General features: G+C 67.1%; 57 protein-coding genes and 2 tRNA genes. 22 read left to right on the top strand and 37 right to left on the bottom strand.

All coding sequences use genetic code 11. The annotated features are described in order from the left end of the window. Positions 1–232 precede the first annotated feature (232 nt). Positions 233–961 carry a hypothetical protein gene (locus GRI89_RS00350; RefSeq protein WP_159791291.1) on the bottom strand — a complete coding sequence of 243 codons (729 nt, stop codon included), beginning with the start codon at positions 959–961 and terminating at the stop codon, positions 233–235. Between the two features lie 248 nt (positions 962–1209). On the opposite strand from GRI89_RS00350, the gene GRI89_RS00355 reads away from it, so the two are divergent. After that, entirely contained in the window at positions 1210–1500 is a 291-nt protein-coding gene (locus GRI89_RS00355) for a thermonuclease family protein (protein WP_328598016.1), read from the top strand. Between the two features lie 139 nt (positions 1501–1639). Here the strand turns inward: GRI89_RS00355 and GRI89_RS00360 are convergent. Beyond that, positions 1640–1715, bottom strand: a tRNA-Thr gene (locus GRI89_RS00360). A gap of 97 nt (positions 1716–1812) precedes the next feature. Here GRI89_RS00360 and GRI89_RS00365 point away from each other — a divergent pair. Continuing rightward, entirely contained in the window at positions 1813–2802 is a 990-nt protein-coding gene (locus GRI89_RS00365; protein ID WP_159791292.1) for an MBL fold metallo-hydrolase, read from the top strand. A 177-nt stretch (positions 2803–2979) separates the two neighbouring features. On the opposite strand, the gene GRI89_RS17880 is transcribed toward GRI89_RS00365, so the two are convergent. Beyond that, the gene (locus GRI89_RS17880; protein WP_235912601.1) at positions 2980–3165 is read right to left on the bottom strand and encodes a hypothetical protein; all 186 of its coding nucleotides are present in this window, start codon (positions 3163–3165) and stop codon (positions 2980–2982) included. A 109-nt stretch (positions 3166–3274) separates the two neighbouring features. Between GRI89_RS17880 and GRI89_RS00370 the strand changes: the two genes are divergently transcribed. Beyond that, entirely contained in the window at positions 3275–3451 is a 177-nt protein-coding gene (locus GRI89_RS00370; protein ID WP_159791293.1) for a hypothetical protein, read from the top strand. A 43-nt stretch (positions 3452–3494) separates the two neighbouring features. Here GRI89_RS00370 and queF read toward each other — a convergent pair whose 3' ends face one another. Further along, positions 3495–3962 (bottom strand): preQ(1) synthase, encoded by a 468-nt coding sequence (gene queF / locus GRI89_RS00375; RefSeq protein ID WP_159791294.1) that lies wholly within the window; start codon positions 3960–3962, stop codon positions 3495–3497. 111 nt (positions 3963–4073) lie between these two features. On the opposite strand from queF, the gene GRI89_RS00380 reads away from it, so the two are divergent. From GRI89_RS00380 to GRI89_RS00430, 11 genes are all read left to right on the top strand, one after another. Then, complete coding sequence (locus GRI89_RS00380; RefSeq protein WP_159791295.1) at positions 4074–5261, top strand: hypothetical protein; 1188 nt, start codon at positions 4074–4076, stop codon at positions 5259–5261. A gap of 36 nt (positions 5262–5297) precedes the next feature. Beyond that, positions 5298–6140 (top strand): sulfurtransferase, encoded by an 843-nt coding sequence (locus GRI89_RS00385; protein WP_159791296.1) that lies wholly within the window; start codon positions 5298–5300, stop codon positions 6138–6140. Then, on the top strand, positions 6092–7345 hold the full coding sequence (metC, locus tag GRI89_RS00390) for a cystathionine beta-lyase (protein ID WP_159791297.1): 1254 nt from the start codon (positions 6092–6094) through the stop codon (positions 7343–7345). The genes GRI89_RS00385 and metC overlap by 49 nt, the downstream gene beginning before the upstream one ends. After that, positions 7342–8349, top strand: coding sequence for a mechanosensitive ion channel family protein (locus GRI89_RS00395; RefSeq protein WP_328598003.1), 1008 nt, complete (start codon positions 7342–7344; stop codon positions 8347–8349). Before metC ends, GRI89_RS00395 begins: the two co-directional genes overlap by 4 nt. Positions 8350–8448: 99 nt before the next feature. Beyond that, positions 8449–9207: a uroporphyrinogen-III C-methyltransferase gene (gene cobA / locus GRI89_RS00400; protein ID WP_159791298.1), complete on the top strand. Its 759-nt coding sequence runs from the start codon at positions 8449–8451 to the stop codon at positions 9205–9207. Then, entirely contained in the window at positions 9204–9500 is a 297-nt protein-coding gene (locus GRI89_RS00405) for a DUF2849 domain-containing protein (RefSeq protein WP_159791299.1), read from the top strand. Before cobA ends, GRI89_RS00405 begins: the two co-directional genes overlap by 4 nt. Beyond that, positions 9500–11134, top strand: a complete 1635-nt coding sequence (locus GRI89_RS00410) for a nitrite/sulfite reductase (RefSeq protein ID WP_159791436.1) — start codon at positions 9500–9502, stop codon at positions 11132–11134. The genes GRI89_RS00405 and GRI89_RS00410 overlap by 1 nt, the downstream gene beginning before the upstream one ends. Next, positions 11127–11579, top strand: coding sequence for a DUF934 domain-containing protein (locus tag GRI89_RS00415; protein ID WP_159791300.1), 453 nt, complete (start codon positions 11127–11129; stop codon positions 11577–11579). The genes GRI89_RS00410 and GRI89_RS00415 overlap by 8 nt, the downstream gene beginning before the upstream one ends. Continuing rightward, positions 11572–12360 carry a phosphoadenylyl-sulfate reductase gene (locus tag GRI89_RS00420; protein WP_159791301.1) on the top strand — a complete coding sequence of 263 codons (789 nt, stop codon included), beginning with the start codon at positions 11572–11574 and terminating at the stop codon, positions 12358–12360. The genes GRI89_RS00415 and GRI89_RS00420 overlap by 8 nt, the downstream gene beginning before the upstream one ends. Positions 12361–12455: 95 nt before the next feature. Next, complete coding sequence (locus tag GRI89_RS00425) at positions 12456–13280, top strand: hypothetical protein (protein WP_159791302.1); 825 nt, start codon at positions 12456–12458, stop codon at positions 13278–13280. Between the two features lie 13 nt (positions 13281–13293). Next, entirely contained in the window at positions 13294–13674 is a 381-nt protein-coding gene (locus tag GRI89_RS00430; protein WP_159791303.1) for a DUF6152 family protein, read from the top strand. Between the two features lie 42 nt (positions 13675–13716). On the opposite strand, the gene GRI89_RS00435 is transcribed toward GRI89_RS00430, so the two are convergent. From GRI89_RS00435 to GRI89_RS00580, 30 genes are all read right to left on the bottom strand, one after another. Further along, positions 13717–14127 carry a hypothetical protein gene (locus GRI89_RS00435; RefSeq protein WP_159791304.1) on the bottom strand — a complete coding sequence of 137 codons (411 nt, stop codon included), beginning with the start codon at positions 14125–14127 and terminating at the stop codon, positions 13717–13719. A 98-nt stretch (positions 14128–14225) separates the two neighbouring features. Next, the gene (locus GRI89_RS00440; RefSeq protein ID WP_328598004.1) at positions 14226–15134 is read right to left on the bottom strand and encodes an NAD-dependent epimerase/dehydratase family protein; all 909 of its coding nucleotides are present in this window, start codon (positions 15132–15134) and stop codon (positions 14226–14228) included. Then, positions 15131–16267 carry a glutamate 5-kinase gene (proB, locus tag GRI89_RS17885; protein WP_159791305.1) on the bottom strand — a complete coding sequence of 379 codons (1137 nt, stop codon included), beginning with the start codon at positions 16265–16267 and terminating at the stop codon, positions 15131–15133. Before proB ends, GRI89_RS00440 begins: the two co-directional genes overlap by 4 nt. Before the next feature lie 39 nt (positions 16268–16306). Next, positions 16307–17365, bottom strand: coding sequence for a GTPase ObgE (gene obgE / locus GRI89_RS00450; RefSeq protein WP_159791306.1), 1059 nt, complete (start codon positions 17363–17365; stop codon positions 16307–16309). 280 nt (positions 17366–17645) lie between these two features. Then, positions 17646–17721, bottom strand: a tRNA-Ala gene (locus GRI89_RS00455). A gap of 88 nt (positions 17722–17809) precedes the next feature. Beyond that, positions 17810–18505, bottom strand: a complete 696-nt coding sequence (locus tag GRI89_RS00460) for a hypothetical protein (protein WP_159791307.1) — start codon at positions 18503–18505, stop codon at positions 17810–17812. A 320-nt stretch (positions 18506–18825) separates the two neighbouring features. Next, a complete protein-coding gene (locus tag GRI89_RS00465) occupies positions 18826–19602 on the bottom strand; it encodes a Bax inhibitor-1/YccA family protein (RefSeq protein WP_159791308.1) in 777 nt (258 codons plus the stop codon). 96 nt (positions 19603–19698) lie between these two features. Further along, positions 19699–20499, bottom strand: a complete 801-nt coding sequence (locus GRI89_RS00470) for a pyrroline-5-carboxylate reductase family protein (RefSeq protein ID WP_159791309.1) — start codon at positions 20497–20499, stop codon at positions 19699–19701. Between the two features lie 33 nt (positions 20500–20532). Beyond that, positions 20533–21039, bottom strand: coding sequence for a type III secretion system chaperone family protein (locus GRI89_RS00475; protein WP_159791310.1), 507 nt, complete (start codon positions 21037–21039; stop codon positions 20533–20535). A gap of 146 nt (positions 21040–21185) precedes the next feature. Beyond that, complete coding sequence (locus tag GRI89_RS00480) at positions 21186–22865, bottom strand: SPOR domain-containing protein (protein WP_159791311.1); 1680 nt, start codon at positions 22863–22865, stop codon at positions 21186–21188. Positions 22866–22898: 33 nt separating this feature from the next. Continuing rightward, positions 22899–24716 carry a cell division protein FtsZ gene (gene ftsZ / locus GRI89_RS00485; RefSeq protein WP_159791312.1) on the bottom strand — a complete coding sequence of 606 codons (1818 nt, stop codon included), beginning with the start codon at positions 24714–24716 and terminating at the stop codon, positions 22899–22901. 129 nt (positions 24717–24845) lie between these two features. Further along, positions 24846–26141, bottom strand: a complete 1296-nt coding sequence (gene ftsA, locus GRI89_RS00490; RefSeq protein ID WP_159791313.1) for a cell division protein FtsA — start codon at positions 26139–26141, stop codon at positions 24846–24848. Beyond that, the gene (locus tag GRI89_RS00495) at positions 26141–27055 is read right to left on the bottom strand and encodes a cell division protein FtsQ/DivIB (RefSeq protein ID WP_159791314.1); all 915 of its coding nucleotides are present in this window, start codon (positions 27053–27055) and stop codon (positions 26141–26143) included. The genes ftsA and GRI89_RS00495 overlap by 1 nt, the downstream gene beginning before the upstream one ends. After that, positions 27055–28038, bottom strand: a complete 984-nt coding sequence (locus GRI89_RS00500) for a D-alanine--D-alanine ligase (protein WP_159791315.1) — start codon at positions 28036–28038, stop codon at positions 27055–27057. The genes GRI89_RS00495 and GRI89_RS00500 overlap by 1 nt, the downstream gene beginning before the upstream one ends. Continuing rightward, positions 28008–28970 (bottom strand): UDP-N-acetylmuramate dehydrogenase, encoded by a 963-nt coding sequence (gene murB / locus GRI89_RS00505; RefSeq protein ID WP_159791316.1) that lies wholly within the window; start codon positions 28968–28970, stop codon positions 28008–28010. Before murB ends, GRI89_RS00500 begins: the two co-directional genes overlap by 31 nt. Then, positions 28967–30394 (bottom strand): UDP-N-acetylmuramate--L-alanine ligase, encoded by a 1428-nt coding sequence (murC, locus tag GRI89_RS00510; protein WP_328598005.1) that lies wholly within the window; start codon positions 30392–30394, stop codon positions 28967–28969. The genes murB and murC overlap by 4 nt, the downstream gene beginning before the upstream one ends. Further along, positions 30391–31566 (bottom strand): undecaprenyldiphospho-muramoylpentapeptide beta-N-acetylglucosaminyltransferase, encoded by a 1176-nt coding sequence (gene murG, locus GRI89_RS00515; RefSeq protein WP_235912605.1) that lies wholly within the window; start codon positions 31564–31566, stop codon positions 30391–30393. Before murG ends, murC begins: the two co-directional genes overlap by 4 nt. After that, positions 31563–32792: an FtsW/RodA/SpoVE family cell cycle protein gene (locus GRI89_RS00520; protein ID WP_159791317.1), complete on the bottom strand. Its 1230-nt coding sequence runs from the start codon at positions 32790–32792 to the stop codon at positions 31563–31565. The genes murG and GRI89_RS00520 overlap by 4 nt, the downstream gene beginning before the upstream one ends. Beyond that, a complete protein-coding gene (murD, locus tag GRI89_RS00525) occupies positions 32789–34144 on the bottom strand; it encodes a UDP-N-acetylmuramoyl-L-alanine--D-glutamate ligase (RefSeq protein ID WP_159791318.1) in 1356 nt (451 codons plus the stop codon). The genes GRI89_RS00520 and murD overlap by 4 nt, the downstream gene beginning before the upstream one ends. Then, positions 34141–35211, bottom strand: a complete 1071-nt coding sequence (gene mraY, locus GRI89_RS00530; RefSeq protein ID WP_159791319.1) for a phospho-N-acetylmuramoyl-pentapeptide-transferase — start codon at positions 35209–35211, stop codon at positions 34141–34143. Before mraY ends, murD begins: the two co-directional genes overlap by 4 nt. A 9-nt stretch (positions 35212–35220) precedes the next feature. Next, positions 35221–36678 (bottom strand): UDP-N-acetylmuramoyl-tripeptide--D-alanyl-D-alanine ligase, encoded by a 1458-nt coding sequence (locus tag GRI89_RS00535; RefSeq protein WP_159791320.1) that lies wholly within the window; start codon positions 36676–36678, stop codon positions 35221–35223. A gap of 1 nt (position 36679) precedes the next feature. Next, positions 36680–38143 (bottom strand): UDP-N-acetylmuramoyl-L-alanyl-D-glutamate--2,6-diaminopimelate ligase, encoded by a 1464-nt coding sequence (locus GRI89_RS00540; RefSeq protein ID WP_159791321.1) that lies wholly within the window; start codon positions 38141–38143, stop codon positions 36680–36682. Continuing rightward, complete coding sequence (locus GRI89_RS00545; protein ID WP_159791439.1) at positions 38140–39807, bottom strand: peptidoglycan D,D-transpeptidase FtsI family protein; 1668 nt, start codon at positions 39805–39807, stop codon at positions 38140–38142. Before GRI89_RS00545 ends, GRI89_RS00540 begins: the two co-directional genes overlap by 4 nt. Positions 39808–39887: 80 nt before the next feature. After that, positions 39888–40394, bottom strand: coding sequence for a hypothetical protein (locus tag GRI89_RS00550; protein ID WP_159791322.1), 507 nt, complete (start codon positions 40392–40394; stop codon positions 39888–39890). Continuing rightward, positions 40391–41344, bottom strand: coding sequence for a 16S rRNA (cytosine(1402)-N(4))-methyltransferase RsmH (rsmH, locus tag GRI89_RS00555; RefSeq protein WP_328598006.1), 954 nt, complete (start codon positions 41342–41344; stop codon positions 40391–40393). The genes GRI89_RS00550 and rsmH overlap by 4 nt, the downstream gene beginning before the upstream one ends. Beyond that, positions 41341–41838 (bottom strand): division/cell wall cluster transcriptional repressor MraZ, encoded by a 498-nt coding sequence (locus GRI89_RS00560; RefSeq protein WP_201290838.1) that lies wholly within the window; start codon positions 41836–41838, stop codon positions 41341–41343. The genes rsmH and GRI89_RS00560 overlap by 4 nt, the downstream gene beginning before the upstream one ends. Before the next feature lie 250 nt (positions 41839–42088). Next, entirely contained in the window at positions 42089–42769 is a 681-nt protein-coding gene (locus GRI89_RS00565; protein ID WP_159791323.1) for a Gldg family protein, read from the bottom strand. Positions 42770–42812: 43 nt separating this feature from the next. Then, entirely contained in the window at positions 42813–43145 is a 333-nt protein-coding gene (locus tag GRI89_RS00570) for a hypothetical protein (RefSeq protein WP_159791324.1), read from the bottom strand. Positions 43146–43164: 19 nt separating this feature from the next. After that, positions 43165–44166, bottom strand: a complete 1002-nt coding sequence (locus GRI89_RS00575) for a cysteine synthase A (RefSeq protein ID WP_159791325.1) — start codon at positions 44164–44166, stop codon at positions 43165–43167. 63 nt (positions 44167–44229) lie between these two features. Continuing rightward, positions 44230–44547, bottom strand: a complete 318-nt coding sequence (locus GRI89_RS00580) for a 2Fe-2S iron-sulfur cluster-binding protein (RefSeq protein WP_159791326.1) — start codon at positions 44545–44547, stop codon at positions 44230–44232. Positions 44548–44621: 74 nt separating this feature from the next. On the opposite strand from GRI89_RS00580, the gene GRI89_RS00585 reads away from it, so the two are divergent. The 3 genes from GRI89_RS00585 (at position 44622) to GRI89_RS00595 (ending at position 48742) form a co-directional block, all read left to right on the top strand. Further along, positions 44622–45239 carry a DNA-3-methyladenine glycosylase family protein gene (locus GRI89_RS00585; protein WP_159791327.1) on the top strand — a complete coding sequence of 206 codons (618 nt, stop codon included), beginning with the start codon at positions 44622–44624 and terminating at the stop codon, positions 45237–45239. Positions 45240–45851: 612 nt separating this feature from the next. Continuing rightward, positions 45852–47813, top strand: coding sequence for a S9 family peptidase (locus GRI89_RS00590; protein WP_159791328.1), 1962 nt, complete (start codon positions 45852–45854; stop codon positions 47811–47813). 110 nt (positions 47814–47923) lie between these two features. Then, positions 47924–48742, top strand: coding sequence for an SDR family oxidoreductase (locus GRI89_RS00595; RefSeq protein ID WP_328598007.1), 819 nt, complete (start codon positions 47924–47926; stop codon positions 48740–48742). 138 nt (positions 48743–48880) lie between these two features. On the opposite strand, the gene GRI89_RS00600 is transcribed toward GRI89_RS00595, so the two are convergent. Further along, complete coding sequence (locus tag GRI89_RS00600) at positions 48881–49171, bottom strand: 4a-hydroxytetrahydrobiopterin dehydratase (RefSeq protein WP_159791330.1); 291 nt, start codon at positions 49169–49171, stop codon at positions 48881–48883. Positions 49172–49224: 53 nt separating this feature from the next. Between GRI89_RS00600 and ccmA the strand changes: the two genes are divergently transcribed. Together ccmA and ccmB are read left to right on the top strand one after the other, a co-directional pair. Then, positions 49225–49800, top strand: coding sequence for a heme ABC exporter ATP-binding protein CcmA (gene ccmA / locus GRI89_RS00605; protein ID WP_159791331.1), 576 nt, complete (start codon positions 49225–49227; stop codon positions 49798–49800). Next, positions 49797–50456 carry a heme exporter protein CcmB gene (gene ccmB, locus GRI89_RS00610; RefSeq protein WP_328598008.1) on the top strand — a complete coding sequence of 220 codons (660 nt, stop codon included), beginning with the start codon at positions 49797–49799 and terminating at the stop codon, positions 50454–50456. Before ccmA ends, ccmB begins: the two co-directional genes overlap by 4 nt. 442 nt (positions 50457–50898) lie before the next feature. On the opposite strand, the gene map is transcribed toward ccmB, so the two are convergent. Next, positions 50899–51726, bottom strand: coding sequence for a type I methionyl aminopeptidase (gene map, locus GRI89_RS00615; RefSeq protein ID WP_159791333.1), 828 nt, complete (start codon positions 51724–51726; stop codon positions 50899–50901). A gap of 180 nt (positions 51727–51906) precedes the next feature. Beyond that, complete coding sequence (locus GRI89_RS00620; RefSeq protein WP_159791334.1) at positions 51907–52740, bottom strand: DUF3298 and DUF4163 domain-containing protein; 834 nt, start codon at positions 52738–52740, stop codon at positions 51907–51909. Between the two features lie 35 nt (positions 52741–52775). Between GRI89_RS00620 and GRI89_RS00625 the strand changes: the two genes are divergently transcribed. The 3 genes from GRI89_RS00625 (at position 52776) to argC (ending at position 55511) form a co-directional block, all read left to right on the top strand. Continuing rightward, positions 52776–54155 carry a leucyl aminopeptidase family protein gene (locus GRI89_RS00625; protein WP_159791335.1) on the top strand — a complete coding sequence of 460 codons (1380 nt, stop codon included), beginning with the start codon at positions 52776–52778 and terminating at the stop codon, positions 54153–54155. 91 nt (positions 54156–54246) lie between these two features. Then, on the top strand, positions 54247–54588 hold the full coding sequence (locus tag GRI89_RS00630) for an SH3 domain-containing protein (protein WP_159791336.1): 342 nt from the start codon (positions 54247–54249) through the stop codon (positions 54586–54588). Then, on the top strand, positions 54585–55511 hold the full coding sequence (argC, locus tag GRI89_RS00635) for an N-acetyl-gamma-glutamyl-phosphate reductase (protein WP_328598009.1): 927 nt from the start codon (positions 54585–54587) through the stop codon (positions 55509–55511). Before GRI89_RS00630 ends, argC begins: the two co-directional genes overlap by 4 nt. The last annotated feature ends 27 nt before the right edge of the window (positions 55512–55538 follow it).

Consider the following 55538-nt stretch of genomic DNA (forward strand, 5'->3'; position numbering starts at 1 on the left):
AGCTTCAGGAAATCGCGCTTATTCATTGTGAGTCTCCTTTCCCTGATCCTTCCAATACACAAAGCCACGTGACGGCCGGCACCTTCCAATTTGCTTCGAACGTATAGAAGCTAGCATGACGTTCCATCGCGGCCGAACTATGTAGGTTGAGCTGTTTCGAAAGCGTCCGCTTTGGGTCGTTTCCCACTTGGCAGCTAAGGGGGGAAAGTGATTTCTTCTTCGAGCCCGATATTTAGCTTACAAACCAGTTGAAGAATGACCGCCAAGGCCTCGTCTGCGCCAAGGTGAACATCGATACCTGCATGGCAAACATAAGTCCTGCGGCGATGAGGAATGGGTTGTGCCTTCCCAGCTTGCGGCGTTCCCATAACCCAAGTGTCAGCAAGACAATGTCCAACAATAGCCATGAACCGACGAGGACCGGGAAAGTCGCCTCCGTGGGAGCCGTGCGGTTGATGATGCGATCTGTCGCTGCAGTGATGATGGGGAACACCGTGCATAGTATATAGCGTGCGTGGAGTGCAGTCCGTTTCCGGTGGATGAGTGCCAGTGTGAAGAAAGCTCCAAAGAGCGCGGCACTGGCCAGGGAAATGAACAGGAAGGGGGGAATCATCGCGACCTGTTCTTCCGGGACGGCTTGATCCGGCCCGACCATGAATATCAACTGCTGCCGGATCAGAAGGACCATGACGGTGAGGATGAAAGCCACAAAGAGCGGCGTTATCCTGCCGATCTGCCGGTGCAGGGATCTATAGCCCTTTCGTATCAACAGCGGTTGAACGACAAGCAGACAGAACCAGAGCGTCATCGAAATCGCATGGACATAGTAGAGCGGAAACTGCTGCCTGGCCTGGGTCATATGAAATGGGCCGGAAAAATATGTCGGCCAGAAACCCCAGATCGCAACTAGGAAAAAGCCAAGAAAGATTAATGCCCCGAAGCGCGAAAGCAGCCCAGTCATAATCTTGCCCCCAAAGACGCTGCTGCGAACCTTAGCATGGGCGGCTAGGTGCTCCAAATCTCCAATGTTTTCAGCTCGAGGCAAATGTCCGCAATGGGGTCGCTAGCGGAAAGTCGGCTTTTAGATCGGCAATCGCGAAAGCGGACCTATTGGCCCTAGTGTCCCTATTGTCCTCGGGGTAGCATCGCCCGGTGCTGCTCGCCGCTCTTAACCTTACGCTCTGCAAGCCCGGTCCCCGTGACAACTGCGTGGTTGATGGGGACGCGTTTTGGATCGCGGGCGAAAAGGTCCGCGTTGCCGACATAGACGCGCCGGAGATTGAGGGCCGGTGCCCTTACGAGCGCCAGCTTGCGGCTCGGGCGCGGGACATGCTGCTTGTCTTACTCAACGCTGGCCCGTTCGCCCTGCGCCGCTCTGGCGCAGATCGCTACGGGCGAACCCAGGCGGTGGTGACTCGGAATGGGCGGTCAATCGGCCCGCGACTCGTCAACGAACACCTTGCTCGCAAGTGGGGCGGGCGTCGCCAGTCGTGGCGTTAATTCGTGCAGAGCCAAAGCGCAAAGGATGCATTAAACACGAACCGGAATTTGCGCTTGGTGATAGCTATGTGATTGCTAGCGCATTTCGGACGCAGGAGAACGCGCCGCGAAAATCGGCCGTAAGTCATTGATAATAGAATGGTGCCGCTTACTGGACTCGAACCAGTGACCCCCTCATTACGAATGAGGTGCTCTACCAACTGAGCTAAAGCGGCGTTCGGCGGCCCCTTATCTGCGTTTGCGCTTGCCCGCAACGGTTCGTGTCGCTTTGTTCGCGTCGAGAACTCGGTTCGCACTTGAGAGGAACCGCGAATGACCAAGCAATGGAAGGTAAACCGCCGTGGGCTGCTCCGCGGAGGCGGCGCTCTTGCCGCCGGGGCAGTGGTGCCATGGGCCGCTGGCGCTGCGGCAGGGGGAACAACGAAGCTCCATATCCTCGGCTCGCGCGCCGGGCCCAGCGTCGGCGGTGGGCAATACCAGACGAGCTACGCGGTGACCGTCGGCGACGCGCTCTACATGGTCGACTGCGGTTATGGCGCGACCGAGCAGCTGGTCCGCGCCGGGCTGCGTCCGCAGGACCTGCGCGACCTGTTCATTACCCACCACCATCCCGACCACAACATCGAGCTCGGCACGCTGATCTACTTCGCCTGGTATGCGGGGCTGGTGAAGCCGCTCGGCATCTACGGACCACCGCCGGTCAAGGCGATGACCCAGTCGTACCTCGCAGCGCTCAAGCCGGACATCGACATCTGGCTCGACGATATCGGCCACCCGCCGCTCGGCCCGATCGACGTGACCGAACTGAGCAGGCCGCAGGACGTCATGGACGATGGCACGGTCAAGGTGACCTGCACCGTGGTCAATCACCCGCCCGTAGTGCCCGCCCTTGGCTATCGCTTCGACACGCCCGACCGCTCGATCGCCTTCTCCGGCGATACCACCCCTGTCCCGGCCATGGTCGAACTGGCGCGCGGCGCCGACGTGCTGGTGCACGAGGCGATCTACACCGACGACAATGTCACCGCGAACCGCAGCGGCAACGGCGATGCGCGGGTCGATTCGGGCGAATCGGGATCGGCGATCGCCGGCGACGCACAGAAGCTGCTCGACCACGTGCTCGGTTCGCACACCAAGGCCGAGGATGCGGGACGTATCGCCGCCGAGGCCGGGGTCAAGACGTTGGTGCTGGCGCACACCGTCTCGCTCGTGCCCGGTGTCACCGACGGAATGTGGATCGCCGCGGCGCGCAAGCACTTCGACGGCGAAGTGATCTACGCCCACGACCTGATGGTGATCTGAAACCGGATGAAAATGGAGGCCCGAGCCGCCGTCAGACCTTATTGAAAAGGCGAAGGAAAAGCGCGGATTTCGCGGTCGCCATTCGTTACTCCATCTCTCTCTCGGGTTCGCGAGCCGAGTGTTAGCATCGTTATTTCGACAAGAGGCAATGAGAAGTGCGCCGCGTCAACCAATCAACTAGGTGTCGCGGAAATCTCGCAATGCCTTCAACTTGGCAAATAGCCTGCCACACTTGCGCTCAAAGCCGAAATGCCCGGATTTGAGTGCTCGATTGACGAGTCGGCGGCAATGCTGAACGCTCATTCTTAACTCATATGCAATCTGGCAAGGAGTGAGCCACTCTTCCTGCTGAAATTCGTACATCGGCAAGGTACGAACTCAGGAGCATACTTTCACAATCTATTCCTATCACTATCGGCTCGGACCTATTTGCCCCGAATGTGCGGTTCACGGCGGCCACCGGATCATCTTCATGGAAGATGGCCGCTACGTGGGACAATACAGGTCGGATTTCTCCACGGTTACAATTGAGAATGGAAAGCTGGTGTTCAAGTTGTCCCATGAGGACCCGGTGACGGCAGCATTCACGCCTGACGGTTTGCCGGACGAACTCTTGGTCGATGGCGGGTTGTTGAACTTCTTCAAATAAAACGTCCGCCAAAAGAGGGGTGGCAGCTATCAGGGCGTGTCCCTCAGCCCCGCCCGCGATACCCCGCGACCCCTTGGTGCGGCACCCACAGCCCCTCCGGCAAAGGACCGCTCTGCCAAAACACGTCAATCGGGATGCCGCCGCGGGGGTACCAGTAGCCGCCGATGCGGAGCCATTTCGGCTTCATCTCGTCGGCGAGGCGCTGGCCGATGCCGACTGTGACGTCCTCGTGGAACCCGGCGTGGTTGCGAAAGGAGCCGAGAAACAGCTTGAGGCTCTTGCTTTCGACGATGGTCTCGCCGGGCGCGTAGTCGATGACGAGGTGGGCGAAGTCGGGTTGGCCGGTGACCGGGCACAGGCTGGTGAACTCGGGCGCGGCGAAGCGGACGCAGTAGAGCGAGCCCTTGCGCGGATTGGGAACGTAGTCGAGTTGCGCCTCGTCCGGCGATGCGGGCAGAGCGCTCTGGCGGCCGAGGTGGAGCGGGGCTCCGGTGACGTCTGTGTCGGTCATGCCACACCTGATGACGCTTCGCGGCGACGAGTTCAAGCGGGCGCGCGTTGACGCGCGAAATTCAGGGGCTATTCACGGCGCCCCGCCTCTTCGCGGGCAATCGCACAGCCCATGACCAGACACGCCTTACTCCTTGCCGGCATCGCCGCGCTGACCGCCGTTCCGGCGAACGCCTCGGTGAGCGATTTCCGCCTCCCCACCGGCCCCACGCCGACACCCACGTCGCGGGCCGAAGGGCCGCTCGATCCCGACCTCCCGCTACCGGTCCAGAGGCCATCGCCCACACCGACCCCGGCGCCGCGCCCGACGCCCACGATCCGCCCGGCCCCGACCACCGGAGCGACCTCGGCCCCCGTGATCCAGCAGTTGCCGGCACAGCCTTCGCCCACACCGACGCCGCAGGCAACGCCGAGCCGGGCCGCACAGCTCGGTCGCGCTCCGACCCCCGTAACACCTTCTGCGACACCCTCCCCGACCCCATCGCCGACGACCGAGAGTGGCGTCGAGGCTCGGCCGGTTCCGGCGTTCACGCCTACGACGAGCGCCACTCCGGCTCCCGCCCCTGTCGAAGCCGACGAGACCGGCGACGGCCTGCCGTGGGGATGGATCGGGGCGCTGGCCGCCCTGCTCGTGCTCGGCGGCGGCATCGCGCTGTGGCTCCGGCGTCCCCGCGGGCCGCGCGGGACGGTGCTGATCGTCCCCGAAATCGAAAAGCCGCGTGTTCCTGCAAAGCCGGCTGAACCGGCGACCGGCGACCTGCCGGAACCGACGTTCGCGGCGCCCGTCCAGCCCCAGCCGATCGCCGAGCCTGAGCCCGCAGGAAACGCCGCCGAACATCCGCTGCACATCCTGATCCAGCCGGTCAAGCTGACCCAGACCGTGATGAACATGACGCTGGCCTACCGTCTCGAGCTGACCAACCGCGGCACCGCACCCTTTACGAACCTTGCCGTCTCGGGCGACCTGGTCGGTGCCCACGCCTCGCTGCCGCGCGAGGAGCTGCTGGCCGGTCCCGACACCGTCCTGCCCGAAAAGCACCGCGTCGCCGCGCTCGCGCCGGGCGAGACGATCGAACTCAAGGGCGACCTGCGGGTAGCGCTGGCGAGCGTCGTCCCGATCCGGCAGGGCGCGGCGGTCATCTTCGTCCCGCTGGCGCGCTTCCGCGCCTCCTCCGACGGCGAAGCGCCGCGCTGCTTCACCGTCGCGGTGGGCGAGCCGGCGGCGAGCGGGGCGATCCAGCCGTTCCGGCTCGACCTCGGCCTGCGCTCGGTCGAAGGACTGGGCGGGCGAGCCTTCTAGCTGGACGCCAGCACGCGCATTTCCTACCCACGGGGCATGGATAGCCTCGTCTCTACCGCATGGCTGGCCGAGCACCTCGGCGAACCCGGCCTCGTCGTGCTCGACGCCTCGGCACACCTGCCCGATGCCGGGCGCGACCCGCGTGCCGAGTTCGAAGCCGCGCATATTCCCGGCGCCCGTTTTCTCGACCTGCCGACGCTGGTCGATCCGGAGAGCGCGGTCCCCTCTGCCGTTCCGACTGCGACGCAGTTCGCCGCGCGCATGGCGGCGCTGGGCGTGAACACCGGCGACCGGCTCGTGGTTTACGACGACAGCGCAGTGAAGACCTCGGCGCGCGCCTGGTTCATCGCCCGCCTCCACGGCGCGGAGGTGGCGATCCTCGACGGCGGCCTCGGCAAGTGGCGCTCCGAAGGGCGCGCGGTGGAAAGCGGGATGCCCGATCTCTCTCCCGGCACCTTCGAACCCGCACCGGGTCCGGGCACGGTCCGCATGAAGGCGGAAATGCTCGCCAACCTCGGGCGCAAGGCCGAACAGGTCGTCGATGCGCGCGGCCGCGGGCGCTTCACCGGCGAGGTCGAGGACTTCCGCCCGGGCGTGGCCAGCGGGCACATTCCCGGCTCGCGCAACCTGCCGTTCGACCTCCTGCTCTATCCCGACGGGACCATGGCCGACGACAAGGACCTGCGACGCGCCTTCGCCCACGCGGGCGTCGACCTCGCCAAGCCGATCGTCACCACCTGCGGCGGCGGCGTGACCGCCTGCGTGCTGCTCTTCGCCCTCGACCGGCTCGGCAAGGGCGACGTCGCGCTCTACGACGGCAGCTGGAGCGAATGGGCCGCCGACCCGGGCACGCCCAAGGAACTGGGGCCGGCGGCTTGAGCGCTCCCGACGATCCAAAGCACCGTCCCGCAACCCGCCTCGTCGAGGCAGGGCGGCGCAAGGAATGGACCGGATCGGTGGTCAATCCGCCGGTCTGGCGGGCGAGCACGCATCTCTACGAAGACAGCGCCGATCTTGCCAAAGGCCGGCCCAACGAGGACGGGCACTTCTACTACGGGCGGCGCGGGTCGCCGACGCAGTGGTCGCTGGCGGAGGCGCTGACCGAGCTCGAACCGGGCGCGGAAGGCACCGTGCTCTATCCCAGCGGCGTCGCCGCCATCGCCGGGGCACTGCTCGCGGTGCTCAAGAGCGGCGACGTCCTGCTGATGACCGACAACGCCTACGAACCGAGCCGGGTCATGGCCAAGAGCCTGCTTGCCGACCTCGGCGTCGAGGTGCGCTTCTTCGACCCGCTCGACCGCGAAGGCTTCCCGGCTGCATTCTGCGAGCGCACCGCGGCGGTGTTGCTCGAAAGCCCCGGCAGCCTGACGATGGAGGTCTGCGACATTCCGGCGCTGGCAGCCATCGCCCGCGAGAAGGGCGCGGTCAGCCTGCTCGACAACACCTGGGCCTCGCCGCTCGGGTTCGCGGCGCTCGGGCACGGCTGCGACATATCGATCATGAGCCTGACCAAGCATGTCGGCGGCCATTCGGACCTGATGATGGGCTCGGCCGCGGCGGCGGGCTCGCATTACCGCAAGCTGCGCATCAAGGCGCAGGCGCTCGGAACCGTGGTCTCGCCCGACGATGCAGCGCTGGCGCTGCGGGGCCTGCGCACGATGGGCGTGCGGCTCGATCGCTCCACCGCCACGGCGCTGCGGCTCGCCGAGTGGCTCGCCGGGCGCGACGAGGTGGCGCACGTGCTGTGCCCGATGCTGCCCGGCGCCCCCGGCCACGAGCTGTGGCGTCGCGACTTCACCGGAGGCTGCGGGCTGTTCAGTTTCGTCCTCAAGGGTCGCGATGCGGCCGCGCGGGCGCGCTTCGTCGATGCGCTCGACCTGTTCGGCATCGGTTATTCGTGGGGCGGGTTCGAAAGCCTCGTCGTGCCCTTCGATGCCGGGCGTGTGCGCACCGCCAGCGCCTGGCCGCCCGCCGGATGGGGGGTTGAGGACCGCCTCGGCATTCGCCTATCGATAGGACTGGAGGCTGCGGAGGATCTGATGGGCGATCTCGACAAGGCGTTTGCCGCGATGGATGCCGCGTGATCGGAGCAGCGCCCACGCCGGCACCGACCGGAACCGACGTGCTGCAGGGCGCGGAAACCCTCAAGGACACCGTTTCACAGCACAACGGCACGGTGGGCGACATCGTCCAGCAGCTCGACGCGATCGGCTTCACCGTGGCCGAAACGCGATTTTCGGTATGGAGCGTGCTGGTCGTCATGATGGTCGTGGTCGGCGTGCTCATCGCGGCGCGCATCGGCACGTGGATGGCGAAGAAGTCCTTTGCCCGCTTCCATCGCCTCGACCCGTCGCAGCGGCTGCTCGGTGAGAAGCTGGTCAGCATCGCCGTCTGGGCCATGGCGATCCTCATCGGCATCGACGTCCTCGGCATCGACCTGACCGCGCTGACCGTGTTCTCCGGCGCCTTCGGCCTCGCCATCGGCTTCGGCCTGCAGAAGACCTTCGGTAACCTGATCGCCGGGATCATCCTGCTGATGGACCGTTCGATCAAGCCAGGCGACGTCATCGCCATCGCCGACCAGGCCGGCAACGAGACCTTCGGGCAGATCCGCAAGATCGGCATTCGAGCGGTCTCGGTCACCACCCGCGACGAGCGCGAATACCTGATCCCGAACGAGAACCTGATGATCAACCAGGTCGAGAACTGGTCCTATTCGAGCCGCCAGGTGCGCATGCAGGTGCCCGTCGGAGTGGGGTACCACTGCGACCTGCGCAAGGCCGAGGCGCTGATGCTGGAGGCCGCCGCCGCATCCAAGCGGGTCCTCAAGAAGCCGGAACCAAGCGTCTGGCTGAAGGAATACGGCGAGAGTTCGGTCAACTTCATCATCCACTGCTGGATCGTCGATCCGGAGGAAGGCGTGGGCAATGTCCGCTCCGAAGTGCTTATGAAACTGTGGGACCTGTTCCAGGAAAACGACATCGAGATCCCCTTCCCGCAGCGCGACATCAACCTGCGCGACAACGCGCAATTCCAGCAGCTTGTCGCCGCGATCGCCCAGCGGATGGACCAGCCGAAGGACGGCTGAACCGCCCCGTACATCTGCAAGAGCTGCTGAAAGAACGCCTAGTCGGCTGGCAACGCATTCTCGCTGGCGACTTGGCCCGTCCGACCGCATTTTGGCGCCATGGAAAATGTCGGTACCGTATTTCTCGTGGGCGCAGGCCCCGGCGATCCTGACCTGCTCACGGTCCGCGCTGCGCGGCTCGTCGCGAGCACGCGGCTGATCGTGCATGACGGGCTGGTCGATCCGGCCATCCTCGCCCTCGCCGCACCGGATGCCGAGCTGGTTTCGGTCGCCAAGCAGCGCGCCCGCCACACCCTGCCGCAGGACGCGATCAACGACCTGCTCGTGCGCGAGGCGCTTGCCGGGCGCGACGTGGTGCGGCTCAAGGGCGGCGATCCCTATGTCTTCGGGCGTGGCGGGGAAGAGGCCGAAGCCTGCCGCGCCGCCGGGGTTCCTGTCGAAGTGGTCCCTGGCATCAGCGCCGCCAACGGCGCCGCCGCCGCGGCGCAGATCCCGCTGACCCGCCGCGACGCCGCCAGCGTCGTCAGTTTCGTCGCCGGGCAGTGCAAGGGCCTGTCGGAGCAGGACTGGGCCGGGCTCGCCGGCAAGGGCCGCACGCTGGTCATCTACATGGGCGTGAAGACCGCGCCGCAGATTTCCGAGAAGCTCATGGCTGACGGCCTCGCCCCCGACATGCCGCTGGCGGTGATCGAGAACGCCTGCCGCCCGCAGATGCGCGTGCTGCGCGCGCCGCTCGCCGGCCTTGCCGACCTCGTCGAGCGCGCGAAGGTGCGGAGCCCGGCATTGATCGTGATCGGCGAAGTGGCAGCTCGCGAAGATGCCGCGCTGGCCTGTCTCGCCGCGGAGGCACAGCAATGAAGATCGTCACCGGCAACGACCTCAAGACCGGCGCGGTCACCTGGTGGACCGGCGTCGACTGGTCGCTTTACGTTGACGACGCCGTCGATGTGGCCGAGCAGGGCGAAGCCATTGCCGCACGCGAGGAAGCGGCGCGGCGCGTCAACGCTCCCTATGTCATCGAGGCGGACAAGACCGCCGACGGCGTGCGTCCAGCGCACATCAAGGACCGCATCCGCGCGCTCGGACCGACCGTGCGGATGGACCTGACGCTCAAGCCCGCCGACCCTGAATCCCGCGATTGGGTGATCTGATGTACCAGTACGACAAATACGACCAGGCGATGGTCGATGCGCGCGTCGCAGAATACCGCGACCAGGTGCGCCGCCGCCTCGAAGGCAAGCTGACCGAGGACCAGTTCAAGCCGTTGCGGCTGCAGAACGGGCTCTACCTGCAGCTCCACGCCTACATGCTGCGCGTCGCGGTGCCCTACGGCACGCTCAACGCGCGGCAGATGCACAAGCTGGCCGACATCGCCGACAAGTACGACCGCGGTTACGGGCATTTCACCACCCGGCAGAACATCCAGTACAACTGGATCAAGCTGGAAGAGACGCCCGACCTGCTCGCCGAGCTCGCCAGCGTCGAGATGCATGCCATCCAGACCAGCGGAAACTGCATCCGCAACATCAGCTCCGACCATTACGCCGGCGCCGCGGCCGACGAGCTTGTCGACCCGCGCCCCTATGCCGAGCTGTTGCGTCAGTGGTCGAGCTTCCACCCCGAATTCCTGCACCTGCCGCGCAAGTTCAAGATTGCGGTGATCGCCAGCGAGACCGACCGTGCGGCGATGCGCCTGCACGACATCGGCATCCGTATCGTGCGCAATGACGCGGGCGAAGTGGGCGCGGCGTTCTACGTCGGCGGCGGCATGGGCCGCACGCCGATGATCGCGCCGTGCATCCGCGAGTTCGTGCCGCTTGACCAGCTGGTGACCTATTCCGAGGCCTGCCTCAGGGTCTACAACCGCCACGGCCGGCGCGACAACAAGTACAAGGCGCGGATCAAGATCCTCGTCCACGAACTCGGCGCCGAGGAATACGCGCGCCAGGTCGAGGAGGAATTCGCCCACCTGCTGACGCAGGGCATCGAACCGCCTCTGGCCGAGCTCGAGCGCATCGGTGCGTACTTCGCCGATCCGCCGTTCGAGACGGGCGCGAGCGACACGCTCGACCTGTCCGACCCCGATTTCGCACTGTGGGTCGAACGCAACTGCCATGCCCACAAGCAGCCCGGCTACATCAGCGCCACGATCAGCCTCAAGCCGGTCGGCGGCATTCCCGGCGACGCCTCGGCCGAGCAGATGCACCTGATGGCCCAGATCGCCGAACTCTACAGCTTCGACGAAATGCGCGTGACCCATGCGCAGAACATCGTCCTGCCGCACATCCGCAAGGCCGACCTCTACGCGGTCTGGCAGCAGCTCGACGAAGCGGGGCTCGGCACCGCCAACCTCGACGGCATCGGCGATATCATCGCCTGCCCGGGGCTCGACTATTGCAGTCTCGCCAACGCCCGCTCGATCCCGGTGGCGCAGAAGATCTCCGAGCGCTTCGCCGCCAATGGCAAGGGCGACACGCTGGGGGAACTCAAACTGAAGATCAGCGGCTGCATCAACGCCTGCGGGCACCACCACGCCGGCCACATCGGCATCCTCGGCGTCGACCGCAAGGGCACCGAGAACTACCAGCTGCTGCTCGGCGGCAGCGAGGCGGCGGATACCTCGCTCGGCAAGATCACCGGCCCCGGCTTCGACGAGGACGGCATCGTCAACGCGGTTGAAACCGCCGCCGATGTCTACCTGCGCGAACGCCAGGAGGGCGAGCGCTTCCTCGACACATACCGCCGGATCGGCATGGAACCGTTCAAGGAGGCGCTCTATGGCTGATCTCGCAACTCCGGGCCCCGACGCGGTCCAGTTCCGCTTCCGCGACGACGAACCGGTCGACCACGCTGCGGTGACGGTCGATGCCTTCCTCGACCAGTCGAACGCCAGCGCGGTGCGCATCGAGCCGGGCGACGACGCCCGCGCGATCCTGCCACACATCGAGCAGTTGCGGCTTGTCGAGGTCAACTTCCCTGGCTTCATGGACGGCCGCGGCTATTCCTCGGCACGCATCCTGCGCGAGGCCGGCTACACCGGCGAACTGCGCGCGGTGGGCGATGTCCTCATCGACCAGCTCGCCATCATGCGCCGCTGCGGCTTCGACAGCTTCCAGCCGGACCGTGCGCTCGACGAGGGCGACGCGCAGCGCGCCTTCACCACCTGGCCGGAAGTCTACCAGGCCGCGGCCGACGACCGCGCGCCGATCTGGGCGAAACGGCATGGCTAGCCGCCCGAAGGAAAGAACCATCGACCGCATCGAAACCGGACCGGCCTTTACCCAGGCCGACGCCGACGCGCTCAACGCCCGCTTCGCCGGCGTCGACGCGGCGACGATGCTGCGCGAGGTGCTGGCCGAGGGCCTGCTCGGTCGCGTGGCGGTGGTCTCCTCGTTCGGGACCGAAAGCGCGGTGCTGCTCCATCTCGTCGCGAAGGCCGATCCCGCTACCCCGGTGATCTTCGTCGATACGTTGAAGATGTTCCCCGAAACGCTGGCCTACCGCGACACACTGGTCGAGCATCTCGGCCTGACCAACAGTTCGGTCGTCACCCCCGACCCGGCGGTCCTCGCCGCGAAGGACGAGAACGGCCTGCGCTGGTCCTATGACCCCGACGGCTGCTGCGCGATCCGCAAGGTCGAGCCGCTGGCCCGCGCCAAGCGCGGCCTCGACAGCTGGATTTCGGGCCGCAAGGCGTTTCAGTCGGTGACCCGCGAGAACCTGCCGCGCTTCGAGGTCGAGGACGGCCGGCTCAAGCTCAATCCGCTCGGCGACTGGGTCAAGGGCGACCTCGACGCCTGGTTCGAGGAGCACGACCTGCCCCGTCATCCGCTCGAGGCCGAAGGGTTCCTCTCGGTCGGCTGCTCGCCATGCACCAGCAAGGTCCTGCCGGGCGAGGACGCCCGCGCTGGCCGCTGGCGCGGTTGGGACAAGACCGAATGCGGCATCCACGGCGTGCCCGAAGCCACTCCCGAGGGCGACCTGCCTCCGGGATACGAGCCGTTCCTCTGACGGGTCTCTGGCGGCTCCGGCGAGGGACGAAGGCAATCAGCTTCCCGGCTACGTGCCGCTTTCTGATTTCACGAGTTCCGTGCTAGCCTCGCCCAATGCGTAGGGGTTGGGCACTGTTTTCGATCGGATTGGCTTTGCTTGCCGGTCCGGCCTGCGTGCAGGCGCAGGACAACGAGATCGTGCCTGCGCCCACCGCCGCGCAATGGGCAGCCATCGCCGACCTGCCCGATTTCAGCGGCACCTGGCTTCCCGACATCGGCGACCAGAAGCGGCAGGAACAGGGCCCGGATTCGCCGCCGTGGAAGCCCGATGTGCAGAAGCAGGTCGATCACTGGTTCGCCGAGGAAGACGCCGGCCGGCCGCGCGGCCTGCTGGTCGATTGCCTGCCTCACGGCATGCCCTCGCTGATGCTGATTACCCACAACGCGATCGAGTTCCTCGTCACCCCGGGACGCGTGACGGTGCTCGGCGAAGTCGACGGCAACCGCTTGCGCCGCATCCACACCGACGGGCGCTCCATGCCCGAGGATCCCGATCCCAGCTTCGACGGCTATTCGGTCGGGCATTGGGAAGGTGACGCGCTGATGGTCGAAACCACCGCCATCCTGCCGCAAACCTATCTCGCGGTTAGCGAAGCGGTCGGCATTCCCAGCAACGGCGGCATGACCGTCAGCGAGCGGATCCACCTGATCGCGCCCGATACCATGGCGGTCGACATGGAAATCACCGCGCCCGAGCTGCTAACCCGCCCGTGGAAGACGCGCCGCATCTACAACCGGTCGCGCGACCGCATCGACGAAATCCAGGAAGGCGTCTGCCGCCAGGGCGATTTCCACGAGGACACCGACGAATACGGCAACGCGATCTACGTGCCGACCACCAGTTCCGACGACGGAAACCTGCTGCCGCCGGGTTCATGACAGGAGTGCCGCCATGCCCCGTAACCGCCTAGCCGCCTCCGCCGCGATCCTCTGCGCCGCCGCGGCGCTGCTCCCGGCAGCCCCGGCCCCGGCCCATCATAGTTTCGCGATGTTCGATTCCGGCCGCCCGGTCACGCTGACCGGCACGGTCAAGGAGTTCCGTTGGGTCAATCCGCACTCGGCGATTTTCGTCCAGGTCGACGGTTCCACCGACCCCGATAAGCTCTGGGCGGTCGAACTGACCAGCCCGAGCAACCTCCGGCGGCAAGGCTGGACGCGCACTTCGCTTCAGCCCGGCGACCGGGTCTCGGTAGAGATTGCCCCCTTGCGCGACGGCAAGCACGGCGGCGGCTTTCGCAGCCTGACGAAGCTCGATACCGGCGAGAAGCTCTAGACCCTCCGGCGGCGCGGTTCGCCACCGGAGGGCGTATCCGGTTCAGCCTTCGAGGCGGACAACCGTGGCGACGTCACCGGTGTCCGGGTCGGTCGAGGTGTAGACCCCGTTTTCGTCGACCTTTTCAGTATAGCACTTCTGGACTGAGCCCTCTTTATCCGAGGTCTCACAATAGAACTCGGGTGACCGCTGCACCCACTTTCCGGTGTCGGCCACAGCGCCATCCGGGCCGACCGCAGAATAGGTCCCGTCTGGCTTCACATCGACAGTGATCTTGTTGCCGTCAGCCATCGTCACCTCGAAACTGCCGGTCGACGGCTTCCCGTCGGCGGCGAGCGTCATCGCCTCCGTAGTGGGCGTCGCTTCGGGCGTGGCGTTGGTGTCGGGGGCGGCCGACTGGTCGGAACAGGCGGCAATGGCCGCCAGCGCGGCTACAAGCATGATCTTCTTCACGGGCATTCCCCTGGTCGTGAGCGCGGTCGTTGCCGCCGGATGGAGTCGCGTACCCGCCGCATTCCTATGCCGATCCGCCCTTTCTGCCAAACAAACAGTCAGAGCCAGCCGTGCTTGCGATACCAGGCCGCGGTCGCCTTCATTCCCTCGCGCGTCGGGACCTGCGCTTCCCACAGGTCCGCGGGAGGATGCAGTTTGGGGCTGCTGACCCAGTCCGGGTGCGCCATGTAGCCCACCCGATCGAGGGTGAGCTTGGCCTTGCGGCCGCGAAGTGCCTTGTCGAGCCTGGCCATCCTCTCGAGCGCCGGCTTCGACAGGTGCGGGACCCACGGCCGCCGCCCGACTGCCCATCCGATGGTGCGGGCGAGCTCACGGTGGCTCCAGCCCTCATCTCGTCCGTCGTCGGGTTCGAAGACCTTGTGCGTCACCTCTTCCCCGCCAGGGACGAGGGCGAGGAGCAGGCGGGCGAGGTCGCGGACGTGGATCAGGCTCGTCCGGCCCGGCGGCGGCATCGGCAGGACGCCCCAACGCGCCGCCTTGAACATGTCGAGCATTTCGCGGTCGTGCGGACCGTAGATTGCCGGCGGGCGGACGATAGACCAGTCGAGACCGCTGGCCATGACCAGCTTTTCGGCATGGCGCTTGCTCTCGCCGTAGCGCGACAGCTGCGGCTCGCGCGCGGCGAGCGAGGAGACGAAGACGAACCGCGGCACCCCTTCGGCGAGGGCCTGCTCGACCAGCTTCATCGTGCCCTCGACGTTGCCGAGGTGGAAGCCATGCGGATCGGGCGCGTTGACCACGCCCGCGACGTGGATCACCGCCTCGGCCCCGTCGACCAACTCGGCCAGCGCAGTGCGATCGCCGAGGTGGCCGCGAACCCATTCGACACCGGGCGCGGGCGGCTGCTTGCTTCGGGTCAGTGCGCGGACCGGCAGGTTCTCGCGTGCAGCTTCCTCGAGCAGGGCATGGCCGACGAAACCGGTTGCCCCGGTGACGGCTATCGTCACAGCAGCACCAGCTGGTCGCGATGGATTACCGCAGTGCGCGGGGCATAGCCGAGCAGCGCCTCGATCTCGTCGCTGCGGCGGCCCCTGATGCGGGCGATTTCCTCGGAGGAGTATTCGACCAGTCCCTGCGCCAGCGGGCGTCCGTTCGCGTCGCGCACCCCGACCGGGTCGCCGCGCCCGAACGCGCCCTCGACGGCAGCAATACCGGCCGCGAGCAGGCTGCCGCCGCGCAGCAGCGCCGCCGCACAGCCGGCATCGACCACGAGCGTCCCGTGCATTCGCTGCCGGCCGCCGAGCCAGGCCTTGCGCGCGGTGTCGCTGCGCTTGGGCAGGAAAAGGGTTCCGATGCCGTCGCCGCCAAGGGCGCGGGCCAGCGGCGCGTCGTGCGTGCCGTTGACGATCGCCAGCGCGATCCCGGCGCGCTCGGCGATCTCGGCCGCCTGCAGCTTGGAGGTCATCCCGCCCGAGCCCATGCCAGACCCGGAGGCGCGGCTGGCCATGGCATGGATTTCGTCGGTCACCCCGTCGACCCGGGGCAACAGTTCGGCTCCTTCGGCCTTGGGATCGCGGTCGTAGAGCCCATCGACGTCGGACAGCAGCACCACGGCGCTGGCCCCCGCCGCCTGCGCCACGCGCGCCGCCAGCCGGTCGTTGTCGCCGAAGCGGATTTCCTCGGTCGCGACCGAATCGTTCTCGTTGACGACTGGCACCACGCCCTTGCCGAGCAGCGTCCCGAAGGTCGCGGCAGCATTGAGGTAGCGGCGGCGGTCCTCGAGGTCCTCGATGGTCACGAGAAGCTGCGCGGCAGTCAGGTCGCTGGCACCAAGCTTGTCGGCCCAGAGCGAGGCGAGCGCGATCTGCCCGACGGCGGCTGCCGCCTGCGCATCGGCGAGGCTGCCGCGGCCGCCACCCGCAAGCCCGAGCTTCGCCGCGCCGAGCGCAATCGCGCCCGAACTGACGACGACGACATCCTGCCCGCGCCCGCGCGCCGCGGCGATCTCGGCAGCAAGGATTTCGAGCCAGGCCTCGCGCACCGCGCGGTCCTTGCCGACAAGCAACGACGAGCCGACCTTGAGCACAAGGCGCGGCACCGCGGCGGCATCGGTCAGGTCTGAAAGGCGCTCGATAGGCATAGCGCGCTGGGGATTAGCGAAGACAGTCGCTTACGTCACCTAAATCGGCGACCACTCGCCGGGTGCCTCGCCCTCTTCGTCGTCGTCCTGGTGCGGCTGCTCGGTCGCGGTGCGTTCGGGCAGGTGCGTGAGGACGGCGTCGAGCAGGGCTTCGATACCCGCTCCGGTGGCTCCGGAGATCGGAAACACCCGGTCGGCCCCGGCGGCTTCGAGTTCGGCAGCGAAGCCGGCCGCCAGTTCGGCGTCGGCGAGGTCGATCTTGTTGAGCGCGATGAGTTGGGGCTTGTCGGTCAGGCCCGCGCCATAGGCTTCTAGTTCGTCCTGCACGGTGCGCATCGCTCCGGCCGGATCCTCGCCCGAGATGTCGACGAGGTGGATCAGCACCCGGCAGCGTTCGATGTGGCCGAGGAAACGGTCGCCGATCCCGGCGCCTTCGGCCGCGCCCTCGATCAGGCCGGGAATGTCGGCGAGGACAAATTCGCGGCCCTTGTGGTGCACCACGCCGAGGCTCGGAACGAGCGTGGTGAAGGCGTAGGCGCCGACCTTGGCCTTGGTGTTGGAAACCTGGTTGATGAAGGTGCTCTTGCCGGCATTGGGCAGGCCGACGAGACCGGCGTCGGCGAGCAGCTTGAGCCGCAGCCAGACCCACAGCTCCTCGCCCGGGATGCCGGGCTGGTGCTGGCGCGGAGCGCGATTGGTCGCGGTCTTGTAGCTGGCGTTGCCGCGCCCGCCCATGCCGCCTTCGAGCAGGACGACCTCCTGGCCCTCCTCGGTCAGGTCGGCGAGCACTTCTTCCTTGTCCTCGGAGATGATCTGCGTGCCGACCGGCACCTCGATGACCAGGTCGTCCGCACCGGCACCGGTGCGGTTCTTGCCCATGCCGTGGTTGCCGCGCTTGGCCTTGAAGTGCTGGGTGTAGCGGAAATCGATCAGCGTATTGAGCCCGGGCACGGCGCGGAAGATGATGTCCCCGCCCTTGCCGCCGTCACCGCCGTCGGGCCCGCCGTACTCGATGAACTTCTCGCGCCGGAAGCTCACGGCCCCGGGCCCGCCCGAGCCGGACTTCACGTAGATCTTGGCTTGATCGAGAAAATGCATCTGTTTTCGCCTCAAGCGCCGGCGGGACCGTCCGGCCCCTTGGCTATCCTCGCCGCTATTCCCTCCGCTTCGCTGCGGGGCGGCTCCGGGCGCGCGGTTGCGCTTGCGAGCTGCTAGCCGCAGCTCGGATCATTGCAGGCCAGTGTGTCTTGGAATGGCTCGGGGCGAGCCGAGAATGTTGCCATCCGAGAACCGGCGCGGAGCGACCTACAGGGTCGTGAGCACCGGAAGCGCAGGAGGGTGCCATTCGCAGGCCGCTCCGGGGCATTCCAAGGCACACTGGTGGAGCCGAGGGGGATCGAACCCCTGACCTCGTCATTGCGAACGACGCGCTCTCCCAGCTGAGCTACGGCCCCGTTCCAGTCTGCATCGCAAGGGGCGGCCCCGTGCGAAGAGCGCGCTCCCTAGCGAAAAGGCTCTGCCCATGAAAGAGCTAAAATCGCCTCACTTGCCTCCGGGAACCGGTTGCACCACGGGCAACGCAGCCTCATCCTCGGGAGCGGCGATGATCGGGATTTGCGCGCCGGTCTCCGGATCGTTCACGGCGCCGGTCTGGACGGGCTGGCTATTGTCGGCCAGCGCGGCGCCGATGCCACTTCCCGAGCCCGGGTGCGTCGCCACATATCCCGGCTGCGAAGCCCCGTACTGCGCACCATACCTGGCGTCCCATTCCGCCGAATCGACGCGGTACTGTTCATAGGCGGTGAAGAACTGCTGATACGATCCCTCGAACTGCGCGAGGCCCACGGCAGCGAACTGGTTGATGTCGCCCGGCTTGGTGGCGAGGTAACTGCTGGCGAGGGACCGCGCATTCGAGCACAGTTCGGTGCGAACCGGGGGCAGGGCGAAATAGTTGTAGACCTGCGTCATGAAGGCTTCGCGCGCTTTCACGGCGTTGGATCGCGACGAGTTCTTCGCCCGGTACTGCTTGTCGAGTTCGGCATTCGCCGTCGCCAGGGCTTTCCTGTTGTCCGTCAGGAACTTGCCGTAACCGGCCACGATCTGCTCGTCTTCCGGATTGAGGCAATTGAGTGCCGCGACGTTCCAGACCGAGCGGAAATTCCACAACGTTCCATACCCGTCGAGCCCGGTGTTGACCGTGCGGCGAAGGCCGTCGGCGCCGACCGGCGGGATGTCCATCGTGTAGGACGCATGACCGGGAGGCAGTGGGCGATAAGGAATGGCTGCCTGTGGCGGCGGCGGCGGCGGCGGCGGGGGTGGGGGTGGGGGCGTGGTGCAAGCAGCAAGAGCTGCAATGGCCGTCGCCGTTACGGCGGAACGCACCGAAATCTTCCGAATATTGAGTACCAACGCCTTACCTCTCCCGAACCTGCCGACTGGTTGCCGGTCGCAACATCATGAAGCGATCACAGGCAAAGCCTACCCCTGTGCAGCGCCAAAGAAAACGCCCGGGCAGCCATGGGCTACCCGGGCGGCGATGAACCGACTCAGTTATGCGGTCAATTGCGGGAATTACCCATGAACCGGAGCAGGAAAAGGAACATGTTGATGAAGTCGAGGTAGAGGTTGAGCGCCCCCAGGACCACGACCTTGCCCATCGGGAAAGCGGCTGCAATCGCCGGATTCGTCATCTTCGCCTGCTGGATTTCCAGGTACTGCGACTTCAGCTTCTGCGTGTCGTAGGCGGTCAGGCCCGCGAAGATCAGCACGCCGATGAAACTGATGCCGTACATCAGCGCAGGCGACTTCAGGAAAAGGTTGATCAGCGAGGCGACGATCAGGCCGATCACGCCCATGATCAGGAAGCTGCCCCAGCCGCTGAGGTTCTTCTGCGTGGTGTAGCCGAACAGGCTCAGTCCGGCGAAAGCCGCCGCGGTGGCGAAGAAGGTCGCCGCGATCGACGCGCCGGTGTAGACGAGAAAGATCGTCGACAGCGACAGGCCCATCAGGAACGCGAAGCCCCAGAACATTGCCTGCAGCGTGCCGGTCGAAAACTTGTTGGCGCCGAAGCTCATCGCAAAGACGATGGCCAGCGGCGACAGCGCCACCAGCCACATCAGCGGGCCGCTCGCAAAGGTCAGGGCAAGGCCCGAACGCGCCGTCAGCATCGCAACGATACCGGTCAGCAGCACGCCCGAGGACATGTAGTTGTAGATCGACAGCATGTGCTTGCGCAGCCCGGCGTCGAACGTGGTGCGCTGAGCGACATCCCCGGCATAGCCCGGTGCGGTGCCGAAGCCCGTTCGGGTGTCCTGGGGGTCATTCCAATTCGCCATGTATTCTCTCCAATCCGGCGCCGAGCAACGACAAGCCGGTGCCGGCAATATCGCTACTGTTACCGAGGTTTTCAAGGAAAACCGGGCTTACCGGCATTAACCTTTCCGGCGCACTTCAGCCGCCAGTTCGGCACCCCGATCACGCGCCGCGCGCAGGGTTTCGGTCATCAGGCGAACCAGTGCCTCGTCGGCATCGAGCACATCGAGGCCCCTCTGCGTCATGCCCCCGGGACTGGCGACGCGGCGCGCCAGTTCGCCCGGATCGTGAGGGGATTCCGCCGCGAGAGCAGCCGCGCCCTCGACCATCGCCAATGCGAGCCGGTCGGCCTGGTCGCGCGGTAACCCGAGCTCGCTCGCGGCGGCGGCCAATGCGTCGATGAAGCGGAAGGTGAAGGCCGGGCCGGAGCCGGCCAGCGCGGTGACGAGGTCGAAGACATCCTCACCGACCCAATCGGGCGTACCGAGCGGGTCCATCAGCGCGGTCAGTGCGTCCTGCCCAGGCGTGTCGAGCCCCAACGCGGCGATCGCAACGGGCGACTTGCCCAGCGCAACGGCGAGGTTCGGCATGACCCGGGCCACCGCCCCGGCGCGCGGAAAGGCCTCGGCAAGCGTTCCGAGCGTCACTCCGGCAAGCAGCGAGAGCACCGTGGTTTCCGGCCCGGCAAGCACCTCGACCTCGGCGGCGACTTCGCCCAGCTTCTGCGGCTTTACGCCGAGCAGGATGGCATCGAACTTGACGCTCGCCGGAATGGTGCGATGCTGGGAAACGGGGAACGGCTTTTCGCTCGGGCTGGCGATGGTGAAACGCCCCGGTTCCATACCGGCGGCAAGCCAGCCCTCGAGCATGGCTCCGGCCATGTTGCCGCAGCCGACAATGAGGATGTTCGCAAAGCTCATGTGGCGCGTCCTGCCGGACCGCCGCGCGAGAGTCTATGCCTCGCCAGCGGCATCGACCAGCGCCGCATCGAGCGCCTGCCGCGGGGTCTTGTCGCCCCACAGCACGAACTGGAAAGCGGGATAGAAGCGGTCGCATTCGGAAATTGCAGCCTCGATCGCGACTTGCGCCATCGACAGGCTCAACAGGCCCTCCTCGCCGAGCATCAGCCCGTGGCGGTAAAGCAGCACCCCGCCACGCGACCACATGTCGAAATGCCCAAGCCAGAGCTGTTCGTTGATAAGTGCCAGTAGCTCGTGCGCCGCCTTGCGCTTGTTGTCGGGCACGCGGACGTCGGGGAGGCAGAGGAACTGCAGCACCCGGTCCTCGGCGCGCCACACGCCCTTGACCTGGTAGGTCGTCCAGCTGCCCTGGATTTCGCTGGTTACCTCGTCCTCACCGTTGAATTCGCACGGCCACCCGTGCGCTTCGAACACCTGGGCGAGCATCTCCACCGGAGCTGCGTCGTCTGATTCTTCGTATGGCTCGCGCCCGATGTTCATGCTCAACAGTCCGTTTACCTTCCTCTGGCGGCTCAATGCGACGGACTTGTGCCAGCAATCAATCGCGCGCCCTCCGGGAGCGGTGGAAAGCCGCGCCAAGCCTGTTCACAAGGTGTGCAAAAGCGGTTTGTCCACAGTGGACGAAATCACTTGAGCGGGCGGACTTCCTCGCCCTGCGCGCTTGTGAAGGCAAAGGTATCGAGGCCCTTGTCCTTGAGCGACTTCACCATCTTAAGCGCCTCGGCCTCGGTGTCATATGGGCCGGTGACGAGCCGGTTGGTCTGGCCCCACTTGGCCGTATAGGCGCTGTTCGACTTGAGCAGCGCCCCGCCCTTGCCCTGGATACGGCGCCAGTCGAAACCAAGCGCGCCGGTATCGCGCCCGGTCGCCACCTGCACCCAGTAGCGCTTCGGATTGGCTGGCGGCTTGGGCGCCGGCGGCGGCTCGGGCTTTTGGCGCGGCGGCTCGAACTTGGTGATGTCGACTGCCCCGCTCCGCGACCCCGCCGCCTGCACCGGCTCGCCGGCAAATTCGGCAAAGGCCTCGGCCAGCGAGACTTCCGGCTCGACCGCTTCGGGTTCGGCTTCGACCACGCCTGGAGTGCCGATCGACAACGAAGGACGCGGTACGTCTTCGGACGCAGCAACGGGCTGGACCGGCGGCGCAGGAGGTGGCTCTGCCGCGGCCACAAGAACCGGCTGCGAAACAGAGGGCTGCGAAACAGAGGGCTGCGAAACGGGCGGCTGGGGTACCGATTGCTGCTGAGCCGGCGGCAGTTCGCCGGCCTGAACCGGTTGCGGCTCGCTGACCTGCTGGGCCGTTGGCTGCTCGATCGGCGTGGAACCAACCTGCTCCACCTTGCCGATGGTAACTCGCCGGTCGGTTGCAGGCCTTGACGCGGTGTCGCGGCTCCGGGTTTGACGATTCGGTTTCGCGGTGCCGCCGAGCGGCTCGCCAGCGGGTTCGAGCCGCGCGTCGGGCGTGCGTACAGCGACTGTGCGCGGGGTCGAGCGCGCCGATAAGGCGGCGATTTCCGGGCTGTCGCGGCCGATTTCCGCCGCAGGGGGAAATCGCCCGAGGTTGGCGGCGGCGGCTTGTTGCGCCCGCGTCAGCCGCGGCATGTAACGAAGGTACGGCGCCATGCGGTTCGAGAGGCGTTCGGGCAGCATGGTCTCGGCGATCGAGACCGCCTCGTCGCTGCGGCCGAGGATCGCCAGGGCGAAAGCGCGGGTGCGGTAGGCGGCGAGGTCGCTGCGCTGCAGCAGTGGCAGCAGCGTCGCCTCGGAGCCGACCTGGTCGCCGGCAATGGCCTGGCTCAGCGCCAGCCGCCGCGCGACCTCCGGATCGTCGCCGCGGCTGAGCTCCTCGCGATAGTAGCGCTGGGCGCCATCGTTGTCGCCAACGAGATCGAGCGCGAGGCCGTGGTCGCTGGCGTGGCTGCCCGCGGGCATCCCGTCACGCTCGGCCTTCTCGAACAGACTGACCGCCTCGACCGCATTGCCTTGCCGCAGGGCAATCGCTGCCATCCCGGCCTCGACCTCACCGTTGTTCGGGGAAATGGCCAGGGCGCGGCGGAAGAAGCCGCTCGCCGCCGGCAGGTCTTCGATGGCGATCGAGGCCTTGCCGGCGCGGATCAGCGCGTCGAGGTTGGTGGGATTCCGCGCCAGGACCGCGAGCGCCGACTGCAGGTCGCCCACCTCGGGCGGCGGCAGCGCCTGGATAACCGCCTGGGCATTGAGCGCCGTGGCCGGCAGCCACATGGCTCCGCCGGCCAGCACGGGTGCCAGCAGGAATTTACCGAATCGAGAATGCACGGCGCGCGTCATGGCCGGGGCGATCTGAACCGGGCGCGAACAGCCTTACTGGTTGTTCTGGCGGTTGAGGAAACGCGGGATGCGCACCGAACCGGCGTCATCGTCGTCGTCCTCATCGTCTCCCTCTTCGCCGCGGTCGGTTGCGGCGCGCGAGAGGTTGGCCATGCGCTCGAACAGCGTGCTGCCGCCGGAAGGTTTCGCCGGGGCTGCGGCCTCGGAGCCCGCCTGCGCGGCTTCGCCACCGGAAGCACCGAGCATGCGCGCGCGGCGCGAGCCCGGCTGCTGGGCCGGCTCGTCGGCTTCGGCGAGGCGATCGGCGTCGAGCAGCAGTTCGTCCTGTCCGCCCTCGTCGTCGCCGTCGTCGGAACCGGCCGCTTCCATGGTCAGTTCCAGCTCTTCGCCGCCCTCTTCGGGTTCGTCGCCCATGTCCCAGCCGTTGTCGGCGGCGGCAGCGGTGCCTTCAGGATCGCGGTTGATGCGGGTTCCGGTCAGCGAGGCGAAGCCGGAGTCCCGGCCACCAAAGGCGCCACTATCGTCCGAATCGCCTTCCTCGTCGTATTCCTCGTCCTCGTCGCCGCCGTCACCGGGGCTGTAGGGTTCGGGCATGCGCAGCGGAGAGGCATCGACGGCAGGCTCTTCCTCCGCCTCTTCCTCGTCCTCATCCTCAGCGTAGCCATAGGCCTGCTCTTCCAACGGGGCGGCTGCGGCGTATTCCACCGTCTCCTCGACCGGTTCTTCGCCCCAGTCGTCGTCGGGGATGGAGAGGCCGGCAGCCTGTTCGGCCGCAGCGGCGTCTTCGGCCAGTTCTTCCTCGGTCGGCAGCGGCAGCACCGGCTTCTTCGGCCCGCGTGCACCGCCGAGGTTGAGCGGACGGCTCGCCTCGGCGGCCTGCTCGGCGCTCTGCTCGATGCCGGTGGCGACGACCGAAACGCGGATCTTGCCTTCGAGGTCGGGGTTGAACGCCGAGCCCCAGATGATGTTCGCTTCGGGGTCGACCAGTTCGCGGATGTGGTTCGCCGCCTCGTCGATCTCGAGCAGCTTCATGTCCTCGCCGCCGATGATCGAGATGATGACGCCCTTGGCGCCCTGCATCGACACGCCGTCGAGCAGCGGGTTGGCGATGGCGCGTTCGGCGGCTTCGAGCGCGCGGTTCGCGCCCTCGCCCTCGCCGGTGCCCATCATCGCCTTGCCCATCTCGCCCATCACCGAACGCACGTCGGCGAAGTCGAGGTTGATAAGGCCGGGCATGACCATCAGGTCGGTGATCGAGCGAACGCCCTGCTGCAGCACCTCGTCGGCGAGCTGGAAAGCTTCCTTGAAGGTCGTTTCCGCCTTCGCGACCAGGAACAGGTTCTGGTTCGGGATGACGATCAGCGTGTCGACGTGCTTTTGCAGTTCTTCAATGCCGGCGTCCGCGGCGCGCATGCGCCGGGTGCCTTCGAACAGGAACGGCTTGGTCACCACGCCGACGGTCAGCACGCCCATCCGGCGGGCGGTTTCGGCGATGACCGGGGCCGCACCCGTGCCGGTGCCGCCGCCCATGCCGGCGGCGATGAAGACCATGTTGACGCCATCGAGCGCGCGCTCGATTTCCTCGACCGTCTCTTCCGCCGCGGCGCGGCCGACTTCAGGCCGCGAACCCGCGCCGAGGCCCTGGGTGATGTCCGGGCCAAGCTGGATGCGGTGTTCCGCCAGCGCGTTGTTGAGCGCTTGCGCGTCAGTGTTGGCGACGACGAAGTCGACGCCCTCGATCTCCGAGGTGATCATGTTGGCGATCGCGTTGCCGCCGGCGCCACCGACGCCGATCACGACGATCCTCGGGCGCAGCTCCTCCACAGAAGGCGGACCGATGTTGATGCTCATCCCATATCCCCGAGAAGGAGTTCAAAAATTTGTGCGCCCCGCTTCTGCCACAAAGCGATTCGCGGGTACAAAAGGTTAAAATCGTTATCCACAGTGCTCGATTCTCGGTTGTTCAGCCGATTTTCGCATTCAGAAATAGGCCCTTGCGGCATGCCAGATGCGCTGTGCCATCGCAGCAGGGCCGTAACGCATGGTAATCTGGCGATCCCGGCCAAAGACGCGGATGTCGATCGGGTCCTCGGCGGCGTAGAGGATCAGGCCCGCGAGCGTCGCGAAGCCGGGCACCGAATGCGCCTCGGGCATGCCGCGCAGCTGCGGTGGGCGGCCGATGCGGACCGGCTTGGCCAGCGCCGCCTGCGCGTAGTCGGCGAGCCCCGCCATTTCCGCGCCGCCGCCGGTGATGACCACCTGGCGTCCGCGCGATCCGCCCGGCCCGCCGGTGAAACCCATGGCTTCAAGCGCGCGGCCGACGTCGCTCACCAGCCGATCGAGCTCGCCGGTGATGACCGAGATCAGGTCCGAACGCAGGATGCGGTTCTGTTCGTCCGCGCCGCGCGCCGGGACCCCGGCGTTGTCCTCGCCCGGCCCGTTGACCGGGATGCGCTCGCGGTGGTCGCGCGGGCTGGCGATGGCCGAGCCCGAGACGCACTTGAGGCGCTCGGCCTGGAAGCGGCGGATGCCGAAGTGGCTGGCGATGGCGTCGGTAATGTCGGCCGAGCCGATCGGAATCGAGCTGAGGCCGACGAGCATGCCGCTGGCGAAGACCGAGACGTTGGTCACTTCGGCGCCGAATTCGACCAGCGCCACGCCGATGTCGCGCTCTTCCTCGGTCAGGCAGGCATAACCCGCGCCGATCGGCGAGGCGACGACGCCTTCGACTTCGAGGTGCGCATTCTCGACCGCCTCGCGCAAGTTGCGCATCGGCGCACCGTCGGCGAGCATCGTGTGGACCGCCACCCCGAGCCGTTCGGCATGGAGGCCGCGGGGGTTCGAAATGCCGTCCGCCCCATCGAGGAAATAGCACGCCGGCTGAGCGTGCAGGACCATGCGCCCGTCGGGCCGGATCGCGTCCTTGGCCGCGCCGAGCAGTTGCTCGACGTCCTCGTCCTCGATGCGGCGGCCGCCGATCTCGATCTCGATCTGGTTGATGCGGCTGGCAAGCCCGGCGCCCGAAGCCCCGAGCCAGACGCTCTGCACGCTCGTCCCGGCGACCTTCTCGGCCCTCTCAAGCGCGTCGCGCACGGCGTAGGTCGCCGCAGCCATGTCGGTGACGTAGCCGCGCTTGATGCCCTGCGCGGCGCGGTGGCCCGAGCCGAGCACGATCATCTCGCCGCTTTCGGTGGTCCCGGCGATCATCGCCGAAACGCGGAAGCTGCCGATGTTGACCGCACCGAAGACACGAGTGATGCGGGGTTGAGTCGCCATCAGGTGGTTCCCTTGGAAAGATCGGGTTTGTCGGCTTCCTTGCAGTCCGGGCAGCGCATGTAGATGCGCTCCGGCGAGCGCATGTCGAAGGCGACGACCTTTCCGCCGAGCAGGCGGTGAACGCCGTCGAGCTGGGCGAAGTTGATCAGCGCGCCGGCGGCGTCCTTGTCGCCCATCGGCAGCGACAGCAGCTGGCCGGACTTGAAGGTCAGGTTCCAGCGGCGGTTGCCGATCCACTCGGCCGCCGCGACCTGCGGGCGCAGCGCCGGGGCGGCATCGAGCAGCGTGCTGAGGTTCTGGACCTGCGCCTGCGCGCCGGGACCGGAGATGCGCAGCATGCCCTTCGCGTTGGCGCGCGAGATCGGTTCGAGTTCGTGACCGGTGCCGTCGATCAGCACCAGCCGGTCGGGCCTGGCGAGCACGGCGTGCGGAGTCCGCTCGACGATGTCGATGACGATGGTGTCGGGAAGCTGGCGGCTGACGCGTGCGTCCTCGACCCAGTGGAGCCCGAGCAGCGAGGCGCGCATCTCGTCGAGGTCGACCTGCGGCATCGCCCGGTCCTTGGCCCCGAGCACGCGCTCGTAGACCTTTAGCTCGTTCATGCGCTTGACGCCGTGGACCTCGACCCGGTTGACCTCGAACCCGGCGTTGGCCGCAGCGGAGGCGAACTGCTGGCCGACCAGCATGTTGAGCCCTGCCATGCTGGCGACGAACCATGCCCCGACCGCGGCGGCGAGCAGGATCAGGAACAGGAAGAAGCGGTGCAGCTGCTCCTCCGTGAAGGGCAGCACGCGTATCAGTGCATCGACCAGCGTGCTGGTATGCGCCTGCGCCTTGCGCACCTGGCGGCGGGTGTCCTGCTTGCGCGCCTGGCGGCGGACCCCGGTCTGCTTGCGGCGAATGGTCTGCGCCATCAGGCCATCTCCCCCAGTTTGCCGAAGCGCCTCAGCGCGTCCTCGATGACGATCTCGCACAGCTCGTCGTATTCGATCCCGCAATGCCGCGCTTGTTCGGGCACGAGGCTGAGCGGGGTCATGCCCGGCTGGGTGTTGGTCTCGAGCACGAACAAGCCGGCCTGTCCGCGCTCGTCGTCCCAGCGGAAGTCGGTCCGGCTCACGCCGCGGCAACCGAGCACCTTGTGCGCCTTAAGCGCATAATCGAGGCACAGCTGCGTGATGTCCTCGGGGATCGCGGCCGGACAGACATGCTCGGTCATCCCGTCGGTGTACTTGGCGTCGAAGTCGTAGAAACCGCTCTTGGGCACCAGCTCGGTGACCATCAGTGCGCGGTCTCCCAGCACAGCAGCAGTAAGCTCGCGACCACGGATGTAGGGCTCGGCGAGAAGCTCGGCGAATTCCTGCCACGGTCCCTTGGTGTCGCGGGCAATAGGATTGCCGTAATTGCCCTCATCGGTGACGATGGCGACGCCGACCGAGCTGCCTTCGTTGACCGGCTTGAGGACATAGGGGCGCGGCAGCGGGTCCTTGTCGTAGAGGTCCGCGCACTTGACGATCCGCCCGCCCGGCATCGGGATGCCCGCGGGCACCAGCAGCAGCTTGGTCAGCTCCTTGTCGATGGCGATGACCGAGGTGGCGAGGCCCGAATGGGTGTAGGGAATGCCCATCAGGTCCATCATGCCCTGCACCGTGCCGTCTTCCCCCGGCACGCCGTGGAGCGCGTTGAACACGACGTCCGGCGCGGCCTCGGCGAGCTTCGCCGCCACCTGCCGATCCATGTCGATCCGCGTGACCTTGTGCCCGCGCGCCTCGAGCGCATCGGCCACGCCGTTCCCGCTCATCAGCGAAACCGGCCGTTCGTTCGCCCAGCCGCCCATCAGGACGGCGACGTGGAGGGGATCGAGCCTGCTCACCACCGCCCCACCCGCTGGATTTCCCATTCGAGCGTCACGCCTTCCTGCACCGACACGCGGCGGCGGACTTCCTCGCCGAGGCCCTCGATGTCGGCGCTGGTGGCATCGCCGGTGTTGATGAGGAAGTTAGCGTGCTTCTCGCTCACCTGCGCTCCGCCCATGGTCAGGCCGCGGCAGCCGGCGGCATCGACCAGTTCCCATGCCTTGCGTCCGGGCGGGTTCTTGAAGGTCGAACCGCCGGTCTTGGTGCGCAGCGGCTGCGATTCCTCGCGCGCGGCGGCGATGCGGTCCATCTCGGCGCCGATGTCCTTGGGGTCGCCGGGCGTGCCGCGGAAGCGGGCCGAGACGACGATTGCCCCGTCGGGCAGGCGCGAGTGGCGGTAGGTATAATGCAGGTCGGCCGCGGCCAGCGTGATCAGGTTGCCATAGGGCAGGGCGACGTCGCAATCGACGAGGATGTCGGCCACCTCGCGGCCATAGGCGCCGCCATTCATTCGCACGAATCCGCCGACGGTGCCGGGGATGCCGCGCAGGAATTCGAGCCCCGCGATGCCGGCATCGCGCGCGGTCGAGGAAACGAGGATCCCGCTCGCCCCGCCGCCGCATTTGAGCAGGCAATCATCGCCCACCTCGACCTGCGAAAACGCCTTGCCGAGCCGCACCACGACGCCGGGCACTCCGCCATCGCGCACGATCAGGTTGGAGCCGAGGCCGAGCGCCATGACCGGCGTGCCTTCTTCGAGGCCGCCGAGGAAGCGCAGCAAGTCGGCAATGTCTTCGGGCTCAAAAAGCCAGTCGGCCGGGCCGCCGGTCTTGAACCAGACCAGCTTGGCGAGCGGCGCCTGCGGGGTCAGCTTGCCGCGCACGTTGCCGCCGACGAAGCCGGTCGGCGCAGCAGCGTCTTCGGAGCCGGGGGCATTGGTCCACGCGCGCAGGTGTTCGTCAGGCTGCCGGCTCATGCCGCCCTCGCTTTTGCGGCGGCAATGCCGTCGGCCAGGCCCGCGGCCCATTTGGTGATGTCCCCCGCGCCGAGGCAGACCACGAAGTCGCCCGAGCGGGCGAGGCCGGCGAGTTCGGCGGCCAGTTCGTCCGGCCCGGCGATCTCGCTGGCCGAGCGGTGGCCGCTGGCGCGCATTCCTTCGACCAGCACCGACGAGGAGACACCGTCGATCGGCTGCTCGCCCGCCGGATAGACCGGGGCGGCAAAGACCACGTCGGCATCGTTGAAGGCGGCCTGGAACTCGGTCATCAGGTCGCGCAGCCGGGTGTAGCGGTGCGGCTGGACCACGGCGATGACGCGGCCGCCCGATCCGCTCGACACCGCCTCGCGCGCGGCGGCGAGGACGGCGAGGATTTCGACCGGGTGGTGGGCGTAGTCGTCGATCACCGTCACGCCGCCGACCTCGCCCGCGCGGGTGAAGCGCCGCCGCACCCCGCCGAACTGGGCGAAGCCGGAGCGGATCGTGTCGTCGTCGCAGCCCATTTCCAGCGCCACGGCGATGGCGGCGAGCGCGTTCTGGACGTTGTGCTTGCCCGGCATGGGCAGGAAGACGTTCGAAATCCGGCGCTCGTGCCCGTCGCGGTCGCGCAGCACGGCGGTGAACAGGTTGCCGCCCTCGGCGCTGCGGATGTTCTCGCCGCGCAGGTCCGCCTGGGCGGAAAGGCCGTAGGTGATGACGCGCCGGTCTCGCACCTTGCCGATCACCGCCTGCACCTCGGGATGGTCGATGCACAGCACGGCGAGGCCGTAGAACGGGACGTTCTCGATGAATTCGACGAAGGCCTCTTTCACGGCATCGAACGAGCCGTAGTGATCGAGGTGTTCGGGATCGATGTTGGTGACGACGGCGATGGTCCCGTCGAGGCGCAGGAAGCTGCCGTCGCTCTCGTCGGCTTCGACCACCATCCACTCGCTGGCGCCGAGCCGGGCGTTCGAACCGTAGCTTTCGATGATCCCGCCGTTGATCACCGTCGGATCGACCCCGCCGGCATCGAGCAATGCGGCGATCATGCTGGTCGTGGTGGTCTTGCCGTGGGTACCGGCGACCGCGACGGTCTTCTTGAGCCGCATCAGTTCGGCGAGCATTTCGGCGCGGCGCACCACCGGGATGCGGCGTTCGAGCGCGGCGGCGACTTCGGGGTTGTCGCGCTTCACCGCGGTCGAGGTGACGACCACGGCGGCATCGCCGAGGTTCTTCGCGTCGTGGCCGACGAAGACCTCGATGCCGCGCTTGCGCAGCCGCTCGACCGAAGCGCCTTCGGACAGGTCGGAGCCCTGCACGGTGTAGCCGAGGTTGTTCATCACCTCGGCGATGCCGGACATGCCGATCCCGCCGATGCCGACGAAGTGGATCGTCCCGATATCGGTTTCGACGCCCTTCACGCCGGATCCCCGGCAAGCTGCTCCGACGCGATGCGCGCGTCCTCCCCAGCGACGCGGATCACGTCTTGCATCGCGGCGCCGCCGAAGCTTTCGATGAGGTCGGCGAGGTCCTCCGCCGCCTTGGGCCGCCCGCAGTTCCACGCCGCGTGAGCGGCGGTGGCGAGCGTTTCGGGCCGCTGGGCGAGCGCCTGGATCTGCTTGGCCAGCTCCTTGGCGGTGAAGGCGTGCTGGCGGATCGAGCGGGCCCCACCGGCCTTGACCATCTCGCGCACGTTGGCGGCCTGGTGGTCGTCGGTGGCGATGGGCAACGGAATGAGGATCGCCGGGCGGCCGACCGCGGTCAGTTCGGCGATGGTCGAGGCCCCGGCGCGGCCGATGAACAGGTGCGCATCGGCGAGCCGCGCGGCCATGTTCTCGAAATAGGTGCCCAGTTCGGCCGGGATGCCGTGGTTCGAATAGCGATCGCGCACCGCATCGAGGTCTTCGGGGCGGCACTGCTGGGTGACCTGCAAGCGGCTGCGCAGCGCGGGCTGCAGCATGGCAAGCCCGTCCGGCACGACCTCCGACAGCACCCGCGCGCCCTGGCTTCCGCCGGTTACCAGCACGCGCAGCAGCCCATCCTCGGTGAACGGCGGGAACGGCTCGTCGCGCAGGGCCAGTACCTCGGGCCGCACCGGGTTACCGACGAGGTGGACCTTGTCCATGTACTTGGGCTTGAGCCGGTCGACCTCGGGGTAGGCGGTGGCGATCGCGTCGACCCCGCCGGCGAGCAGCCGGTTGACCCGCCCGAGCACCGCGTTCTGCTCATGGATCAGCGAGGGGATCCCGGCCTTGCGCGCCGCCAGCAGCGCGGGCAGTGCCGGATAGCCGCCGAAGCCGATCACCGCGCTCGGCTCGAAGCTGTCGAACAGCCGCAGGGCCATGCTGCGCCCTTCGAGGACCGAGGACACACCGCTCGCCCAGCGCAGCGGATTCTTGCCGAAGCGACCGGCAGGCAGCACGTGGGCGGGCAGGAAATCGGGCTTGCCGGGGATCGCCACGCCGCGCTCGTCGGTGATCAGCGCCACATGGTGCCCACGCCGTTCGAGCGCATGCGCCAGCGCGAAAGCCGGCGTGAGGTGTCCGCCGGTCCCCCCGGCCGCGAGCACGTAATGGCGGTTCGGCCCGGTCATGCCGCGCTCCGCTTCGTGCCGGGCATCGCCGCGGTGATGCCCACGCCCTCGCGGGTCAGGAACGGGTTGCGCCGGCTCATCGCCAGCATCAGGCCGATGGTAATGCTGACCGCGATGGTCGAGGAGCCGCCGTAGCTGACCAATGGTAGGGTCATGCCTTTCGAGGGGAAGAGTTGCAGGTTGACGAGAATATTGATGAACGCCTGACCCCCGAGAATGGTTGCCAGCCCGGTCGCGGCGAGCACGGCGAAGAGGTTCTCCTCCTCCAGCATGCGGACCAGCATCCGGCCGAGGATGGCGAGGTAGAGCACCACGATCACCGCGCAGATGAGCAGGCCGAATTCCTCGCCGATGACCGAAAAGATGTAGTCGGTGTGCGCTTCGGGTAGCTGCATCTTGCGGCGGCCGAGCCAGATGCCGGTGCCGGTCCACCCTCCCGCCATAAGCGTGCGGCTGGCGAGGTCGACCTGGTCGTAGGCGGAGCCGCCGCCGAGGAAGCTGTCGATGCGGTGCCGGGCGTTTTCGTAGAACAGGTAGGCCAGCACCAGCGCTCCGACCCCGCTGCCGGCGGCAATGCCGATCTTCTGCATCGGCAAGCCTGCCAGCATCGCCATGACCAGCCAGCAACCGACGAACAGCATGGCGTCGCCAAGGTTCGGTTGCGCCATCAGCAGGACCACGACCAGCGCCATCAGGCCGGCGCTGATCTGGATCACGGGCAGGCGCGGATCGCGCAACTTCCACGAGAGGATCCAGGCCAGCGTGACGGCATAGGCGGGCTTGAGGAATTCGCTGGGCTGGAAGCGAATGCCGAAGTCGAGCCAGCGCTTGGCGCCGTTGACTTCGTTGCCGATCACCGGAAGCACCGCCATCGCCGCCAGCATCGCCGCGCACAGCACGATCGCGCCGCGCCGGGCCAGCTCGCGCGGGACGAACGAAACGCCCAGCATCGTCAGCAGGGCGAGAAACTGCCAGCGGACGTGCGCATACCAGAAGTAGAGGTCGGGAAGCTGCACAGCACTGGTCGAGAGCCGCCGCGCGGTGGCCGGGGAAGCAGCGGCGACGGCAATCGAGCCGATCGCCATCAGCAGCAGCACGAGGCCAAGCAGCACGCGGTCGATCTCGCGCCACCAGATGCGCACCTGCGTCTTGCGGTCCTGCGGGAAGCGCGCCTGCTTGGGGCGACGCTCGCCCATGACCGGGATGTAAGGCCGCGCCGCCGTCATGCCGCCGACCGTCCGGCAAAGTCGAACGGCACCGAAGTCCCGCCGGTCAGGCCCTCGACGATCTGGCGAAAGGCTTCGCCGCGCGCCTCGTAGTCCTTGAACTGGTCGAAGCTGGCGCAGGCGGGCGAAAGCATGATGACGTCGTCCTCCTTCGCCACGGCCAGCGCCCGGGTCACCGCCTCGCAGAGCATCTCGCAGCGCTGCACAGGCATCTGCGGTTCGAGCAGGTCGGCGAAGTGCGGACCGGCCTCGCCAATGGTGTAGGCGGCGGCGACGTTGGGAAAGCCGGGCGCGCAGTCGTCGAGGTTGTCGCCTTTGGGCAGGCCGCCGACGATCCAGTGAATGTGCGGCTTCGCGTTGCGCGGATAGGCGCCCAGCGCCGGCGCGGTGCTGGCCGGGTTGGTCGCCTTGGAATCGTTGATGAAGGTAACGCCGCCGAAGGTGCCGAGGATTTCCATGCGGTGCGGCAGCCCGCGGAAGCCGGCCAGCCCGGCCTCGATCTGCTCCTCGCCGAGGCCGAGTTCGAGGGCGATCTGGCGGGCGATGGCGGCGTTCTGCAGGTTGTGCGGGCCCTTCAGCCCGATCCACCCGCGCTGCCGCGCGGCGAGCGTGGCGGTGTCGGCCCGGGCCACGCGGCCCGCGTCGCGGCGCGCCAGCTCGGTCTGGTAGATCGCCCGCGTCGCATTGTCCTCGCAGCCGAACACCGCGAACTGATCGGCGCGCTGCATCGCGAACAGGCGCGCCTTGGAAGCAGCATAGGCATCGAACCCGTCGTACCTGTCGAGGTGGTCGGGGGTGACGTTTGTCAGCGCCGCCGCGTCGCATTCGAGCGAATGCGTCAGGTCGATCTGGTAGCTCGACAGCTCGAGCACGTAGACGCCGCCTTCGGGCAGCGGCTCCTGCGCGAGGATCGGCAGGCCGATGTTGCCGCCCATCCGCGCGGCGACTCCGGCGCTTTCGAACAGGTGGTGGACCAGCGCGGTGGTGGTCGACTTCCCGTTGGTGCCGGTGATGCCAACGACCTTGTGCGCCGGCAGCGAAGTCCGGGCCATCGCGAACAGCTCGATATCGCCGATCAGCGGGACGCCCGCCGCGCGCGCCCGCGCGGTCAGTGGATGGGTATTGAGCGGCACGCCGGGCGAGACGACGATCCCGTCGAAACCGGCAAGGTCGATTTCCAGCGGATCGCCGATCGCGGCCATGCCCGAAACTTCCTCGCGCGGGCCGGGACGGCGATCCCACGCGGTCACTTGCGCCCCGCTGGCATGAAGGCTCGCCACCGTGGCCAGGCCCGAACGGGCGAGGCCGAGGACGGCGAAGCGCTTGCCGGCGAAGGCGGAGGATTCGATCATCGCACCTTCAGCGTTGCGAGGCCCATCAGGGCGAGGACGATCGAGACGATCCAGAAGCGGATCACCACGGTCGATTCCGACCAGCCGAGCTGCTCGAAATGGTGATGGATCGGGGCCATGCGGAAGACCCGTTTGCCGGTGCGCTTGAACCAGAAGACCTGGATCATGACGCTGGCGGTCTCGACCACGAACAGCCCGCCGACGATCAGCAGCACGATCTCGTGGTGGCTGGCGACGGCGATGGCTCCGAGCGCGCCGCCGAGGGCAAGGCTGCCGGTATCGCCCATGAACACCGCCGCCGGGGGCGAGTTGAACCACAGGAAGGCGAGCCCTGCACCCATGATCGCCGCGCACATGATCGCCAGTTCGCCGGCACCAGGCACGTGCGGGATGCCGAGGTAGGCCGAATAGTCGACGCGGCCGACGAGGTAGCAGATGATGGCGAAGGTGCCGGAAGCAATGACTACCGGCATGGTCGCCAGCCCGTCGAGCCCGTCGGTGAGGTTCACGGCGTTGCCGAAGCCAACCATCACCGTTGCGGCAAAGAGGTAATATAGGGGACCCAGCGGAATCGCCCGGCCCGAGAAGAACGGGACGTAGAGGTTGGTGCTGACCTCGCCGACGATGATCCACGCGGCGATTCCGGCAACGAGGAATTCGAGCATGAGCCGGGTCCGGCCCGAAACGCCCTTGTGGCTGCGCTTCGTCACCTTGTCGAAATCGTCCATGAACCCGATCGCGCCGAACCCGCCGGTCACCGCGAGGCAGGCCCAGACGAACGGGTTGCTCAGGTCCATCCACAGCAACATCGAGATGATCAGCGAGACAAGGATCATCAGCCCGCCCATCGTCGGCGTGCCGACCTTGGCGAGGTGAGTCTGCGGCCCGTCGGTGCGGATCGGCTGGCCCTTGCCCTGGCGCACGCGCAGCAGCGCGATGAACCGCGGCCCGATCAGCAGCCCGATGATGAGCGCAGTGATGAGCGTCGCACCCGAACGAAACGTCTGGTAGCGGACGAGGTTGAAAAGCCCCTCGAAATCGAGCCATTGCGCGAGAAGATAAAGCATCCGTGCCTGTCAGCCTTCCCTGGCTGCAAAATGCGACACCAATCGGGTCAATCCTACTGAATTCGACCCCTTCACAAGGATCGCGTCACCCGCCACGAGGCCATACTCCTCGAGCGCGGAAATTGCTCCTCCCGGGTCGGTGCAATGGGCAAAGCGCAGGGGCTTGCCAAGCGGATTGTTAACTACTTTCCCCAGTTCGCGCGCGAGCGAAATCATCTCGGGCCCAACCAGCACGGCATAGTCGACTTCGGCCGCGGCCAGCGGCTCGGCCAGCTGGGCGTGGAAAGCGTCTGAAAAGTCGCCGAGTTCCTTCATGCTGCCGAGCACCGCGACCCGCCGTCCGGCAGGAGTGTGGCCGAGTTGCGCCAGTGTGGCGCGCATCGATGTCGGGTTGGCGTTGTAGCTTTCGTCGATCAGCAGCGCGTTGCCGCCGGCGACAGGGATTCGGTGCCGCGCGCCGCGGCCCTTGAGTCCGCCCATCTCGGCCAGAGCCAGCCCGGCCGCGCCTAGATCGCCGCCCGCGGCGTGGACTGCCGCCATGACGCAGAGCGAATTGGCCACCCAGTGCTCGCCCGGCTCGGCCACGGTGTAGCACAGCCGCCGATCGCCCATCGCCGCGGTGACCAGCGAGCCGCCGTTGGCCGAGGGGACCGCGTCGAGCAGGCGGACGTCGGCCTGCCGGTCCTTGCCGAAGGACAGGATCGTCGCGCCGACGGCATGGGCCGCTGCCTTGAGCCGTTCGAAGTGGGGACTGTCGGCGGGGATGACCGCCGTGCCGCCGGGTTCGAGCCCGGCGAAGATTTCCGCCTTGGCATCCGCGATGGCTTCCTCGCTGCCGAGGTTCTCGATGTGCGCCGGGGCGATGGTTGTGATGACCGCCACGTCGGGGCGGACCTGCGTGGTCAGCGCGGCGATCTCGCCGGCATGGTTCATGCCCATCTCGAACACGCCATAGGCCGAGGCCCCGGGCATGCGGGCGAGGCTGAGCGGCACGCCGACGTGGTTGTTGTAGCTCCGCACCGAGCGGTGCGCCGCGCCGCGGCAGGAGCGGTCGAGCGCGGTGAAGATGGCTTCCTTCACCCCGGTCTTGCCGACCGAGCCGGTGACACCGATCACCCGCGCCGCGCCGCGCTCGCGGGCGCAGGCGGCAAGCGCCTTGAGCGCCTTCGTGGTGTCCTCGACCAGCACGTGCGGCCAGTCGACGGGGTGCTCGACCAGCACCGCCGCAGCGCCGTTGGCGATGGCCTTGTCGACGAACTTGTGCCCGTCCATCGCCTCGCCCTTGAGCGCGACGAACAGGTCGCCCGGGCGCACGTCGCGCGAATCCATCTCGACGCCGGAGACCTGGAACGGCCCGCTGGCGGTGCCCCCGGTCGCATCGGCGATCTCGGCTGCCGTCCACAGCGCGCGGGCGTAGCGGTCGTAGTCCCGCGCAGGCCAGGCCAGCAGCTTCTCGAGTGCACTCATCCTATTCGTTTCCTCCCATGGCGGCGCACTCGCGCGCGACCGTCACATCGTCGAACGGCAGGACGCGCATATCGCTCCCGCTGCCGACGATTTGTCCCTGTTCGTGTCCCTTGCCGGCGATGAGGACGATGTCGCCCTTGCCCGCCGCAGCGATGGCCGCGGCGATCGCCTCACGCCGGTCGCCGATCTCGCGCGCCCGCGGTGCGCCTTCGAGCACCATCTTGCGAATCCGCGCCGGATCCTCTCCACGCGGATTGTCGTCGGTGACGATGACGAGGTCGGCTTTCGCGCTCGCCATTTGCCCCATGTCGAAACGCTTGCCCTGGTCGCGGTCGCCGCCCGCGCCGAACACCACGATCAGGCGGTGTTCAACGTGCGGGCGAAGCGCTTCAATCGCAGCTCCGAGCGCATCGGCGGTGTGGGCGTAGTCGACGTAGACGGGCGCGCCGGCGGCGGTGATGGCCGCGCGTTCGAGCCTCCCCCGCACCGGTTGCAGCCGGGCGACGGCGTCGAGAATCCGCGCCGGCTCGCCCCCGGTCGCCAGCACCAGCCCCGCCGCGACGAGCGCGTTGGCGACCTGGTAGGCGCCGATCAGCGGCAGCATGATTGTCTTGCGCAGCCCCGCGATCTCGACCTCGAGTTCCTGCCCGAGATGGCCGGGAGTGTGGGAGAGCAGGCGAACTGCTTCGCCCCGCTCTCCCACAGTGAAGAGGCGTAACCCCCGAGTCCCCGCCTCTTCCATTGCGCGGCCGCTCCAGGCGTCGTCCGCCCAGATCACGGCCGCGCCGCCATCCTCAACAACCTCGGTAAAGAGCCGCATCTTGGCGGCGAAATAGTCCTCCATGCCGGCGTGGTAATCGAGGTGATCGCGTGACAGGTTGGTGAAGGCCCCTGCGGCGACCGGGAGACCTTCGTTGCGGTACTGGCTGAGCCCGTGGCTCGACGCCTCATAGGCAACATGGGTCACGCCCTCGCGCGCGAGCCCGGTCATGTTGGAGAGGAACGTGACGATGTCGGGCGTGGTCAGCCCGGTCACGACGCTTTCGTCGGGCGTGGTCACGCCGAGCGTGCCGATCGACGCCGCACGCTCGCCGCACATGCGCCAGACCTGGCGGGTCATCTCGACCGTGGAGGTCTTGCCGTTGGTCCCGGTAACAGCGACCACCGTGCCCGGCACCGGCTGGAAGAACTGCGCGGCGAGGCGGGCGAAGGCGCGGCGCGGTACGGGGTCGGCGATGTGCGCCGCACCTTCGACCTTTGCCTCGGGCCGGGCGACGACCGCGATCGCACCGCCGCTCACCGCGGCCGGAATAAAGTCTTCACCATTCACAACCGCACCCTGGAAGGCGCCGAAGACATTGCCGGGGGCGACCTTGCGATGATCGATGGCAAAGCCCGTCACCTCGGCTCCGGCCGCACTTCCCGCATCGAGTCCCACCGCCTCAGCGAGGGCAGCCAGCTTCATTCGCCGCCCCCGTCGCCGACCAGCGGCTTGAGATCCGACAGGTCTATGTCGCGGCTCGCGTCGGGCAGGACGCCGAGCATCGGGCCGATGCGTGGGACAAGCCTGCCGACGATAGGCGCGGCGTTCCACGCGGCGGTGCGCTGGAAGGAGCTGGCGGCGACCGCCTTGGGCTCGTCGAGCATGGCGATCACGACAAAGCGTGGCTTGTCCATCGGGAACGCGGCGGCGAAGGTCGAAACGAGGGTGGACTTGCGATATCCGCCCGCGCCCGGTTTCTCGGCGCTGCCGGTCTTGCCGCCGACGCGGAAGCCCTCGGCGTTGGCCTTGCGGCCGGTGCCGTAGACCGCGATCATCCGCAGCAGCTGGTTCATCCGCGCGCTCGTGCTGGCCTTGAACACCCGGCGGCCGTGCGCGGCATGGCCGGGCTCGACCCTGAGCAGCGTCGCCGGACGCCACAACCCGCCGTTGACCATTGCGGCATAGGCGCTGGCGAGGTGCAGCGGGGTAACGGCGACGCCATGGCCGTAACCAACCGTCATCGCGCGCAGCATCGGCCATTTGCCGCTCTGCCAGATCGGAAAGCCGCGCGCGGGAAGCTCGATATAGGGCCGCTCGTTCATGCCGAGATCGGCCATGGTCCGCTTGAGCTTGTCGGCACCAAGGTCCTCGACGATGTGCGCGGTGACCACGTTGGACGAATGGATCAGCGTTTCGGGCACGTTGAGCGTGGCGCCGAGGTCGTGGCTGTCCTTGATCGTGAACCCGCCGAACGGGAAAGGATTGGCCGGGTAACGGCGCGAGAGGTCGGTGATCGTCCCGGCATCGATAGCCGAGGCAACGGTCAGCGGCTTGAAGGTCGAGCCGAGTTCGTAGACCTGGTTTGTCACCCGGTTGAACATGTTCGCCTCACCGGCGACGTCGATCCGGTTGGGATCGAACGAGGGCAGCGAGGCGAGAGCCAGCACCTCGCCGGTATCGACGTCGAGCACGACGCCGGCGGCGCCGACCGCCTCGACCGCGCGCATGCCGGCGGCGAGCTCGTCCTCGAGCGCGCCCTGCACCCTGACGTCGATCGACAGCGCCGCGGGATGGCCGCGCTCGGAAGGATCGAGCAGGCGCTTGTCGAGGTAGCTCTCCATGCCCACGCGGCCATGCCCGTCGGCAGCGACATAGCCGAGCACGTGCGCTGCGAGCTTGCCTTGCGGGTACTGGCGGTCCTCCTCCGACGGCGTTTCGAGCGCCAGTTCGCCGATCGCGGTGACCTTGTTGACCTCTTCGGGCAGGATGCGGCTTCGGATGTAGCCGGACTTGCCCGAGGTCAGCAGCTTGACGGTCTCTGCGGTGTCGAGATCGGGGAAGATCGCCTTGAGCCGGGCCGCGACCTCAGCCGCAGGCTTCACCAGCGGCGGGCCGCCGTCGGACAGAGCATCGGGGTTGAACCACAGCGAATAGGCCGGGAAGGCGCGGGCCAGCGTCACACCGTTGCGGTCGGTGATTTCGCCGCGCGGCGGGAGCAACGCGTCGGCCATCGAATGCTGTTGCGGCGCGGGCTGAACGAAACCGAGATAGGCGATCCGCAGCAACGCCGCGCAGGCGACGGCCATGAACGCCGCACCGAGCAACAACATGCGCAACTGCGCGGTAATCAGGAACTTGCGCCGCATGTCCGTGAGCTGGATGCGCGCCGGGGCGAAACCGACCCTGATGCGCGGCGCGGTATAGCCGCCGTTGAAGGTCAGCGCGTTCACTCGCCGAGCCCCCCCGCCACGGCATTGAGCGGGATGCGGATGCCGCCGTCATTGCTGGCGACCATCGCCTCGCGCGCAGCCCCGGTGTCGAGAAGACGCTTGTCGACCGGCTTGCCGGTGAGCGGCGAAACCAGCTTCGGATAGGGCGGCGCATCCTCGCCGCTGGCGGCGCTGGCGACGCGGATCGGCACCGGCGCGCCGGCGCTCGGCGGCGAACCGAAGTCGTTGAGCTTGCGCTCGTCGGTGACGAACTGACCGACGCCGGGAGCGACATAGCCGAACTCGACTCGGTTCCAGCTTGCCAGCTGTTCCTGGCTGGCGCGGGTTTCGAACTCGGTCTGCAGCAGCAGTTTCTGCGATTCGAGCGCGACGATCTGGCGTTCGGCGCGAACAACGTCGCTGCGTACGGCGTTCACCTTGAGGTGCAGCCCGATGTAGAGCAGCGTGCAGATCGACAAGGCGGCGAGCCAGCCGATGCGGCGCAGGCGGCTTTGCTCGGTCATGCCGCCTCCCCGGTAACTTCTCGGGCTGGTGCCGAAGTGCGGACTGCGGCGCGCAATGTCGCAGATCGGGCGCGCGGGTTGCGGGCAATCTCCGCCGCGGATGCACGGATGGCTTTCGAAACCCGAGCGAAGGCCGGAGGGGTTTCGGCCTTCAGCTCGGGCACGTGACGCGAGGTTCCGGCATGCGCACCGGCTGCCTCGCGCAGAAAACGCTTCACGATACGGTCTTCGAGCGAGTGGAAGCTGACCACCGCCAGCCGCCCTCCTTCGCAGAGCAGGACTTCGGCCGCGCGCAGGCCGGCTTCGAGTTCGTCGAGTTCGGCATTCACGTGGATGCGCACAGCCTGGAAGGTGCGGGTCGCCGGGTCCTTGGGCGCACCGGGACGATAGCCGAGCGCCTTGTGCACCACGCGGGCGAGGTCGCCGGTGGTCTTGAGCGGACGCGCGGCGACGATGGCGCGGGCGACGCGGCGCGACTGCCGTTCCTCACCGTATTGGTAAAGCACGTCGGCGATTTCTTCCTCGCGTGCGCCGTTGAGGAAGTCGGCGGCGCTTTCGCCGTCCTGGCTCATGCGCATGTCGAGCGGGCCGTCGGCCGAAAAGGCGAAGCCGCGCTCGGCCTGGTCGAGCTGCATCGAGGAGACGCCGATATCCATCGTCACCCCGTCGACCCGGGCGACTCCCGCCTCGGCGAGCGCTGCGACCATCTCGGAAAAGCGACGCGGGTGGAGGACCAGGCGCGGCGGATCTTCGCGCGTTTCGGCCCAGGTTCGCCCGGCGGCAATCGCATCGGGGTCGCGGTCGAAGGCATGGACCGTTGCGCCACGTTCGAGGATCGCGCGCGTGTAGCCACCGGCGCCGAAGGTCGCATCGACGAGCACGTCGCCGGGTTGCGGATCGAGCGCCGCGATCACCTCGTCGAGGAGGACGGGGATGTGCGGCGCGCTCACTTGCGCTTGCCCTTGTGCGCTTCGGCCTGGAGCCGGCGGCAGGAGACCTTGGCCCCTTCGAAGGCGCCGTCCATCTTGTAGAGCTCTTCAGGCGCCCACATCGTGAAATATTCGCCGGCGCCCTGGAAGTAGACCTCGTCCCCGATTTTCCCCGTTTCGAGCAGGTCGGCACTCAGGACGAAGCGGCCGCTCTGGTCGAACGGCAGGTCTTCATAGCCGTAGAGCGCCATCGACATCGCGCCGCGGTTGAAATCCCGGCCAAGACGGGTTGCGCGTTCCTGCTCGCTGTCGAGCCATTCGTCGAAGGTCTCGGTGTGCGAAAGGCCGAAGCCCATCAGGCATTCCCAGTCGGGATGCTTGGTCAGGAGGAGCAGCCGTTCACCGGCGCTCGAGGCGATGACGTCCTTGCGCAGGGTGGTCGGCAGCACGAGGCGGTTCTTTTCGCCGCGAAGCGAAAATCCCTTTCCATGATACCTGATGGGCTTGTCAGCCACTGACCTGTTACCCCGTCCCTAGTTACCCCTGCGGCACACGGACAGACCTTCCCCGCCGGCACCTGCGCGAGCGGGGCCGTCTCCCGACAACGGGAGGAATTTCGGGCGGTTTGTCCGATGGACTCGCTATCTATCGCGGGTGGGCCGGGGAAGAAAGGGGAAAATCGGGGAATTCGTGCAAAAAGTTTTGCAAGAACTGCGCACAACCCTCGAATCCCGACCGATTTTCTCTCCGGGGTCTCGACATATTCTAACGTCCCGTGTTTTCTCCGGTGGAGGCAAATGCAAGGCTTACAAGGGCCTGAAGCGCACTTGCGGAATGCGACTCGGGATCGTGCAAGTCGAGAAGTGCGGCATCGGCGAGGATCGTCGCCGACCCGGCGCCGATCGCGCATTGCGCAAGCACTCTCGCTGCCGAAATCCGGCATGGAGGCGACTCGCCTTGAAGCGCAAGACGACCCGGCAGGTTGACCGGAATGGCGATACCATCCGCCTCGACCAGCTCCACTTGCGGCATCTCGTCCGGATCGAAGTCCATCGCCAGGCCCCAATGCGTGAGGATCGGGGAAAGCAGGGTCACGTCCTGCGGCCGTCGCCGGTCACCGAGTGCGAAGCGCGAATGGCCGGTCATCATCGGGTCGGCGAAGAGCAGCAGGTGCCCCCCGGCCCGGACCCAGGCGTCGAGGGCGACGTTTTCCTCCCCGCTCAGCGCGCGCGGCTGGGCCAGCAGCAGGTCGTCGACTCCGGCCAGCGCATCGGCATCGAGGTAATCGATCGGATGCAGCGTAAAGCCGGATTCCAGCACGGGCCGGGCCCAATGCTGCTCGGACCTGTCGGCCAGCACGTCGTCGATCCCGCCCGCTTCGCCCCAGTAGATCGGAACGGTGCCCATCAGGCCGAGCACCGGACGCTGCTCTGCCTCCCCGGCCATGACCGGGACGGCAAGGCAGGCGGCGAACAGGACGGGAAGCGCTCTAATTGGCGTTGGTTTGCGGCGCATTCGTCGGGGCAGGTGCCGGGGCTTGCTGCTGGACCGGCTCCGAAGGCAGGTCCGGCCCGACGCCGGCATCGGCCAGCGGGTCGCTCGCCGGCGACGGTGTCGCTTGCGGGGTGACGGTCGGCGCGGCTTCGGGCACCATCGTCGCTTCCGACACGAGCGCCTGGTTCATGATGATGTTGGCGAGGCCGATCAGCAGGATCATCCCCCCAAGACCGAAAAAGCCGATCTGCAGCCGCTGCACGGCATGGGCGCGGGCGGCAGCCTTGCCGGCGTCCGCTGCTTCTGTTTCGGAGATGATATCCGCCATGGACGGGCGTTTTAGCGCCTCAAGATGAACGCAGCCAGTCGAAAACCGGCAGCTTCTTGGCCTCGAGCCATTCCGCCGAATAGAGCGAGGAGAGATAGCGGAAGCCGGTATCGCACAGGATCGTGGCGATCCGGCTGCCCTTGCCGAGCTGCTCGCCCAGCGCGATCGCCCCGGCCACGTTGATGCCGCTTGAAAGGCCCAGGCACAGCCCTTCCTCGCGCAACAAGCGGGCCACCCATTCGAGCCCTTCCTCGTCGGAAATGCGGAACTGGGTGTCGATCGGCGCGCCTTCGAGGTTGGCGGTGATCCGCCCCTGCCCGATGCCTTCGGCGACCGAGCTACCCTCGGCCTTGAGCTCGCCGTGGGCGTAGTAGTTGTAAAGCGCCGCGCCATAGGGATCGGTCAGCGCGATGGTGATCTTGTCGTCGAATTCCTTGAGACCCATCCCGGTCCCGGCCAGCGTCCCACCGGTCCCGACCGCACAGGTGAAGCCGTCGATCCGGCCTTCGAGCTGCTCCCAGATCTCGGGCGCGGTGCTTTCGAGGTGGGCGCGGCGATTGGCGACATTGTCGAACTGGTTGGCCCAGACCGCGCCGTCCATTTCCTCGGCGAGGCGGCGGCTGGTGTGGACGAAGTGATTGCAGTCGGCGAACTTGGTCGGCGGGACGGTCACCAGCTCCGCGCCGAGCGCGCGCAGGGTGTCCATCTTCTCCTTCGACTGGTTGTCGGGCATGACGATGAGCGACTTGTAGCCGAGGGCGTTAGCGACAAGCGCGATGCCGATGCCGGTATTGCCCGCGGTTCCTTCGACAATCGTGCCGCCGGGCTTGAGCTCGCCCCTCGCCTCGGCGTCGCGCACGATCCACAGCGCCGCGCGGTCCTTGACCGAGGCGCCGGGGTTCTCGAATTCGCACTTGCCCCAGATTTCGCAGCCCGCGGCCTCGCTGGGTCCGCGCAGCAGGACCAGCCGCGTGTTGCCAATCAGGTCGAGCGAGCTGGAAAGGGTACTGGGCCGCGTCATGGCATCACGACCTAGGGCGCGCCGCACCCTGCCGCAACGCAATTGCGCTTGTTCGGCCTGAAATCAGTCTTCTTCGGCGATCCGCACCTTCAGCCCGTCGAGATCGGCGGTGAAGGGGATCTGGCAACCGAGGCGCGAGTATTCGTCGCGATGATCGCTCGAATCCAGCAGGTCGTTCTCGTCCTCGCTGATCGGCGGCAGCTTGTCGACGAACGCCGGATCGACGTGGACGTGGCAGGTGGCGCAGGAACAGCAGCCGCCGCACAGCGCCAGCAGTTCGTCGAAGCCGTTGTCGCGGATCGATTCCATCACCGTCAGGCCGTCTCCGACCTCCACGGTCTTTTCCTCACCGGCACGGTTGACGACAGTCAGCTTGGGCATTGCGTTCGCTTTCCTCTGGCCTTGACCGGCGCGGCTGCTAGGCAATCCGGCCGGACTTGGCAAGCGGAGCGGACATGGGATTGACGGCGGAACAATTGCGCGAAGGGCTCGACGCGGTTGCCGCGCGCGAGCCGAAGATTGCCCGCGCGCTCGACCTCGCCGGATATCCCGCACCGCGCATCCGCGACCGCGGCTACCGCACCCTGCTGCGCACGATCGTCGGCCAGCAAGTCAGCGTCGCCGCCGCATCGAGCATGTGGCGCAAGCTGGAGGCGGAGCTGGGCGAGGAAATGCTCGCCGCCGAACTGCTCGCGCGCGATTTCGACACGCTGCGCGCCTGCGGCCTGTCGAGGCAGAAGCAGGGCTATGCGCGCAGCCTGTGTGAGCTGGTCCACGCTGGCGAAATCGACTTCGAGGAACTGCCGGCCGACGACGAGGAGGCCATTGCCGAACTCGTTCGCATCAAGGGCATCGGCCGCTGGTCGGCGGAAATATACCTGCTCTTCGCCGAGGGCCGGCAGGACATCTGGCCGGCCGGGGACCTCGCGGTGCAGGCAGGAATCGGCAAGATCCTCGGGCTCGACGAACGCCCGAGCGAAAAGCAGGTGCGCATGCTCGCCGAAGGGTGGAGCCCGCATCGCGGCGCGGTCGCGATCCTGACCTGGCACTGCTACAACAACGCCGCGTTGTAGGCCCGGCCTTAGCCCCGGCTGCCGCTGCGAACCGCCCTTTCTGGCGGCGTCGATTCGGCCAGGCGGCCGAAAACACTTTCCTACACGACGGCGAGGCGCTTACGGTCGCTCCGATGCCACGCGCCGCTTCGCTCCACTGCACGTCGCCCGCCCTTGCCCTGCGGGCCAGAGGATGCGCAGCCCGCGCGAAAAAACTTTTTGCCGCGGATGTGTGACCCGACGGACCGGTGATCATTTTCCGTTCAGGTCACTGAAAATACAGGATATGTACCGAACCGACCTTGGGTCACACCTGTGCCCTTCGTGACCCTGTGCCGTGGCCCGTCCGCCGGAACGGGGACCGCCTGCCGGCGCAGTCACCATCCTGACCTGGCACTGCTGCAACAACGCCGCGCTGCAAGACCTCCCCGTCACCGTCATTGCGAGCGAAGCGAGGCAATCCAGGGCGGTTCCGTGCCGCCCTGGATTGCCGCGTCGCCCCGGAACAAGTCCGGGACTCCTCGCAATGACGACAGCAATTGCCTTGGTCTGTATTATCGATGTAATACAGCTTGCATCCGCCGCGCCGAAACCCATCTCCGGCGCAACCCAGAACATCTACGAGAGCATGCCATGAACCAGAACCTTGCCGATTTCCCGCTGATCCCGCGCGACAACCTGTTCGGCAATCCGACCAAGGCCGGCGGCCAGATCAGCCCAGACGGCAAGTGGCTCAGCTGGCTCGCCCCGGTCGATGGCGTGCTCAATATCTGGATGGCGCCCAAGGCCGATCCCTCCGCCGCCAAGGCCATGACCGCGGCCAAGGACCGCCCGATCCGCGAATACTTCTGGGCCGGCGACAGCAAGAGCCTGCTCTACATCCAGGACAAGGCCGGCGACGAGAATTTCCTCCTCTACCGCGTCGATGCCGCGAGCGGCGAAGAGACCACTCTGACCCCGTTCGAGAACACCCGCATCCGCTTCGTCGGCGGCTCTCACGAGCACAAGGACAAGGTGCTCATCGGCCTCAACAATCGCGACCCGAGCATGCACGACATCTACCTGCTCGACGTCAACAGCGGCTCGCTGACGGAGAAACTTCGCAACGAGGAAAACTACGCCGGTTTCCTCGCCGACGACGAGCTTGTGCTGCGCATGGCCCTCAAGCAAAACGCCGAAGGCGGGGCAGACTTCTTCAAGGTCATCGACGGCAAGGTCGAGGATGAGCCTTTCACCTCCACAGGCCTGGAGGACTCGATGACCACCTCGCCCGCAGGCTTCACCGCCGACGGCAGCGTCCTCTACTGGATCGACGGTCGCGGCCGCGACCGCGCGGCGTTGATCGCCGAGGATGTCGCCAGCGGCGAAAAGACTCTGATCGCCGAACACGACAAGGCCGACGTCGGCGGCACCATGCGCGACACCAAGACCGGCGTCGTCCAGGCCTGGTCGGCCAACTACCTGCGCCGCGAATGGCATGCCATCGACGAAGGTATCGGCAAATCGCTCGAGTTCCTGAAGGAACGGCTCCCCGGAGATTTCGCGGTCCAGTCGCGGACCGAGGAAGACGATGTCTGGATCATCGGCAACGACCCGCTGACCGCGCCCAGCCGCACCTTCATCTACGACCGCACCGCCGGAACGCTCGAGCCGTTCTACGTCACCCGGCCCGAGCTCGAGGGCGCGCCGCTGGTGGCGATGTACTCGCGCGAGATCGCCACACGCGACGGCCTCACGCTCCCTAGCTTCCTGACTCTTCCGCCCGGCACCGACGCCGATGGCGACGGCAAGCCCGACGCGCCCGTGCCGCTTGTCCTGCTGGTCCACGGCGGTCCCTGGGCGCGCGATGCCTATGGCTTCAACCCGATGCACCAATGGCTGGCCAATCGCGGCTACGCGGTGCTCAGCGTCAATTACCGCGGTTCGACGGGGTTCGGGAAAGGCTTCATCAACGCTGCCAACCTCGAATGGGCCGGCAAGATGCACGACGACCTGATCGACGCGGTCGAATGGGCCATCGGCGAGGGCATCACCGCGCGCGACAAGGTGGCGATCATGGGCGGCAGCTACGGCGGCTATGCCACGCTGGTCGGCCTAACCTTCACGCCCGAGGTCTTCGCCTGCGGCGTCGACATCGTCGGTCCCTCGAACCTCGAAACCCTGCTCGAGACGATCCCGCCCTACTGGAAGCCGGTGGTCAAGCAGTTCCACCAGCGCATGGGCAACCCGGAGACGCCCGAAGGCCTGCAACTGCTCAAGGACCGCAGCCCGCTGCACCGCGCCAACGCGATCTGCCGCCCGTTGCTCATTGCGCAGGGCGCCAACGATCCGCGCGTCAAGCAAAGCGAGAGCGATCAGATCGTCGAGGCGATGGAGCGCGACGGGACGCCGGTCACTTACGTCGTTTTCCCCGACGAGGGCCATGGTTTCGCACGGCCGGAAAACAACCTCGCCTTCACCGCGATTTCCGAGAACTTCCTCGCCGAATGCCTCGGCGGACGGGCCGAACCGGTCGGCGACACGCTCGGCAAGTCCACCGCCGAAATCCGCACCGGCAAGGACCACGTGAAGGGGCTCGTGGCCGAGGACGCCTGACGAAATTCGTCATTGCGGGGAGCGAAGCGAAGCGGCAATCCAGAGCGGTCGTGCTATGAAGCCCTGGATTGCTTCGTTGCGCTCGCAATGACGTGGGAGAGAAATTCAAAGTGTCTGTCAGGAAGTCCGTTTTTGTTACGGGTGCAGGTTCGGGCATCGGCCGGGCTATCGCGCAAAAGTACGCGCACGAAGGATGGTTCGTCGGCCTCGCCGACATGAGCGAGCAGGGCATGGAGGAAACCGTCGCCGGGATGCCGGGCGGGTTCTCCTACAGCCACAAGCTCGACGTCTCCGATCGCGCGGCCTGGGACGAGGCGCTGCGGATTTTCGCCCGCGCCGCCGGTGGGCGGATCGACTGCGTGGTCAACAACGCCGGCATCTCGCTCGGCGGACCGCTCGAGGAATACACCACCGAGGAAATCGACCGCATCATCGCGGTGAACTTCGCCGGCGTAGTCTACGGCGCGCAGTCCGCGTTACCCTACCTCAAGGAAACCGCGCCCGGCTCGACGCTGATCAACACCGCCAGCGCCGCGGCGATTCACGGCATGGCCAACCAGAGCCTCTACGGCGCGACCAAGGCGGCGGTGCGCTCGCTGACCGAATCGCTCGATGCCGAATGGGCGATCTACGAGATCAAGGTGCGCAGCCTGATGCCGAGTTTCATCGACACCCCGCTGCTGCAGAACACCCCCAACCGAACCCGCAACGTGAAGATCCGCGATGCGGTGGTGGAGGCAGGGCTGGAGTTCACCCCGGTCGAGGTCGTGGCCGACACCGCCTTTGCCTCGATGACCAGCGACCAGACGCATCACCTCGTCGGCAAGACCGCGCGGCGCCTGAAGTTCACCGCCAAGTGGATGCCGGGCTACCTCAAGAAGCGCGCCCGCCTGCTGGCCAAGGCGCACGACAAGGTCAGCGGGAAGTAGGTCCTTCGAGACGGGCCTTCGACTTAGCTCAGTGCCTCCTCAGGATGAGCGGACCTTTTTGGCAAATCCCGCTCATCCTGAGGAGGGACTGAGGAGCCGCGCAGCGGCGTCACGAAGGCACGTCTCGAAGGACCTCCGCTACACAAGCCCGTCGATCGCCGCCGCCATCTTCGCGTCGCGCGCCGAGAGGCCGCCGGCGTCGTGGGTGGTGAGGGTGATCTCGACACGGTTGTAGACGTTGAACCACTCGGGGTGGTGGTCCTGCTTGTCGGCGAGCAGCGCGACGCGGGTCATGAAGCCGAACGCCTCGTTAAAGTCTGCGAACCGGAAGCTGCGCTGGATCGCCTTGCCCTCGCGCGCCAGCGACCAGTCGGGATGCGCCGCCAGAAGGTCCTCGCATTCGCTGGGCGTGAGTTCGGCGATAGCCATGGCGCGTCTCCGTTGCTTGTGGCGAAGTTCCCATTGGCCTAACGCTCGCGGCGATGGAAGGGGCCCACCTCAAAGTCAGCGATCTCGCGTGCCGCCGCGGCGACCGGGTGCTGTTTCGCGGGCTGTCGTTCGACCTCGCGCCGGGTGGGGCGCTGCAGGTTCGCGGGGCCAACGGGACGGGCAAGTCGAGCCTGCTCAGGATCGTCGCCGGGCTGCTGCGGCCCTTTGCGGGCAAGGTGGAGTTCGCCGGATCGGTGTCGCTGCTCGACGGCAACCTACCGCTCGACGAGCACCTGCCGCTGGGCAAGGCGCTGGCCTTCTGGGCGCGCATCGATGGTGCGAATGAAGCGCTTGATGCGCCCGGACTGAACGTTCTGTCCGATGTTCCGGTGCGCTACCTGTCCACGGGACAGCGCAAGCGTGCGGCAATCGTCCAGTCCGCGCCCAAACCCGGTGGACTGTGGCTGCTGGACGAGCCGCTCAACGGGCTCGATGCGGCGGCGGCGAAGTGGCTTGTCGGCCGGGTCTCGGAGCATTGCGCGGGCGGCGGCCTCGCCCTGATCGCCTCGCACCAGCCGTTCGGGCTGGGCGACCTCACGCCGCTCGACATCGTGGACTACGCGCCGTGAGCGTCTTTGCCACCCTTCTCAGGCGCGACCTCGCGCTGGCCTTCGGCGGCGGACGGCGCGGCGGCGCGGTATTGCCGGTGCTGTTCTTCCTCGCGGTGGCGATGCTGTTTCCCTTCGCCGTCGGCCCCGACCCGGTACCGCTGTCGCGCGCCGGCGGCGGGATCGTCTGGGTCGCGGCATTGCTGGCGGCGATCCTACCGCTCGACCGCCTCTTCGCGCCCGATTTCGAGCAGGGCTTCCTCGACCAGTTCGCCTTGCGCGGAATTTCGGAGGAGGCCGTCGCTGCGGTGCGCCTGCTCTCGCACTGGCTAAGCTTCGGCCCGCCGCTGATGCTCGCCACCCTGCCCGCCGCCGCGCTGCTCGGCCTCGACGGCGAGACCGTCGCCACGCTCGAATGGGGCTTGCTGGCAGGCACCCCGGGCCTCGCCGCCATCGGCCTGATGATCGCCGCGCTGACCCTCACCCTCCGCGCCGGAGCCGCGCTCGCCGGGCTGATGCTGGTGCCGCTGGCAGTGCCGCTGCTGATCTTCGGCGCGGGCGCACTCTCGACCGGAGGCGACGCGGGGATCGCCCTGACCGCGGCGATCAGCCTGCTGCTGTGCGCGCTGACGCCGTTCGCCGCGGGGGCGGCAATCAGGGCTGCGCGGGAGGGTTAGAGGTGACCAAAAAGGCGCGATATATTTTGAAACGTGGGGCCCCTAATAGAGCTGAGGAGCCTTCGCCGCAGGCCCAAGGCAAAGCCTTCCGATCGGACAACGATCTCCGTCCGTTTTGGATGGAGACGTCGGTGGTCGTCCCTGTTACGGGTCTGACATATGCAGCGGTTTCGGAAATCGGAGTTCCATCTCGATATTCTGCTGTCGCCATCGTACCAGGCTTGCTCTTTATCGCATTCAGCCGCTGGTCCACTTGGCAGAGCAGACAGCGCGGAAAGCGATTCAGCAGCTACGACAGCTCAGATTTCAGCGGCGATTGAACCGTCCACTGTCCAATTCACGTCACCCTGAACTTGTTTCAGAATCCATCTATCCGCAAGCGAAGGTGGTTCGGGTGGAGAAATGGATGCTGAAACAAGTTCAGCATGACGGGTGATAGACTTTACCCGTAGGGCGGCTTGTCCAAGCCCTTGGGGCTCTTCGTGAAGATCTCGTTCCCAGTCTCGGTAATCCCGATGGAGTGTTCGAACTGGGCGCTCAGGCTCTTGTCGCGGGTCACCGCGGTCCAGCCGTCGCTGAGCAGCTTCACCCACGGCTTGCCGAGATTGATCATCGGTTCGATGGTCATGAACATGCCCGGCTTGAGTTCGGGCCCGGTCCCTGCCGTGGCGGCGTGGACCACTTCGGGGGCGTCGTGGAACAGGCGGCCGAGGCCGTGACCGCAGAATTCGCGAACCACGCCGTAGCGCTGCTTCTCGGCATGGGCCTGGATCGCCGCGCCGATGTCGCCGAGACGCGCGCCGGGCTTGGCCTGTTCGATGCCGATCATCAGGCATTCGTAGGTCACGTCGACCAGCCGCCGCGCCTTCAGCGGTACGTCGCCGACGAGGTACATGCGGCTGGTGTCGCCGTGCCAGCCGTCGAGCAGCGGGGTGACGTCGACGTTGACGATGTCGCCGTCCTTCAGCGCCTTGTCGCCCGGGATGCCGTGGCACACCACGTGGTTGATCGAGGTGCAGCACGAATGCGCATAGCCGCGATAGCCCATCGTCGCCGGGACCGCGCCGCCATCCAGCGTCATTTGCCGCACGAGGTCGTCGATCTGCCCGGTGGTGACGCCCGGCGCGATGAAGGTCGCCAGTTCGTCGAGGATCCTGGCGGCGAGCTGCCCGGCCTTGCGCATGCCCTCGAAACCGTCGGGGCCGTGCAGCTTGATCGTGCCGTCGCGAATGACGGTCTCGGTGCCGGTGATGTGCTGGTATTCGGTCATCCGCCCCATGTAGCGAGGCGGTCGCGAAATTGCGAGCGTGGGCTACCATCCATGTTACGCCGCACTTGCTCCATCTATGTCAGCCCGGACTTGTTCCCGGCCAGTGCTTTTGTCTTCCAACGCCGCGCTTGCCGCAAGGAAGCACCGCCCCGGAACAAGTCCGGGGTGACAGAAGGCGTATCACCGCTTGATCGAGAAGGCCGAGCGGTAGGCCGGCTTGACCGCATCGAGCACGTTGGCATCGACCGGGAAGGTCAGCTCGTAGTCGCCTTCGGCATAGGGACCGGCAACATAGGGGCCGAAATAGATCCTGATCCGGTCAAAGGTCTGCTTGTTCGAAGAGCCGACGATGACCGTCGCGTCTGAGATGCCGGGGCATTGGTCGAACTCGTCGATCCCGCTGGAAACGTAGTCCGCTCCGCGCTTGCGCAGGCGTTCCGCGTCGAGCGCATCGCACAGTCTGTCTCCCAGCGCAGACTGCAGCACTTCGGGCGAAGCGAACAGGTCGATACCCGAATGCCCTTCGCCCGCCGCCTTGTCCCAGACGAGGGAATCGCGGCCGTAGTTGCCATGAGCGCCGCCGGTGTAGCTGTAGACGTCCTCGGTCAGGCTGAGCCACCCGGGCAGGTTGGCGACGACCTTCCATTGCTCGCCGTAGCTGAGCGCGCGGTACGGAAACTTGTTTTCCTTGGCCGCTTCCTGCTGATCCTGCGCATCGTCGATCAACTGCTTGCGGCTCGCCTTGCCCACAGCCTCGAGCCTGGCGGCGAGCGCCGGGATCGCCGAGACCTCCTTCGGCCAGGCAAGTTCGAACTGGTAAAGGTCGGTTTCCTCCTTGACCGAACGCGCCTCGGCATCGGCAGCCACCCCCGCTCGGGCGGTCGCTCCACCGGCAGGTGTGGCCGCATCCTGCTTGACGCCGACCTTGTCGCCGATCTCCTCGGGCGAGGAGCAAGCCGCCAGGGCAAGCACGGCCAGAGGCACAGCAAGCTTCCGGGCGATGCGGATGGCCATTGGAATCCTTCGGTCAAACGGGCAATGGGCCGACTATGAGCACAAAAGACGACCTTATCCAGCCGGATCGCGGGCAGGACGCGGTTCCGATCCATCTCGTCAGCAAGGACGGGTTCGAGGACTGGGCCAAGACCCTCTCGGCGACCCAGCGCGCCGGGCTGGCCGGGCAGAAATTCGACGGCAGCGGCTACCAGGTCGGCATCGTGCCCGACGGCGACGCGTGGTTCGCTGTCGGCGGCGTGGCCAATCCCGACGAACTTTCGAGCTGGTGCATGGCAAAGCTGGCCGAAGTGCTGCCCTCTGGCACCTACCGCCGCGCCAACGGCGAACCGGGCCCGGCGCTCTACGGCTGGCAGACCGCGCAGTACCGCTTCGGCCGCTACAAGGAAGACAGCGGCGAAGGCCCGCGCATCCTGCTGACCAAGGAAGCAAAGAAAGCCAGCGCCGCTGTCGCGGAGGCCAAGGCGGCAATGCTGGTGCAGGATCTCGTCAACACCCCGGCCGAGGATATGGGACCCGCCGCGCTCGAAGAGGTCGCCGAAAAGCTCGCCAAGGAGCACGGAGCCAAGGTCAAGGTGACCCGCGGCGATACGCTGGAGCAGGAATTCCCGATGGTCCACGCCGTCGGCCGCGCCGCCGCACGCAGCCATGCCCCGCGGATGATCGAGCTGACCTGGGGCAATCCCAAGCACCCGCGCCTCGCCATCGTCGGCAAGGGCGTGGCGTTCGATACCGGCGGGCTCGATATCAAGCCGGCTTCGGGCATGCTGCTGATGAAGAAGGACATGGGCGGCGCCGCGCACGCGCTCGCGCTCGCCTCGCTGGTCATGGGATCGGGCCTCAAGGTCCACCTGCAGTGCCTCGTCCCCGCGGTCGAAAACGCGATCGCCGGCAACGCCTTCCGCCCCGGCGACGTGCTCAGGAGCCGCAAGGGACTCACGGTCGAGATCGGCAACACCGACGCCGAGGGCCGCCTGATCCTCGGCGACGCACTGGCGCTGGCGAGCGAGGGCGAGCCCGACTTCATCGTCGACTTCGCCACGCTCACCGGCGCTGCCCGCGTCGCGCTCGGCCCGGACCTGCCGGCGCTGTTCACCCGCAAGGACGAGACCGCCGAGGCGCTGCTCGCCGCGGGCAAGGCGCACGACGATCCGGTCTGGCGCCTGCCGCTGCACGGCGCCTATGCCGAATGGCTCAAGTCCGACGTGGCCGACACCAACAACACTCACAGCAACGGCTTTGCCGGTTCGAGCGTGGCCGCGCTGTTCCTCGACAAGTTCGTCGGCGAAGGCATCGACTGGGCGCACTTCGACACCTTCGCCTGGCGTCCCGCGGCCAAGCCGGGACGGCCCAAGGGTGGCGCGGCCTGCGGGCTGCGCGCCGCCTGGGGAATGTTGCAGGATCGCTATGGCTGAAGCCGGTACAAACCCCCAGCTTGCCCGCAGGAGCCGCGCAGTCTAAGCGCCGCGGCCTGAAGACAACGCGACAGGGACCACGAACGAAGCGATGAGCGGTAGGATGCACGGACAGGGGCCCTATGCCCTCGCCGGGCCGGTCGGGAAGCCGGACCCCCGGACCGTGCCGCTGCGCGGCGATCTCGCGCACATCGCGCTCGCCGGAAAGCACTTCGTCCCGCACTACGCCGTGCCCCAGCCGCGCAGCGTCATGCCGGGCGGCGCCGCCTTGCTTGCCGGGACCGAGGAAGGTGCGGAAGAGCTCTGCTCGCTGATGGAGGGCGACAGCTTCGAAGTCCTCGACGTCGCCGGAAGCCATGCCTGGGGCTGCGTGACGCTCGATGGCCCGGTGGGCTACGTCAAGCTCGACCGTCTCGAACCGGCGCCGAAGTGACCCATAGCGTCTTCATAGACGGTGCCGCCGGGACCACGGGGCTGGAAATCGCCGACCGGCTTTCCGGGCGTAGCGAATTCGAGCTGATCGTTCTCGAAGATGACCGGCGCAAGGATCCCGCTGCCCGGAAGGAAGCACTCCACGCCGCCGACTTCGCGATCCTGTGCCTGCACGACGATGCCGCCCGCGAAGCAGTCGCGCTGGCCGAAGGCAGCAAGGTCCGGATAATCGACGCCTCGACCGCGCACCGCGTCGCGCCGGACTGGACCTATGGCTTTCCCGAGATCGTCGGCCGCGACACCGTCGCCTCGGCCCGGCTGGTCTCGAACCCCGGGTGCTACCCGACCGGGTTCATCGGCCTCCTCGCGCCGCTGATCCGGGCTGGGCTGCTACCTGCCGACTGGCCCTATACCTGCAATGCCGTCTCCGGATATTCGGGTGGCGGCAAGGCGCTGATCGGCCGCTTCGAGGAAGACGCCGACATCGCCTGGCGCGGCTACGCGCTGGGGCTCAACCACAAGCACGTGCCCGAAATGCAGCAGCTCTGCGGCCTCGCCGTGGCACCGTTGTTCTCGCCCGCCGTCATCCCTGCGCACCGCGGGATGGTGACCGAAATCCCGCTGACGCTCTCGGCCATGACCGGCGTCGGCACGCCCGGCGAAATGCGCGAGGCGCTGGCCGGGTTCTATGCCGACAGCCCGATCGTGCGCATGGGCACCGAGCCCGCCGACGGCGAGATGCTGCTGCGGAGGTCGGCTGCCCCGTCCGATGCGATGGACCTCTACGTCTTCGCTTCGGCCGACGGCTCGCAGGTGCGGCTCGTCGCGCTGCTCGACAATCTCGGCAAGGGCGCCAGCGGGGCGGCGGTTCAGTCGCTCAACCTGATGGCCGGGCTGGACGAAACCGCGGGCCTGCGGCTCTAGCTTACTTGAACAACTTGCCCGTTTCCT

Source organism: Croceibacterium salegens (assembly GCF_009827435.1).
Taxonomy (GTDB): Bacteria; Pseudomonadota; Alphaproteobacteria; order Sphingomonadales; family Sphingomonadaceae; genus Croceibacterium_B; species Croceibacterium_B salegens.

Excerpts from the sequence above, each read along its gene's own strand:
- GRI89_RS00365 (WP_159791292.1), top strand. The coding sequence starts at position 1,813 with ATGACCAAGCAATGGAAGGTAAACCGCCGTGGGCTGCTCCGCGGAGGC.
- GRI89_RS00405 (WP_159791299.1), top strand. The coding sequence starts at position 9,204 with ATGAAGATCGTCACCGGCAACGACCTCAAGACCGGCGCGGTCACCTGG.
- murB (WP_159791316.1), bottom strand. The coding sequence starts at position 28,970 with ATGAGCCGGCAGCCTGACGAACACCTGCGCGCGTGGACCAATGCCCCC.
- GRI89_RS00570 (WP_159791324.1), bottom strand. The coding sequence starts at position 43,145 with ATGGCGGATATCATCTCCGAAACAGAAGCAGCGGACGCCGGCAAGGCT.
- GRI89_RS00630 (WP_159791336.1), top strand. The coding sequence starts at position 54,247 with ATGAGCGGTAGGATGCACGGACAGGGGCCCTATGCCCTCGCCGGGCCG.
- GRI89_RS00545 (WP_159791439.1), bottom strand. The coding sequence starts at position 39,807 with ATGCGGCGCAAGTTCCTGATTACCGCGCAGTTGCGCATGTTGTTGCTC.
- GRI89_RS00385 (WP_159791296.1), top strand. The coding sequence starts at position 5,298 with ATGGATAGCCTCGTCTCTACCGCATGGCTGGCCGAGCACCTCGGCGAA.
- GRI89_RS00410 (WP_159791436.1), top strand. The coding sequence starts at position 9,500 with ATGTACCAGTACGACAAATACGACCAGGCGATGGTCGATGCGCGCGTC.
- GRI89_RS00590 (WP_159791328.1), top strand. The coding sequence starts at position 45,852 with ATGAACCAGAACCTTGCCGATTTCCCGCTGATCCCGCGCGACAACCTG.
- GRI89_RS00500 (WP_159791315.1), bottom strand. The coding sequence starts at position 28,038 with ATGGGAAATCCAGCGGGTGGGGCGGTGGTGAGCAGGCTCGATCCCCTC.
- GRI89_RS00425 (WP_159791302.1), top strand. The coding sequence starts at position 12,456 with ATGCGTAGGGGTTGGGCACTGTTTTCGATCGGATTGGCTTTGCTTGCC.
- GRI89_RS00480 (WP_159791311.1), bottom strand. The coding sequence starts at position 22,865 with ATGACGCGCGCCGTGCATTCTCGATTCGGTAAATTCCTGCTGGCACCC.
- mraY (WP_159791319.1), bottom strand. The coding sequence starts at position 35,211 with ATGCTTTATCTTCTCGCGCAATGGCTCGATTTCGAGGGGCTTTTCAAC.
- GRI89_RS00520 (WP_159791317.1), bottom strand. The coding sequence starts at position 32,792 with ATGACGGCGGCGCGGCCTTACATCCCGGTCATGGGCGAGCGTCGCCCC.
- GRI89_RS00430 (WP_159791303.1), top strand. The coding sequence starts at position 13,294 with ATGCCCCGTAACCGCCTAGCCGCCTCCGCCGCGATCCTCTGCGCCGCC.
- ftsZ (WP_159791312.1), bottom strand. The coding sequence starts at position 24,716 with ATGAGCATCAACATCGGTCCGCCTTCTGTGGAGGAGCTGCGCCCGAGG.
- ccmA (WP_159791331.1), top strand. The coding sequence starts at position 49,225 with ATGGAAGGGGCCCACCTCAAAGTCAGCGATCTCGCGTGCCGCCGCGGC.
- GRI89_RS00540 (WP_159791321.1), bottom strand. The coding sequence starts at position 38,143 with ATGAAGCTGGCTGCCCTCGCTGAGGCGGTGGGACTCGATGCGGGAAGT.
- obgE (WP_159791306.1), bottom strand. The coding sequence starts at position 17,365 with ATGCATTTTCTCGATCAAGCCAAGATCTACGTGAAGTCCGGCTCGGGC.
- GRI89_RS00550 (WP_159791322.1), bottom strand. The coding sequence starts at position 40,394 with ATGACCGAGCAAAGCCGCCTGCGCCGCATCGGCTGGCTCGCCGCCTTG.
- ftsA (WP_159791313.1), bottom strand. The coding sequence starts at position 26,141 with ATGGCGACTCAACCCCGCATCACTCGTGTCTTCGGTGCGGTCAACATC.
- GRI89_RS00580 (WP_159791326.1), bottom strand. The coding sequence starts at position 44,547 with ATGCCCAAGCTGACTGTCGTCAACCGTGCCGGTGAGGAAAAGACCGTG.
- metC (WP_159791297.1), top strand. The coding sequence starts at position 6,092 with ATGGGCCGCCGACCCGGGCACGCCCAAGGAACTGGGGCCGGCGGCTTG.
- GRI89_RS00625 (WP_159791335.1), top strand. The coding sequence starts at position 52,776 with ATGAGCACAAAAGACGACCTTATCCAGCCGGATCGCGGGCAGGACGCG.
- GRI89_RS00495 (WP_159791314.1), bottom strand. The coding sequence starts at position 27,055 with ATGGCGCAGACCATTCGCCGCAAGCAGACCGGGGTCCGCCGCCAGGCG.
- cobA (WP_159791298.1), top strand. The coding sequence starts at position 8,449 with ATGGAAAATGTCGGTACCGTATTTCTCGTGGGCGCAGGCCCCGGCGAT.
- proB (WP_159791305.1), bottom strand. The coding sequence starts at position 16,267 with ATGCCTATCGAGCGCCTTTCAGACCTGACCGATGCCGCCGCGGTGCCG.
- GRI89_RS00470 (WP_159791309.1), bottom strand. The coding sequence starts at position 20,499 with ATGAGCTTTGCGAACATCCTCATTGTCGGCTGCGGCAACATGGCCGGA.
- GRI89_RS00620 (WP_159791334.1), bottom strand. The coding sequence starts at position 52,740 with ATGGCCATCCGCATCGCCCGGAAGCTTGCTGTGCCTCTGGCCGTGCTT.
- GRI89_RS00415 (WP_159791300.1), top strand. The coding sequence starts at position 11,127 with ATGGCTGATCTCGCAACTCCGGGCCCCGACGCGGTCCAGTTCCGCTTC.
- GRI89_RS00380 (WP_159791295.1), top strand. The coding sequence starts at position 4,074 with ATGACCAGACACGCCTTACTCCTTGCCGGCATCGCCGCGCTGACCGCC.
- GRI89_RS00565 (WP_159791323.1), bottom strand. The coding sequence starts at position 42,769 with ATGGCCGGGGAGGCAGAGCAGCGTCCGGTGCTCGGCCTGATGGGCACC.
- GRI89_RS00600 (WP_159791330.1), bottom strand. The coding sequence starts at position 49,171 with ATGGCTATCGCCGAACTCACGCCCAGCGAATGCGAGGACCTTCTGGCG.
- GRI89_RS00465 (WP_159791308.1), bottom strand. The coding sequence starts at position 19,602 with ATGGCGAATTGGAATGACCCCCAGGACACCCGAACGGGCTTCGGCACC.
- GRI89_RS17880 (WP_235912601.1), bottom strand. The coding sequence starts at position 3,165 with ATGTACGAATTTCAGCAGGAAGAGTGGCTCACTCCTTGCCAGATTGCA.
- GRI89_RS00475 (WP_159791310.1), bottom strand. The coding sequence starts at position 21,039 with ATGAACATCGGGCGCGAGCCATACGAAGAATCAGACGACGCAGCTCCG.
- GRI89_RS00585 (WP_159791327.1), top strand. The coding sequence starts at position 44,622 with ATGGGATTGACGGCGGAACAATTGCGCGAAGGGCTCGACGCGGTTGCC.
- GRI89_RS00370 (WP_159791293.1), top strand. The coding sequence starts at position 3,275 with ATGGAAGATGGCCGCTACGTGGGACAATACAGGTCGGATTTCTCCACG.
- GRI89_RS00460 (WP_159791307.1), bottom strand. The coding sequence starts at position 18,505 with ATGGACATCCCGCCGGTCGGCGCCGACGGCCTTCGCCGCACGGTCAAC.
- GRI89_RS00575 (WP_159791325.1), bottom strand. The coding sequence starts at position 44,166 with ATGACGCGGCCCAGTACCCTTTCCAGCTCGCTCGACCTGATTGGCAAC.
- map (WP_159791333.1), bottom strand. The coding sequence starts at position 51,726 with ATGACCGAATACCAGCACATCACCGGCACCGAGACCGTCATTCGCGAC.
- GRI89_RS00350 (WP_159791291.1), bottom strand. The coding sequence starts at position 961 with ATGACTGGGCTGCTTTCGCGCTTCGGGGCATTAATCTTTCTTGGCTTT.
- queF (WP_159791294.1), bottom strand. The coding sequence starts at position 3,962 with ATGACCGACACAGACGTCACCGGAGCCCCGCTCCACCTCGGCCGCCAG.
- murD (WP_159791318.1), bottom strand. The coding sequence starts at position 34,144 with ATGATCGAATCCTCCGCCTTCGCCGGCAAGCGCTTCGCCGTCCTCGGC.
- murG (WP_235912605.1), bottom strand. The coding sequence starts at position 31,566 with ATGACCGGGCCGAACCGCCATTACGTGCTCGCGGCCGGGGGGACCGGC.
- GRI89_RS00420 (WP_159791301.1), top strand. The coding sequence starts at position 11,572 with ATGGCTAGCCGCCCGAAGGAAAGAACCATCGACCGCATCGAAACCGGA.
- GRI89_RS00535 (WP_159791320.1), bottom strand. The coding sequence starts at position 36,678 with ATGAGTGCACTCGAGAAGCTGCTGGCCTGGCCTGCGCGGGACTACGAC.